This window comes from Streptomyces sp. NPDC057702 (genome assembly GCF_042799315.1).
Lineage (GTDB): Bacteria > Actinomycetota > Actinomycetes > Streptomycetales > Streptomycetaceae > Streptomyces.
Genome location: NZ_JBHVJC010000013.1, coordinates 1 through 57,671, shown reverse-complemented (window position 1 = coordinate 57,671; position 57,671 = coordinate 1). Strand labels below are relative to the sequence as shown.

The window sequence follows — 57,671 nt, the reverse complement described above, 5'->3', positions numbered from 1 at the left end:
CTCCCGGCTCGCCGCGCCGAGCACCAGATGGCGCGCGCCGGCGTAGGCGATACGGGCGGGCAGTCGCGGGTCCAGGTCGGTGGCGGCCCAGCCGAGCGCGGCCAGCGCCTCGTCCAGGTCGGCCGCCGCGACCTCGAAGACGTCCGGCTCGACGCTGGTGAGCGTGGCGTACGCGGTGCCGTCCCGGTCGGCCACCGCCACCGGTACGGCGCCGGCCCGCGTGGCGAACAGCACCTCGCCGGGGCCGATACGGTCCGCGAGCGCCACGGCGGCGGCCACCGTGGCGTGGCCGCAGAACGTGACCTCGGCCAGCGGGCTGAAGTAGCGCACCGTGAACGCGCGGCCGGGCTCCCCGCCGAGCTCCGGGGGCGGTGGGGTGAGGAACGCGGTCTCCGAGTAGCCGAGGTCGGCGGCGATGGCGAGCTGCTCGGCGTCGGTCAGGCCGGACGCGTCCAGCACCACCCCGGCCGGGTTGCCGCCCTGCGGGTCGCGCGAGAACGCGGTGTAGCGCAACACCTCCGGCTCGGACGCGGGGCGCGCGTCGGAGGTCGAGGTGGCTTGATCGGAGTGGGTGGCGAGATCGCGTCGCGTCGTCATGACCGAGCCAACCGCCCAGCTCACCGGGGTATTCCGCGCCCGCGCCCATGCCTGTGCCCATGCCCGCGCCCGCGCCCATGCCCGCGCTCACGCCCGCATGCATGCCCGCGCCCGCATCCATGCCCGCGTCCGCGCCCGGGGCCGAGGCGGATCGGGCCTAGCGGTCGGCGCGTACGCCGTGCTCACCAGCCGGCGCCGCCACACCCCCACCCGTCGCCGCCACCCCTCCAGCCGCCACCGTCACACCCCGCCCACCACCCGGCGCCGCCAGCCGCCCGGACGCCAGCCACCCACCGGTCCGGCGAGCCCGTCGCTCGCGACGGCCCCCGTCACGGATTGCCGCAAACGCCCGTTACGGGAACGGAACTCACGCATCCGACACGTGTGGGTCGTACACGGGTCAGCGGGCCGCCGTCCGTCGCCGTTCCAATCGCCTGCGACTTCAACAGCCCAGGAGGGCCACAGATGACTCAGTCCTCGTACTCCTCGTACGAAGAAGAGGCGGAGCGCGACATACGGGCCGCGGCGGCGCACCTCGGCCGACGTCGGTTCCTGACCGTCACCGGCGCCGCCGCCGCGCTCGCCTTCGCCACCAACCTGCCGGGCAGCGCGCAGGCCGCGACGGAGACGTACGACGCCGCGCGGATCGCGGACAACCCGTTCACCCTCGGCGTGGCCTCCGGCGACCCGCGCTCCGACTCGGTCGTGCTGTGGACGCGGCTGGCCCCGCGCCCGTTCGAGATCGGTGGCGGCCTGCCGCGCAAGAAGGTCCAGGTGCGCTGGGAGTTGGCGCACGACGAGAACTTCCGCCGGATCGCGCGGCGCGGCACCACCAGCGCGTTCGCCGAGTTCAACCACACCGTGCACGTCGAGCCGGCCGGGCTCGCGCCGGGCCGCGTGTACTACTTCCGCTTCCGCGCCGGCGCGTGGATCAGCGAGACCGGTCGCACTCGCACCGCGCCCGCCACCCATGCCCGCGTCGCCGACATGCGCCTTGGTCTGGTCTCCTGCCAGGCGTACCACGACGGCTACTTCACGGCCTACCGTCACCTGGCCGAAGAGGACCTGGACGCCGTCTTCCACCTCGGCGACTACCTGTACGAGTACGCGGTCAACTCGGTCGGCGGCGCCCGCAACTACACCGACCGCAAGCTGCCGGCGGTCTTCAACCGCGAGACGATCACGCTGGAGGACTACCGGCTGCGCTACGCCCTCTACAAGGGCGACCCGGACCTGCGGGCCGCGCACGCCGCACACCCCTTCATCGTCACCTGGGACGACCACGAGACCGAGAACAACTACGCGGACGACACCCCCGAGAACGACGTCCCGCCGGAGGAGTTCCTGATCCGCCGCGCCGCCGCCTACCGCGCGTACTGGGAGAACCAGCCGCTGCGCGCCCCGCAGCGCCCGAACGGCCCCGACATGCGGCTCTACCGGCGCCTCCAGTACGGCCGGCTGGCCCAGTTCGACATCCTGGACACCCGCCAGTACCGCTCGGACCAGGCGTACGGCGACGGCTGGCAGGTGCCCGGCCCCGAGTCCACCGACCCCTCGCGCACCCTGACCGGCGCGGCGCAGGAGCGCTGGCTGATCGACGGCTGGCGCCGCTCGAACGCGGTGTGGAACGTCGTCCCGCAGCAGGTCACCTTCGCCGAGCGGCGCAGCACCAGCAGCGCCGACTACAAGCTGAGCATGGACTCCTGGGACGGCTACCCGGCCTCGCGCGAGCGCGTGCTCGCCGGGGCCGAGTCCGCGGGCGTGGACAACCTGGTCGTGCTGACCGGCGACGTGCACGTGCACTACGGGTTCGACATCAAGCGCGACTTCGCCAAGCCCGACTCGCGGACGGTGGGTGTCGAGTTCGTCACCACCTCCATCACCAGTGGCAAGGACGGCACCGAGAAGCCGGACAACTGGGACCGTTACATGAAGGCCAACCCGCATCTGAAGTTCTACAACGGCAAGCGCGGCTACGTGGCCCTCACGCTGGACGGCGAGCAGGCCCGCGCCGACTACAAGACGGTGCCCTACGTCACCAAGCCGGGGGCACCGGTGGAGACCGTGGCCTCCTACGTCACCGAGGCGGGCAACCCGGGCCTGCACCAGGTCTGATCCCGACACCCTGTCGCGGGGGACCACCCCCGTGCCCCGCGACCGGGCCCCACCGTGTGACACGGCGCCCCACCGCGCGCCGGCCCCACCGTGGGCCGGCGCCGGCCGGCCGTCTCCGCCGCCCTGTCGCCGACCGGCCCGGCCGCCCGTCCGTGCCGGCCGCCCCGCCCCACCCGCCTCGTACCCGCCCCACCGTCCCGCCCGCGCCACCCGCCCCGACCAGGCAGGGGCCCTCACGTACGGGCGGCGGAGGGCCGGGTGGGCTGAGCCGGGAATCACGTGCGCGGCCGAGCGGATACGGCCAAAGCCACGGCTCCACCGTGACAACATGGTTAGGCCACCAAACGACTATGGAGTCACGCATGACGGACCCCGGCCCCCGCGCGGCCGAGCCCACCGAGACCCCGACCTCCGCCTCCACGACCGCCACCGTGCCCGACGCCCCCGCCGGCGTCGCCGACGCCCCGGCCGCCACCGCCGACCCCGTCATACCCGGGCGGCCGGCGCGCTCCTCCGCCGCCGCCCCCGCCCCCACCGTGCCCGGCCAGCGCGCCTTTGGGCCGCGGAGCAGGGCCACGGCCCCCGCCCCCGACACGGCTCCCGGCACGCCGGGGCTCGCCGCGCAGCGCCGCACGGGGCTGCTGGTCACCCTGATCCTCGGCGGCCTGACCGCGCTGCCGCCGCTGTCGATGGACATGTACCTGCCGGCGCTGCCGGAGGTGACCGACGCCCTGCACAGCCCCGCCGCCACCGTGCAGCTCACGCTCACCGCCTGCCTGGCGGGCATGGCCCTGGGGCAGCTCGTCGTCGGGCCCATGAGCGACCGCTGGGGGCGCCGCCGCCCGCTGCTCATCGGCATGGTCATCTACGTGATCGCCACCGCCATCTGCGCGTTCGCCCCGGGCGCGGAACTCCTGATCGCCTTCCGGCTGCTCCAGGGACTGGCCGGCGCCGCGGGCATCGTGATCGCACGGGCGATCGTGCGCGACCTGTACGACGGCGTCGAGATGGCCCGCTTCTTCTCCACACTGATGCTGATCTCGGGCGTCGCGCCGATCATCGCGCCGGTGATCGGCGGCCAGGTGCTGCGGCTGACCGACTGGCGCGGCGTCTTCGTCGTCCTCACCGTCATCGGCATCCTGCTCACGCTGGTCGTCTGGCGCTGGTTGGGCGAGACGCTGCCGCCCGAGCGGCGGCACACCGGAGGACTGGGCGAGGCGATGCGCACCATGCGCGGCCTGCTCGCCGACCGCGTCTTCACCGGCTACACGCTGGTGGGCAGCTTCGCCTTCGCCGCGCTGTTCGCCTACGTCGCCGGCTCCGCCTTCGTCATCCAGGAGATCTACGGCGCCTCGCCGCAGACCTTCAGCCTGCTCTTCGGCCTCAACTCGATCGGCCTGGTCGCCGTCGGCCAGCTCAACGGCAAGGTGCTCGTCGGCCGGGTCAGCCTCGACAAGGCCGTGGCCGTCGGGCTCGCGGTGATCATGGCGGCCTCGGTGGCGCTGCTGCTCATGGCGGGCGGCGTGTTCGGCGAGGTGGGCCTGGTGCCGATGGCCGCCGGACTGTTCGTGCTGATGTCCGCGATGGGTCTGGTCATGCCCAACACCAACGCCCAGGCCCTGATGCGCACCCCGCACGCCGCCGGCTCGGCCTCCGCGCTCCTGGGCACCACCTCGTTCCTGATCGGCGCGATCGCCTCGCCCCTGGTCGGCATCGCGGGCGAGGACACGGCGGTGCCGATGACGGTGGTCCAGGTCGGCTGCACGTTCGCCGCCGGCGCCGCGTTCGTGGGACTGTGCCGTCCATGGCAGCGCGCGACGAGCGGCAACGAGACGGTGCGGGCCCAGCAGACCCCGGTGGCCGGCGGCCCGACCCGGAGCTGACCACCCCGCCGGGCCCCGCCCCCCGACCGGGCACGCCCCCGACCGGCGCGCGCCAGGCCCCCGACACCGGACCGGGGCACCCCGGCCCGGACCGGGGCGAGCTGGCCCGGCTCGTGCGCGAGGTGGCGGCGCTGCCGCGCGGCGAGCGGCCCTGGTGCGCGGGCGTCGTGGTCCTCGCGGGGCAGGGCGAGCGCACCCTGGTCCGCGAGGCGTTCGGCTGGGCGGTGCGGTACGCGGGCTACGACGAGACCGCCGACCGGGGCGTCGAACTGCCGCCCCCGCACGCCGCGCCGGGCCCCGGGCCGGCGCGGGTGGCGGCGCGTACCGACACCGTCTTCGACCTGGCCTCGCTGACCAAGCTGTGCACGGCGGTGGTGGCGCTGCGCGAGGTGGAGCGGGGCACCCTCGCGCTGGACGGGCCGGCCGCCGCGTACGCCCCGGAGCTTGACGCCGCCGCCGCGCACGGCATCACGGTGCGCCACCTGCTCACGCACACCTCGGGGCTGCGTCCCGAGCTGCCGCTGTACGCGCTGCCCGTCAGCCCGGGGCGCGACCCGTTCGCCGCCCGCTGGGCCGCCGTGGCCGCCGAGGTGCCGCTGAGCGCGCCGGGCGGGGCCTACCGCTACTCCGACCTGAACATGCTGCTGCTCCAGCGGGTCCTGGAGCGCGTCACCGCCCGCCCGCTGGACGCGCTGATCCGGGAGGGGCTCACCGGGCCGCTGGGCATGCGGCGTACCCGCTTCAACCCGCCGGCGAGCTGGCGGCCCCACATCGCGGCGACGGAGGACCAGCGCGCCCCGTGGGGCAAGCTCGACCGGGGACCGGTGCACGGCGTCGTCCACGACGAGAACGCGTACGCGCTGGGCGGCGTCGCCGGTCACGCGGGGCTGTTCGCGCCGGCCGGGGACCTGGAGATCCTGTGCCGGGCGCTGCTGGCCGGCGGCGCCCGCGGCGGGGTCCGCGTCCTGACGCCCGCGTCCGTGGCGACGCTGCTCGCGCCGCCGGGCCTGGGCTTCGCGGTGGACCAGCCCTGGTTCATGGGCGAGCTGGCGGGGCGCGGGGCGGCCGGGCACACCGGGTTCACGGGCACCAGCCTGGTCCTGGACCCGGCCAGCGGCGGCTATCTGGTGCTGCTGGCCAACACCGTGCACCCCCGCCGCCGGCCGGCGGACAACGCGCCGCGCGCCGCCGCGGCCACCCGTCTGGCCCGCGCGATCGGCGCGCGCCCACCGGCTCCGGGCAGGCACTAAACTTCCTCGGATGCACGCCCCCCGTCCCCCCGTCCCGGACACCGCTCCGGACGCCACCACGGACGCCGCCCCCGGGCCCGCTCCGAGCGCGGCCACCGCCGCCACCGACGCCGTCACCCACCCGGCCTCCGACGCCGACGTCGGCCCCGTCACCGGCGAGAGCCTGCGCGCCGCGCTGGCCACCCTGCTCGACGGGCTCCCGCCCAAGCAGGCCACCCAGGCCGTCGAGCGGCTCATCAGCAACTACCGGGGGCGCACCCCGACCGAGGCGCCGGTCCTGCGCGACCGCTCCGACGTGGCCGCGTACGCCGCGTACCGGATGCCCGCCACCTTCGAGGCCGCCCGGCACGCGCTCGGTGCGCTGCGTGACACCGCCCCGCACTGGGTGCCGGCCAGCCACGTCGACATCGGCGGCGGCACCGGCGCCGCGACCTGGGCCACCGCCGCGACCTGGGCCGACGGGCGGCGCACCGGCACCGTCTACGACTGGGCCGAGCCCGCGCTGGCGCTCGGCCGCGAGCTGGCGGCGGACGCCGACTCGGTGGCGCTGCGCGGCACGCGCTGGCAGCGGCGTCCCATCGGCGCCGGTTTCACCCTGCCCGAGTCGGCCGACCTGGTCACGGTCTCGTACGTGCTCGGCGAGCTGACCGAGGCCGACCGGGACACGGTGGTGGACGCGGCGGCCGGCGCCGGGCAGGCCGTGGTGGTGGTCGAACCGGGCACCCCGGAGGGCTATCTGCGGGTGCTGCGGGCGCGCGAACGGCTGGTCGGCGCGGGGCTGCGGGTGCTGGCCCCGTGCCCGCACGGCGGAGCCTGCCCGATCGCGCCCGGCGGCGACTGGTGCCACTTCGCGGCCCGGGTCAACCGCTCCTCGCTGCACCGCCAGGTCAAGGGCGGCTCGCTGTCGTACGAGGACGAGAAGTTCAGCTACGTGGTGGCGGCGCGGCCCGGGGTGGGCGGCGGAACGCCGGAGGACCGGGTGGTGCGACACCCGCAGATCCGCAAGGGCCAGGTGTGGTTGGACCTGTGCACGGCCGACGGTCAGTTGCGCCGCGAGGTGGTCACCAAGCGGCGTGGCGCGCTCTACCGGGCGGCCCGCGACGTGACCTGGGGCGATCCGTGGCCCGCGGCCCGGGAGGAGTGAGCCGACCACGGCGCGCGTGCCGGGGCCGTCCGCGCCCCGGCGCCGTACGCCGGGCTCGCGCGGCTTCGCGGGCTCGGCCCGGCGCGCCCGCCCCGTGCGGCGAGGTCGCGTACCCGGGACGCGCGGACGCGTCGGGCGGGCCCGGCGCGGGGTCGGGGGAGAGGCTGTTCCGCGCCCGGCCCGCGAGGCTGGCGGGTGGCCGGGGTCGGCCGGTGGTGGCCGAGCTGGCTCAGCCGGGGTCGGCCAGGGGGCCGGGCCGGCTGGGGTGAGGGGTCGGCGGGGGAGAGGTCACGGCCGGCCGCGGGGGGCGGTCGTGCCGGCGGGGTCGGGCGCGGCTACCGCAGTTCCTGCGTGCAGCACTTGACGCTGCCGCCGCCCTTGAGGAGTTCCCCGAGGTCGAGCCCGACCGGTTCGTAGCCGCGCTCGCGCAGTGGCTCGAACAGGCCCACCGCCTCCTGCGGCAGCAGCACGTGGCGGCCGTCGCTGACGGCGTTGAGGCCGAAGGCCGCCGCGTCCTCCTCGGTGGCCAGCAGCGCGTCCGGGAAGAGCCGGGCGAGCACGGCCTGACTGCCGGCGGAGAAGGCGCCCGGGTAGTACATGATGTCGGCGTCGGTGGAGTCGTCGAGCACGGCCAGCGCCGTGTCCAGGTGGTAGTAGCGGGGGTCGACGAGGTCGAGGCCGATGACCGGGCGGCCGAAGAACTCCTGGGCCTCGGGGTGGGAGAGCGGGCTGCTGCGGAAGCCGCGCCCGGCGAGCAGCAGCGAGGCGGTGACGGCGAAGTCGCCCTCGCCCTCGTTGATGTGCTCCGGCTCGTAGACCTCGGCGTACCCGTGGGAGCGGAACCAGGCGACGTGCGCCGCCGCCTCGGCCGTGCGCTCGGGGTGGGCGAAGCGGGCGCCGAGCACGCGCCCTTCCACGACCAGCGCCCCGTTGGCCGCGAACACCATGTCGGGCAGCGCGGGGTCGGGGGCCAGTTCGTCGACGGTGTGGCCGAGTGCCCGGTAGCGGTCCCGCAGCACCTCCCACTGGGTGCGGGCGAGCGCGAGATCGACGGGCTTGGTCGGGTCCATCCAGGGGTTAATGGAGTACGTGACCTTGAAGTGCGTGGGTGGGCACATCAGGTAGCGGCGCGGGATCGCGCGGCGCTGGTACGTACGCAAAGAGGGCTCCTCCCGGTGGCGGTGGGCGCGCACGGATCGCGTGCGCACCAAAATCGTCCATCCTGCTGGGCCGCCGTACATGGACCGGGTGGGTCATTTGCCACTAGTCCAGACCGACCCCTTGAGCGGTCACTATGCGCCGCTTCGTCACGTAACACGATCCTTCACGCGCGGTCGGTCGCGCCATGCCCGCCGACGGGCGAGTGCGCCGGCGTACGCACGGCGCACTGGCGCGGCCCACGGCGGGTGCCCCGAAGGAGGTCGCGCGGGCCCGGCCGGCCTCCTCGGCGCACGGCGTGGGCCCGCGGCCGAAGGTGGCCACGGGCCCGCGCGCCCTGGTGCTGGAGCGTCGCGCGGACGGGGCGGGCGGCCCCGCTCGCGGCGGCGGGGTCACGCGTCGGTCTCCCCGTTCCTCTCCCGCAGTTCGCGCAGCAGCTCCCGCTTCCGCGCCATCGGGTCGGGGCCCGGGGCCCCGCGCCCGCCGCGCCCGCCGCGCAGGGCGGAGCGGGAGAGGTTGGCGCGGGTGCCGCCGACGCCGAGCATGCTTCCGGAGCGTCCCTTGCTCATGGGTGCCTCTTTCTCTGTGCGGGGTGCGGGCGGCGCCGGGGCCGACCCGTGGGCGAGACGGTTCGTCTCGTCTACGGGGGAGTTTCCGCGAGACGCGTCGTCTTGTCAAGACGATGCGTCTCGTCTCGTGGTTGGTAGGTTGGCGGTATGACCGAGAACATGGCCCGCAAGACGGCCCCCGACTCAAGCCGCCGCAGCGAACGCTCGCGCCGCGCGATCCTGGACGCCGCCCTCGAACTCGTCGGCGAGGTCGGCTTCGGCAAGCTCACCATCGAAGCCATCGCGGCCCGCGCGGGCGTGGGCAAGCAGACGATCTACCGCTGGTGGCCCTCGAAGGCCGCCGTACTCTTCGACTCCTTCCTCGACCAGAGCGACGGCGCCCCGGAGATCACCCTGCCGGACACGGGCGACCTCGCCGCCGACCTCAAGTCCGTCCTGCGCGCCACCGTGGACGAGATGGACCACCCCAAGTACGCGCTGCCCACCCGCGCGCTGGTGGCCGAGAGCCAGAACGACCCCGAACTCGGCGCGGAGCTCAACGCCCGCGTCCTGGAACCCCAGCTCGCCGCCTGGGAGGGCCGACTGCGCGCGGCCCAGGCGGCCGGCGAGGTCGCCGCCGACGTGGACGTGCGGGTGGCCGTCGAGATGATCGTCGGCCCCGTCTTCCACCGCTGGTCGCTGCGGACCCTGCCGATGAGCCACGCGTACGCGGACGCCGTCGTGGACCAGGCGCTGCGCGGCATCGCCGCCACCCCCACGGCCGGCTAGCCGGACGCCGCCCCCCGCCCCCGCGCGCCGCCCCACCCCGGACGCCGGGCGGCGCGCGCCTCGCTGCCCCCCCCCCCCCCCCCCCGGGCGGCCCCCCTCCCCGTAGCCGGGGGGCCCCGCGCCGGGGTCCGGGCGGCGGGGCCGGAGACCACCGGGCCCCGCCGCCCACGCCCTGGGCGCGGCGGGGCGCTCAGGTCCGGCGGGTGGACGGCCAGTGCCACGCCCCGAGTGATCATAAGCAAAACGCTAGGGCCAAAAATCGGGATTTGCCCCCACTCGGGACCGGGCAGCGGGATAGTCTCTGCCGCCCCGGCTCCGTACCGCGGTCACCCGGGGAGCAGGATGGTGGCAGCATTGATCGCAGGACAGCGGTGAAGCGAGGGGATATATGGAACGCAAAGGCAGGTTCTCCCAGTGGCTGCGCCGACCCAGGGGCGGATCGGACGCGGACCCGGCGGGCGCCGGGGGCGCGCGTGAGGACCTGCTGTCGGCCGCGGCGCGCGCCGGCTTCCCCCTGGCCCCCGCCGCCCACCCGGCCGGCTACCGATGTTCCTGCGAGCGCGTGGGCTGTCCGACCCCGGCCCGACATCCCGTGTCCTTCGCCTGGCAGACCCAGGCCACCACCGACGCCGAGCGCGTCACCCAGTGGCTGCGGGCCCAGCCCGAGGCCAACTTCATCACCGCGACCGGCATCGCGCACGACGTCCTCGACGTGCCGGTCGACGCCGGTCGGCACGCCCTGGAGCGGCTCGGCGCCGCCGGCGTGGAGGTCGGGCCCGTCGCGACGTGCAGCCCGGACCGGATGCTGTTCTTCACCGCGACCCGTGGCACCCCGGACGACGAGGACGAGTGGTGGCCCTGCGAGTTGGACTGCCACCCCGAGACCATGGACGAGCACCCCGGGCTGCGCTGGCACTGTCGCGGTAGCTACGTGCTGGTGCCGCCGGCGCGACTGCCGGGCGACGGGCACGTGGCCTGGCTGCTGGGCCCCGAGCGCCCGCTGCCCGACCCGCTGTCCCTGCTGGAGACGCTCACCGACGCGTGCGCGCTGTACGCGAGTGAGAACGCGGACCACGAGACGGCGGCCTGGCCGATCGGCCACTGAGCCCCTCGCGCGCCGGCCCGGCCCCGGCCGGGCCCCACCGTCCGCCGCGGAGCGCCCGTCGGGGCGCCCGCCGGCGGCCCGCGTTACTCGCCCTTGGCCGTCGTGACGCCCTCAAGCCGGTTGAGGAAGACCACCTCGCGCTCCGTCGCGTTCCCGGCCGGGACGCGGACGGAGGACTCGAAGACCCGGGTCAGCGTGATGGCCTTGCGGACCTCGCCGGTCATGACCGCCTCGACCCGCTTGGGCGGGGTCGGCCGGTAGCCCTTGGCGGCGGTCTGCTTCTGGCGGTGGTAGGAGGCGAAGAAGACCACGCCGCCGCCGTCCCTGGTGCGCAACCCGACCGGCGCGAAGTCGCCGCCGCGCGCGGGGGTGTCGATGTACTCGGTCCAGTACTTCGGGGTGCGCACGTGCTTCTGGCGCTCCGCCCGCAGCGCGGAGGTGGCCGGCCCGTCGGCGAACCGCCCGCCCTCGCCCGTCATCAGGTAGTTCACGTACGCGGAGCTGAGCTGGTCGGGGCGCATCGCCAGCCCGGAGTCCGCGCCGGTGGGGACCGGTTCGGCGTAGCCCTCCTCGTCCAGCGCGAAGTCGGGCACCTCGTCGTCGCTGAGCAGGGACAGGTACGCGGCCCGCCACTGCTCGTGCGGGCCGCCCCGGGTGAACAGCAGCATCCAGCGGCTGGTGCCACGGTTGCTGTCCGCGTCGGCGACGAAGAACTTCGGCCAGCCGGCCTGTCGCGGGATGGTGTAGCGGGCGTCCTTGAACTCCAGATCGCTCGCGCGCGGGTTGCCCTTCGGGTGCTCGGCCCGCTCCGCCGTCAGGTCCGCCTTGCCGATGGCCAGGAGCGGGCCCGTCTCGGCCCGGGCGATCAGCTTCGGATCGGCCGCGCGCCACGCCTTGTTGTACGCGTCGGTGAACTGGCGAAGGACCCGGGGGGCCTCCTCCTCGCTCACCGCCGGGATCACCGCGCGCTCGCCGTGCACCGTCACGCAGCCGGTCAACGTCAGCAGCACCGTGGTCGACAGCGCCGTCAACGCCAGCCGGGGCAACCTTCCCATCATGGGCTCCTGCTCCATCGGGTGCGCCTCGCTCTGCACCGGGGACGCCACGAACGGCGCAACCCTATACGGGGCGTGCCGCCGCCCGGGCCCGGGGACCGGCCGCCTCCGCAGCCACCGAGCCGGCCCGCGCGAGGTGCGGTGCGCCCCGCCGGCGCACGGCACGGCCTCCCCTTCGGTCTCCCCCTCCGGCCGGCCGACGTACGACCTGGCTCGCCGGTCCACCGCCCGCTCCCCCCGCCACGCCTCCGCCCGCCGGCGTGCGCCCGTGCCTCGCCCGGGGGTGGGTCAGCGGAGTGGGCCGTGGCCGGCCTCGCGGCGGGGGACCACCAGGGGCACCCCGGTGCGCGGGTGGCGCAGCACCTCCACCGGCTGTCGGTAGACCTCGGACAGCAGCGCCTCGTCGAAGACCTCGTCGGCCGGCCCGTCGGCGGCGATCCGCCCGCCGTGCAGGATCGCGGTGCGGTCCGCGTACGCCGCCGCCAGTCCCAGGTCGTGCAGGACCACGACCACGGCGTCGCCGGCCGTGGCCCGCTCCCGGCACACCCGCAGCACCAACTCCTGGTGGCGCAGGTCGAGTGCGGCGGTCGGCTCGTCCAGCAGCAGCAGGGCCGTGCGCTGGGCCAGTACCCTGGCCAGCGCGACGCGGGCCCGCTCGCCGCCGGAGAGCGAGCCGAAGGGCCGGTCGGCGAACTCGGCGACCTCGGTGCGGGCCATCGCCGAGGCCACCGCCGGGTCGTCCTCGTCCTCGGCCGGCGTGCCCGCCCACGGGGCCCGGCCCATCCGCACCACCTCCTCCACCGTGAAGGGGAAGGAGAGCGCGGCGGACTGGGGCAACACGGCCCGGCGCAGTGCCAGTTCGGCCGGGCTCCAGTCGGTCACGGGGCGGCCGTCGATCCGCACGACACCCGACTCGGCGCTCAGGTCGGCGGCGAGCGCGGCCAGCAGCGTGGACTTGCCCGCGCCGTTCGGCCCGACCAGCGCGAGCACCTCGCCCGCCCGCACGCTCAGCCCCACCTCGCTGAGCACCGGCCGCTCACCCAGGCGCACGCGCAGGTCGGTCACGTCCGCCGCCAGGTCGCCGGGCGCGGGGCGGCTCGGAAGCCGCCGGGCCCGACCGGTCAGCCGGCCCGCCAGAGCGCGCGCGATCATGCCCAACCTCCCTGCTTGCGACGGGTCCTGCGGAGCAGCCAGAAGAAGAACGGACTGCCGAACAGCGCGGTCAGCACGCCCAGCGGTAGCTCGGCCGGCTGGGCCACGGTGCGCGCCGCGAGGTCGGCGGCGACCAGGACCAGTGCCCCGCCCAGCGCGCTGCCCGGCACCAGGAAGCGGTGCCCCGGGCCGGCGGCCATCCGCAGCAGGTGCGGCACCAGCAGGCCGACGAAGGTGATGATGCCCGCGACCGCGACGGCCGCCGCCGTCAGCAGCGCGACCAGCAGGACGACGACCACCCGCAGCCGCTCCACGTCGACACCCAGGTGCCGGGCCGGGCGCTCGCCCAGGGCCAGCAGGTCCAGTTGGCGGGCGTAGAACGGGGCGAGGGCGAGGCCGGCCACCGCGCACGGCAGCACCGCGAGCACCTTGGGCCAGGTGGCCTGGGAGAGGCTGCCCAGCTGCCAGAAGGTGATCTGGGTGATCTGCGCGTTGTCGGCGAAGAAGATGAACAGGCCGATCAGCGCCCCGGCGAAGGCGTTCACGGCGATGCCGGTCAGGATGAGGGTGACCACCTCGGTCTTGCCGTCCGACCGCGAGAGCGCGTACACGACCAGCACGGTCAGCAGCCCGGAGGCGAAGGCGCAGACGGTGACGGTCCAGTCGCCGAGGAAGGTGAGGCCGAGCGCGATGGAGCCCACCGCGCCGACGGCGGCGCCGGCCGAGATGCCGATCACGCCCGGTTCGGCCAGCGGGTTGCCGAACCCGCCCTGCATCAGCGCCCCCGCGCACCCCAGTGACGCCCCGACCAGCAGGGCCAGCACCACACGCGGCAGCCGTACGTTCCACAGCACGCTCTCGCCGACCCGGTCCAACGGGGCCCCGCCGAGCCCCATCCGGTGCAGCGCCGAGCGGATGACGCCGCCCACGGGGATGTCGTACGCGCCGGTGCCGGCGGCGACCAGGCACAGCGCGGCCAGCGCGAGGACGAGCCCCACGGTCAGCGTGGCGGCCCGGGTGCGCCGCCGCCCGCCAGTGGGGGCGGGCCGCCGGTGAGCGGTGTCCGGCGTGGCGTGCGCGAACCCCCCGGGCCCGGCGGACTCTTCCGCCCGCGCGGGCGCCTCGGGGCGCGACGGCTTCCCGGCCCGCGCGGGCCCGGAAGGCGGTGGGGGAGTGGCCGAGATCGTCATGCCGCGTCCTCGTACAACTGGTCCACCAGCGAGCGCAGTACCTGGTCGGTCCGGGGGCCGTAGTTCAGCAGCTTGCCGTCCTCGACCGAGACGACGCGGCGGTCCATGCCGGCCGGGGTCTCGGCGACGCCGGGCAGTTTGAGCAGCCCGTCCACGCCGCCGACCGAGTCGAGTCCCTTGGTCATCACCAGGATCGCGTCCGGGGCGGCCTTGGCCAGTGCCTCGCTGGTGATCGGCGTGAAGTCCTTGGTCAGGCCCGACTCCTCGCCGGCGTCCCGCGCGCCCGCCGCCTCCAGGAGCGAGCCGGCGCCCGAGTCGCGCCCGCCCAGCAGGTAGACGGCGGCCGAGCCGCGCAGGTACAGGAACGCCACCCGGGGGCGCTTGCCGTCGGCGGGGGGCGTGATGTCGGCCCGGACGGCCTCGATCCGGCCCTCGGTGCGCTGGCGCAGCGCCCTGCCCGCGTCCGGTACGCCCAGTGCGGCGGCCACCGCGTCGATGCGGGTGCCGACGTCGTCGAGCTTCTTGGCCGGTGCCAGGACGATCAGCGGGATGCCCGCGTCGCGGATCTGGTCGATGGCCTCGGCCGGGCCGGTGCCGGTGTCGGCCAGCACGACGGTGGGCCTGAGCGAGAGCACGTTCTCGGCCGACACGTCGTGCGCCCGCGTCACCACCGGCAGCTTCCGGGCCTGGGCGAAGTCGGCCGTGACGTCGCGGCCGACGACGTGGTCGCCGAGACCCAGGGTGAAGACGATCTCCGACAGCGAGCCGGTGAGCGGCACGATCCGCTCCGTGCTGGTCACGGTCGTGCGGTGCCCGTCGGCCGAGGTGACGGTGGCCGGCAGGTGGGGCGTGGGCCGGTCCGCCAGCGGTTCCAGCGTCTCCGCTCTCGCCGTGGAGGCGTTCTTCCCGGAGCCGCCCGAGCCGCCCTCGGAGTCGCCGCATCCGGTGAGCCCGACCGCGAGGGTCAGCGCGGCGGCCAGGGCGGCGACGATGCGCGGGACGCGGGCGGGAGTCCTCCCCGACTGCCGTTGCTGCACGTTAACGCCTCTCTGTCGTCCTGCCGTCCACGGTGTGCCGGCCCCGGGGTTCCGACCGGGCCGAGCTGTAGCTTAGGTTAGCCTTACCTTCATCGCTACGCTTCGGGAGGGGCACTGATGCTGCCGTTCAGACCCACCCGCGCCTGTGTGCTCGTGCTGCTCGCCGGGCTCCTCGGCGCGTTGTCACCCGCCACCGCCGCCCACGCGGCGGACCGCACGGTCTCCGGCGGGCGCCTGGACTGGGGCCTGAAGTCCTCCTTCCAGCGCTACGTCACCGGGCCCATCGCCCAGGGCAGTTGGAGCCTGGAGGGGGGCGCCGCCACCGTCGGCGAGAGCCAGTTCCGCTTCCACTCGGCCGCCGGCTCCTACGACCCGACCAGCGGCTCCTTCGGCGCCGCGTTCACCGGCGGCGTGCACTTCCTCGGCCACCGCACGGCCAGCGGCTCCTACGAACTCGACCTGCGCCTGAGCCGGCTGACCGTGCGCACGCCGGGCACCGGCACCGGCACCCTGTACGCCGACGTGGTCAGCAAGGCCAAGGGCACCGGCAAGGTCACCAGCGCCAGCCAGGTCCCGCTGGCCTCGCTCGACCTGTCCCGGGTGACCATGCGCGGCGGCGGCACCGCCGTGGTGCTCAACTCCATCCCGACCACCCTCACCGCGCGCGGCGCCCAGGCGTTCGCCGGCTACTACACCGCCGGCACCCCGCTGGACCCGCTGAGCCTGTCGGCCGACGTCGTAACCGGCGCGGCGGACCAGCCCGGCGGCGCCGAGGCGAAGGACACGGGCGACGCCGCCAAGGGCGCCACGGGTGACCAGGGCGGCAAGGCCAAACCCACCGAGCCGGCCGGGGACGCCGCGAAGGGCCGGGCCAAGGACGCCGGGAAGATCGCCGACGCCGCCGTCGACTGGGGGGTGCGCCGCACCTTCCGGGAGTACGTCACCGGGCCCGTGGCCAAGGGCCGTTGGCAACTCACCGACGGGGCACGGGACGGCGGCGCGCTGTTCCGCTTCACCGCCGGCAAGGGCGCCTACGACCCGCGCGCCGGCACCCTGGACGCCACCTTCGCCGGCCGTACGCACTTCACCGGCACCGATCTCGACCTCGCACTCAGCGGCGTACGGGTCAGGGTCGCCGACGGCCGGGGCACCCTGGCGGCCGACGTGAGCACCGACGGGGCCACCCGTCGCGACGTCCCCCTGGTCACCTTCGACGCCCCGGCCCTCAAGGGCTCCGCGCCGAAGGACGGCCTGGTCACGGTGGCGGAAGCGCCGACCAAGCTGACCCGCGAAGGGGCGCGCGCGTTCGGCGACCGATACCGGGCCGGCACCGCGATGGACCCCCTGTCGCTGGCCGTGGCCACCGACGCGAAGGCCACCCTGCCGCCCCTGCCCGACCTGGGCAGCGAGCCGACCAGCACCCCGGAGCCGACGCGCTCGGCCACGGCCCTGGCGGCCCCGGCGAACGACCCCGCCGACGACGGGGGCTCCGCCGGGCCGTCCACCCCGGTGCTGGTGACCGGCGGCGCCGCGCTGCTGGTGGCGGGCGCCGCGGCCACCCTCTACGCCGTCCGCCGACGCCGCCCCACCCCGCCCGCCGGCCCCGCTGACACCGACGCCGCCACCACGACCACGACCGACACCGACGGCGCGCCCTCGGGCGGTTGACCGGGGCGCCCCCGGAGCGCCACCCCCCGAACCACGACCCGGCGCGGCCCCGCCGTGCCAGGTCGCACGCCCCCGCACGCCCCACGCGAGCACGCGACGGGCAGCCGCGCGGCGAACGGACCCCCGACCGTGCGCCGCCCGGCCCGGGCGGCCCCCGACGCGTACGCGCCGGCGCCGCCCGCAACCCAACGGGCCCGACCGCTGCCCCCGGCGGCCGGCCCCACCCCCAACGCAAGGAGAGACCGACCATGTCCGCCACCCACCCCGCTCCCCGGAGAACGCGGCGCGCCAGCGTCGTACGGACGGCCGCCATCGCCACCGCCGCCACCCTCGGCGCCGCCGCCCTGAGCCTGCCCGTCGTCGCGTACGCCGCCGGCGGCGACGACAAGCCGAGCGCGCCGCCGAAGCTGGAGCTGAGGAACGGCACCCTGGACTGGGGCGTCAAGGCGAGCTTCCGCAAGTACGTCGCCGGGCCCATCGCCCACGGCGAGATCACCGTCTCGGGCGGTGCCCGACAGGCGGCCGGCAACGGTCCGTTCACCTTCGTCGACGGCGCCGGCACCTACGACACCGGCACGCACGCGGTCAGCACCGCCTTCAAGGGCGGCGTCCGCTTCGCCGGTCACGAGGGCAAGCTCGACCTGAGGCTGAGCGACGTCAAGCTGAGCACCGCGCGCACCACCGGCGCCATCACCGCCGACGTCAGCGCCAAGGACATGAACACCGGCAAGGTCACCAACAGCGACGACGTGCGCCTGGCCGACCTGGACCTGAGCGCGGTCCGGCCGGGCCAGGGCGAGGGCGGCGCGATGACCTTCGCGAACATCCCCGCCAAGCTGACCGCCGACGGCGCCAAGGCGTTCAACGGCTTCTACGCGGCCGGTGACGACCTTGACCCGGCGACCCTGACGGTCACCCCGGGCGGCCCGGTGAAGCCGGAGCCCACCAACCCGCCCACCGGCAAGCCCACGGACCAGCCGACCGGCAAGCCGACCGACCAGCCCACGGGCAAGCCGACCGACCAGCCGACCGGCAAGCCCACCGACCAGCCCACCGGCAAGCCGACCGACGGGCCCACCACGGGCAACCCGACCGGTAACCCGACGGGCGGCCCGACCGCCAAGCCCACCGACCAGCCCACGGGCAAGCCGACCAGCGGCACCGGCGAGCGGTCCGGCGCCAGCGGCGAGATCTTCTCCGGCAACCTCGACTGGGGCGTCAAGGAAGGCTTCCGTAAGTACGTCACGGGGCCGATCGCCAGCGGCAAGGTCACGCTCTCCGGCGGCGCCGCGAAGCGGGGCCAGATCTACCGCTTCCCGCAGGGCGGTGGTAGCTACCAGGCCACCGACAAGTCCCTGGACGCCAAGTTCGCCGGCGCGGTGCGCTTCACCGGCCACGCCGGCAAGCTCGACCTGAGCGTCAGCGACCTCAAGGTCAGGGTCAAGGGCAGCCGGGGCACCCTGGTGGCGGACCTGTCCTCCAAGGACATGAAGACCGGCAAGGTCACCAAGAGCGACAACCTGACGCTGGCCGACCTGAGGCTCCCCGCCGGCGGGCCGACCGTCACCGGCAAGGTGGTCACCCTCAAGAACGTCCCGGCGACGCTCACCGCCAGCGGCGCCAAGGCGTTCGCCGGCTACTACCACGCCGGTGAGCGGCTCGACCCGGTCAACGTGGCCGTCTCGCTCGACAAGGGCGCCAGCCTGCCGGGCGGCGTCGGCACCGCCGGCGGCACCGCCGACGCCGACGGCCAGGCCGGCTCGGGCGGCGAGGCCGGCTCGGGTGGCACCGGCGGCGTCGGCGGCACTGGCTCGGGCACCGAGGCGATGGGCACCGGTGGCGTGACCGGCGGCGGCAGCACGGGCGGCTCCGGCTCGCTGGCCGCCACCGGCGCGGACGTCCCCACCGGCGTGCTGCTCGGCGCCGCGGGCGTGCTCGTCGTCGGCGGCGGGGCGGCGGCCTTCGCCGTCCGGCGCCGCTCGGCGGCCACCCCCGCCCAGGGCTGAGCCCTCGGCGCCGGCGCCCCGCGCCGCCCCCACCCGTGCCCGGCGGCCCCAGATCGCCGGGCACGGGCCGGCCACGCCAGCCGTGGCCTGCGGATACGTCACGGCCCACGCACAGCCTCCGCCGTCTCCCCCGCCTGCCGTGCGGGGGAGACGGCGGTAGGGTTTTTACCGACAGATCGTCGGTAACCAATTGACTTAGGTGAGCCTAAGTAGACACAATCGGAGGGCGGGTCGCCCACGAAGCGGGCCTCTCGCGCTGTTGTCGGCTTCTCAGGTCGTTTTCGGCATGAGGGGCCCTGTTCTCTCTCGTCCCCCGGCACCCGGAGGTCCGTCTTGGACGCCGTACCCGCACCCGAGCCGTTCTCTACGGTGATCCGCACCGCCTCGCACGCGCAGCACACCGAGGCGGAGACCTCGACGTTCATGGGCGCCATGCTCGGCGGCCAGCTCGGCGTGACCGCCTTCCGGCGCTACACGGAGCAGCTCTGGTTCGTCTACCGGGCCCTGGAGAGCGTCCCGGCCACGCTGGCCGCCGACCCCGTCGCGGGCCCCTTCCTCCGCGCCGAACTGGCCCGCACCGCCGAGCTGGAGCGCGACCTGGCCTTCCTGGGCGGCCCCGAGTGGCGCGCGGGCCTGGAGCCGCTGCCGGCCACGGCGGCGTACGCGGAGCGTGTGGCCGAGTGCGCGCGGAGCTGGCCCGGCGGCTTCGTCGCCCACCACTACACGCGCTACCTCGGCGACCTCTCCGGCGGCCAGATCATCCGGGGCACGGCCGAGAAGACCTGGGGCTTCGCGCGCAAGGGCGACGGGGTGCGGTTCTACGTCTTCGAGGGCATCGACAACCCGGCCGCGTTCAAGCGCGAGTACCGCGCGCTGCTGGACGCCCTGCCGGTGGACGACCTGGAGAAGCAGCGCGTCATCGAGGAGTGCCGGCGCGCCTTCGCGCTGAACACCGCTCTCTTCCGGGAGCTCGGCGAGCACTTCGGCACCGACGGCCCCGGCGCGCTCAGCGCCTGAGCCCGGTGTGGGCGATGGCCCGCGCGACGACGGCGGCGGCGGACACCGGGTGGTGTCCGCCGCCGCGTGAGCGCGTACCCGACCGGTCGCCGGGGACGGGGGGCGCCCCGCCGCCGGGCGCCGGGTGTCAGGGGAGGGTGAGGATGTCCGCGCCGGTCTCGGTGACCACGAGCGTGTGCTCGAACTGGGCGGTGCGCTTGCGGTCCTTGGTGACCACGGTCCACCCGTCCTCCCACATGTCGTACTCGTGGGTGCCCAGCGTCAGCATCGGCTCGATGGTGAACGTCATGCCCGGCCGGATCTCGGTGGTGTGGTGCGGGCTGTCGTAGTGCGGCACGATCAGGCCCGAGTGGAACGAGCTGTTGATGCCGTGGCCGGTGAAGTCCCGCACCACGCCGTAGCCGAAGCGCTTGGCGTACGACTCGATGACGCGGCCGATGATGTTGATCTGTCGGCCGGGCTTGACCGCCTTGATCGCGCGGGTCAGCGACTCCCGCGTGCGCTCCACGAGCAGCCGTGACTCCTCGTCGACGTCGCCGCACAGGTAGGTGGCGTTGTTGTCGCCGTGCACCCCGCCGATGTACGCGGTGATGTCCAGGTTCACGATGTCGCCGTCGCGCAGCACGGTCGAGTCCGGGATGCCGTGGCAGATGACCTCGTTGACCGAGGTGCACAGTGACTTGGGGTACTTGCGGTAGCCGAGCGTGGACGGGTACGCGCCGTGGTCGCAGAGGAACTCGTGCGCGACGCGGTCGAGTTCGTCGGTGGTGGTGCCCGGTGCGATGTGCCGCGCGGTCTCCGCCAGCGCCTGCGCGGCGATACGCCCCGCGACGCGCATCCGCTCGATGGTCTCGGCGTCCTGCACCTCGGGCCCGGTGTACGGAGTGGGGGCGTCCTTCCCCACGTACTCGGGCCGCGCGATGGCGGCGGGGACGGTGCGAAGGGGGGAGAGCTGCCCCGGAACGAGAAGCGACTGGCCAGACATGCCAGCGAGTGTATCCAGGCCGCATCGGGCACCATGGCGGCAAGTGAGCCAGCACACGCGGACGCGGTGCGGGTGGGACGGACGAGGAAGGCGGGTCACCGATGGCAGTGTTCTCCCGGGGGAAGCCGGGCCAGCCCGGCGAGTGGTACTACTGCGTGCGCCACGGGCGCGTGGAGGAGGGTCCCGAGTGCCGGGCGGCGGACCGGCTGGGTCCCTACGCCACGCGCGAGGAGGCGGCCCACGCGATCGAGCACACCCAGGACCGCGAGCGCGACTGGCAGAGCGACCCCCGCTGGAACGACTAGGTCGCCCGCCCCGCCCCCGCCCCGCTCTCCCCCCGGGTACGGGCAGGTCAGCACCGCGAGGCGCGGCGCGGCGCCCGAAACTTGGCCCAAGATCCCCGGCGGAATTTGGACCAGGAGACCGGCCAAGGGCGTCGGTAGCGTCCCGGTCATGAGCGATGCGACACGGGTGGCCAACCGAGCGGGAGTGACGATGAGGGCGATCAGGACCGGTGACCGACAGGCCGGCGTTGACGGGTTGACGTACGCGGAGGTGCCGGCTCCGCACGCGGCGGAGAACGATGTCGTGGTGCGGGTGCACGTGGCCGGCTTCACGCCCGGCGAGCTGGGCTGGCCGGGCACCTGGACCGACCGCGCCGGGCGCGACCGCGCCCCCAGCATCCCCGGCCACGAGGTGTCGGGCGTGGTGACCGAGCTGGGATACGGCACGACGGGGCTCACCGTGGGCCAGCGGGTGTTCGGGCTGACCGACTGGACGCGGGACGGCACGCTGGCCGAGTACGTGGCGGTCGAGGCCCGCAACCTGGCGCCGCTGCCGGCGTCCGTCAGCCACGTCCAGGCGGCGGCGCTGCCGATCTCCGGGCTCACCGCCTGGCAGGCCCTCTTCGACCACGGGCGCCTGGCCGTCGGCCAGAGCGTGCTGATCCACGGCGCGGCCGGCGGGGTCGGCTCGCTCGCGGTCCAGCTCGCCCAGCAGGCCGGGGCCCATGTGATCGGCACCGGCCGGGCCCGGGACCGCGCCACGGCCCTGGAGCTGGGGGCCGGCGACTTCCTCGACCTGGACACCGACGCGCTGGCCGACGCGGGCCCGGTGGACCTGGTGGTGGACGTGATCGGCGGCGAGGTGCTGGCGGCCTCCGCCGCCCTGGTGCGGCCCGGCGGCACGCTGGTCACCATCGCCGCCCCGCCCACCGTGCGCCCCGACGACGGTCGCGCGGTCTTCTTCGTCGTGGAGCCCGACCGGCACCGCCTGGCCGACCTGGCCCGCCGGGTCCAGGAAGGCCGGCTGCGCACGCTCGTGGGTACCGTCTACCCGCTGGCCGAGGCGCCCGCCGCGTTCACCGCGCGCCGCACCGCCCCGGGCAAGCCCCTGATCCAGGTCGTCGACGCACCGCCGCGGAGCTGAGGCCGGCCTCAGCTGTCGGGGGCGGCCGGCCCGGCGCCGGCGTCGAGCGCGTCGAGTACGGCCTCGCCGTTCGCCCGTGCCCACTCGGTCAGCATGTGGATCGGGTCGATCAGCGTCGCCCCGAGCGGGGTGAGGGCGTACTCGACGCGGGGCGGCACCTCGGCGTAGGCGCGGCGGAGGACGAGCCCGTGGGCCTCAAGCCGTCGGAGCGTCTGGGTGAGCACCTTGCGGGAGATACCGCCGATCAGCTCGACCAGCTCGCCGTGGCGCACCGGGCCCTGGCTGAGGCCGTAGAGCACGACCGCCGTCCACTTGTCGGCGATCAGCTCGACCGTCAGGCGCGCCGGACAGTCGGCGAGGAAGGGAGCACCGGGACCGAATCCGCTCATGGCGCCCAAGGTACCCGCCGGTTCCTGTCGGAGACCTAGCGTGGGTTCTCCCCCCCCGATCCCCAGCCAGGAGAGTCATGCGAGTCATCACCCAGCAGACCCTCGGCGGCCCCGAGGTGCTCACCGTCGCGAACGCGCCCAAGCCCCGACCGCTGCCCACCGAAGTCCTCGTCCGCGTCCGGGCGATCGGGCTGAACCCGCTGGAGGCGCGCCTGCGCGCCGGCGAGTTCCCGCTGATCGGCCAGCCGCCGTTCACCCTCGGCTGGGACGTCAGCGGTGTCGTCGAGGAGGCGCGGACCTGGCGGTTTAGGCCCGGTGACGAGGTGTTCGGGATGCCGCTGTTCCCCCGGGCGGCGAGCGGGTACGCCGAGTTCGTGTCGGCGCCGGCGTTGCACCTGGTGCGCAAGCCGGCGGCGCTCTCGCACGTCGAGGCGGCGGCGCTGCCGATCGTCGGCCTGACGGCGTGGCAGGGCCTCGTCGACGTCGCCGGTGTGCGCGAGGGCGACCGGGTGCTGGTCCACGGCGGTGGAGGCGGGGTCGGTCACGTCGCGATCCAGATCGCCAAGGCGCTGGGTGCGCACGTGACCGCGACGGCCAGCGGGAGCAAGCGGGCGTTCGTCGAGGGGTTCGGCGCCGACGAGGTGATCGACCACACGGCGGTCGACTTCACCACGGTGGCCCGCGATATCGATGTCGTGCTCGACACGGTCGGTGGCGACAGCGTCGAGCGGTCGCTCGACGTGCTCCGGCCGGGCGGTCACCTGGTGACGGCGGTGGCCGAGGAGAACGTGGAGCTCGCCGCCGCGTACGAGGCGGCCGGCCTGCGCTTCAGCGGCATCGCGGTCGACCCCGACCCGGTCGCCCTGCGCGGCCTGGTCGAACTCGTCGAAGGGGGCAGGCTCCGGGTCCACGTGCGGGAGTCGTTCCCCTTCGAACGCGTCGCCGACGCGCACCGACTGCTCGACGGCGGCCACCTCCAGGGCAAGCTCGTCCTCACCGTGTGACCCCGCCGTGGGCCCCTCGACCCCGTCGCGGGGGTCCGCTCGCGAGCCGGCCCCCGCCCGGTGGACGACCGGCCCCCGCCGCCCTATCCGCGCCTCAGTGCGGCGCGGGGCCCGCCGCGCGGGCGGCGCGGGCCGCGCGCATGCGCAGCGCGTGCGGGTTGGTCCGCGCGTCGTAGGCCATCAGCTTGGGCAGCGAGGCGGCCAGCAGCCCGACGGCGGCCACACACGCGATGCCGCCCGACCACACGGCGGTGCGCACGCTGGTCAGCGCGGCCATCGAGCCGGCCCGGACCTGCCCGAGCTGTGGGCCGGTCATGTACGAGAGCAGCTCGATGCCCGCGAGCCGCCCGCGCAGCTCGTCGGGGATGGTCTGGTTCCACAGCGTGGACCGGAACAGGCCGCTGACCATGTCCGCGCCGCCGGCCACCGCCAGACACACCAGCACCAGCCAGATGTTGGGCAGTGCCCCGGCCGCGACCATGGCCAGCCCCCACAGCGCGGCACCGCCCGCCACCATGCGCCCGTGCCGGTGCACCCGCGCGGTCCAGCCGCTGGTCAGGCTGACCAGGACGGAGCCGACCGAGCCCGCCGCGTACATCAGGCCGAGCGCCCACGTCGCGTCCAGGTCGTCGGCGAGGAAGGGGAAGATCGCGTTCGGGTAGGCGAAGAACATCGCGACCATGTCGACCGCGTAGGTGCCCAGGAGTTCCTTGCGCTGCCAGGCGTAGCGGGCGCCGGCCCAGATGCCGGCCAGCGAGGGGCGCTGCGCGTCGTGCGCGGGCGGGGCCGCCGCCAGCCGCAGCGCCAGCAGCGTGGAGACGACGAAGGTCAGCAGGTCGAGCCCGTACGCGACGGGCAGCCCCGCGAACGCGACGATCAGCCCGGCGACCGAGGGGCCGACGATGGCCGAGAGCTGCCAGCGGATGGAGTTGAGCGCGGCGGCGGCGGTGAGCTGGTCGTGCGGGACGATGCGGGCCATCAGGGCGTCCAGCGCCGGCTGCTGGATGCCGGCCAGCGCGCTGGTCAGCCCCGCCACCACGTACAGCAGCCACAGCATGGGATGCGGCAGCAGGCTGTTGACCAGCAGCAGCACGGTGAGCAGGCCCAGCCCGAACTCGGTGAGCAGGATCAGCGTGCGCCGGTCCATGGCGTCGGCCAGCGCGCCGCCGTACAGGCCGAAGACGACCAGCGGGACGAGCTGTACGGCGCCGATCGCGCCGACCGCGAACGCCGAGCCGGTCAGCTCCTTGACCTGCAACGGCAGCGCGATCATGGTCAGGAAGCTGCCGAAGGAGGTGACCGCGCCGGCCAGCCAGATCAGCCGGAAGTCCCGCGAGGAGCGCCAGGGCGACAGGTCGGGCAGCAGGGCCCGGGCCCGGCCGCCCCGCTGGCGCGGCACCCCACCGGCCGGCTTCCCGACCGGGGCGGTCCCGGTGGTTCCGGAGGGCCGGGGGGCGGCGGCGCCGGCGGCCTCACCGGCGCCGGTCGGTCCGGTGCCGGCGGCCGGGTCGGGGGTGGTGACCTCGGAGAGCGCGGCGGCCGGGTCGGGCTGGCGGCCCGCGACGGCTTCGACAGGCAGGGGATCGGAATCTGCCCCACCGGGCTGTTCGGGACGGGTCACGAGAGGTCATAGTCCGCCGACCAGCGAACACGGGCAACCGAATATCGTGCGACCTCGCTCACTCCCGCCCGCCGGCCAGCGGCCCGGACGCCGGGCCCGCCCGCCGGCGCACGCCCCCCGCCCCACCCGGACCCGCCTACCCGGCCGTCGTCCCGGCCCGCCACCCGGACCCGCCACTCCACCCCGCCCGCCGGTCCGGGCCTCAGCGTTTGCCGCGCGCCGTCGCCGTCCCGTACACGCCGATCAGCACCTGTGCCGCGCCGACCGCCATCAGCACGACGCCGACCTTGCGTGGCGTGACGACCGGGGTGTGCACGTCCGCGGTGAACCACCACAGGCCTAGCCCGACGACGAGCGTCGCGGTCCCCTCCGCGAGGTGCCAGACGCCCGCCGGCCATCGGTCCCGCCACGTGCCCGGCCGCCTTCGGTACATCGCCGCTCCCACTCCCGGGGCCCGCCCGTGGCGCGCCGCGCGAACCCCGGTCGGCCGGGGCCCCGCCCCGCCTCCGCCCGCCGTTCGGCCGCCACCCGGACGTGCCCCGTCCTCGACCCGGTCGCGCCCACGGCACCGGTCCCCGACGGATGCGCGGGGTGGTGCGCGAGGCGCGCTCACTACGCCGTTCACGCTAGGGCGCACCCCGGGTGGGCGCCTCGCCCCAGAGCAGGAGACGGAGACCGGTATGACTGCATCGTTTGGCGGAATCGCTCAGGCCACGCCGATAACTGTTCATGTGCCGTGTCTTGACGCTCTGTAAGGCGATCCTTATGGTCACCGCACACAAGGGACGTCCTACGTCCTGTCGTTGACGCTCGATCGCACCCGGGGTATCGGGAGGGTCTGATGGCAAGCGTGGCAAGCGATATGACGACGTACGAGACGCGCGAGGCGTCCGTTCCCTTCCGTGCCGGCACCGACGGGTACGCGAGCTACCGCATCCCCGCCGTGGTCGCCACGGACGCGGGTACCGTGCTGGCCTTCGCCGAGGGGCGGGTGCGCTCGGCCGCCGACTGGGGCGACATCGACGTGGTGCTGCGCCGCTCGCGCGACGGCGGGCGCACCTGGGGCCCGCTCCAGGTCGTCGCCCGCCACGAGGCGGGCACCGCCGGCAACCCCGCCCCGGTGGTCACCGCCGAGGGCCGCGTCGTACTGGTCCACGTGCGCAGCGCGGCCGAGGCCACCGAGACCCGCATCCGCCTCGGCAAGGTCGCGCCCGACGACGGCCGACGCGTATGGGTCCAGCACAGCGACGACGACGGGGCCCACTGGTCGCGCCCCCGCGAGATCACCCGTGAGGTCAAGCGGCCCGAGTGGCGCTGGTACGCCACCACCCCCGGGCACGCCCTGCGACTGCGCCACGGCCGGCACGCCGGTCGCCTGGTGGTGTCGGCCAACCACTCGCTGCCGCCCGCCGATCCCGGACACGACGGGACCGAGGGTCGCTACAACGGCGGCCACGCCCTCCTCAGCGACGACGGCGGCGCGCACTGGCGGCTCGGCTACGTGGACGACAACCCGGACGACTACGTCAACGTCAACGAGACGGCCGCCGCCCAGCTCCCCGACGGTCGGATCTACGTCAACGCCCGCACCGACGCCAGGGCGCCCGGCAACCGCGCCGACGCGTACTCGACCGACGGCGGCGCCTCGCTGGTCAAACCCTTCCGGCCGCAGGCCGGCCTGGTGGCGCCCGTCGTCCAGGCCAGCGTGCTCCACCTGGACGGCGTGGGGCGCGGCGGCCGGGGGACCCTGCTCTTCTCCGGGCCCGCGACGCCGGACGCCCGCGCCCTGATGACGGTGCGGGCCAGCGACGACGGCGGGCGTACCTGGCGGGCCGCGCACACCGTGGACGGGCTGCCGGCCGCCTACTCCGACCTGGTACGGATCGACAGGTCCACCGTCGGACTGCTCTACGAAACGGGTGACTTCAGCGCGTACTCGACCCTCACGTTCCGCCGCATCCCCGTGGAGGACCTGACATGAGCCCCTACGGAGCCCACCGACGTACCGTCCTCGGCGCCGCGGCGGCCGGCGCGGCCGGGCTCGCGCTCGCCGGCTGCGGGGACGACGCCACCGTGGTCCGGGAACGCCGGAAGGGCGAGAAGATCACCCTCACGTTCTGGTCCTGGGTCCCGGGCATCGAGAACCCGGTGGCGCTGTGGAACGAGCGCAACCCCGACGTGCGGATCAACCTGGAGAAGGTCTCGGCGGTCGGCGGCGCCCAGTACGCCAAGATGCACGCCGCCGTGAAGGCCGGCGACCCTCCCGACCTGGGCCAGATGGAGTACTCCGTCGTCCCCAGTTTCCTGCTCGACAACGCCCTGGCCGATTTGTCCGCATACGGCGGCGAGCGCTACCGGTCCCGCTTCGTGGGCTGGCAGTGGCAGCAGTCGGTGTACGCCGGGTCCGTGTACGCCATCCCGCAGGACTCCGGGCCGATGGGCCTCTTCCTGCGGCGGGACCTGTTCGACCGGTGGGGCATCGCGACGCCGCGCACCTGGGCCGAGTACGCCGACGCGGCCAGGGCCGTCCGCCGGCACGGCGCCTGGATCGAGACGTTCTCGGCCACCAACGGCAACCGCTTCGCGGGCCTGGCCTGGCAGGCGGGCGGGCGCTGGTTCGGCACCCGGGGCGACACCTGGACCGTGGCCATCGACGACGCCCCCTCGCTGCGGGTCGCCGACTACTGGAGCAGGCTGGTCGACGACGAGCTGATCCGGACCATCCCGGACCGGCAGAGCGCCTGGTACAAGGACATCCAGACCGGCGACATCGTTGCCTGGCTCGGCGCGAGCTGGGGCGACGCGCTGCTGGTGGGCAACGCCCCGGGAACCGCCGGCGGGTGGCGGGTGGCCCCGCTGCCGCAGTGGAAGCGGGGCGAGAACGCGCACGCCAACTGGGGCGGCTCCACCACCGTGGTCTTCCGACGGTGCTCCTACCCCAGGGACGCCATGGCCTTCGCCGTCTGGCTCAACTCCGACCCGGCCGCCGTCCAGCTGCTGATCAAGGGCGGCTACGGGTTCCCCAGCGCCGTCGCCGGCTACCGCGCCGCCGACCTGGAGAGCCGCCGGACGTTCTTCGGCGGCCAGCACTACAGCCGGGTGTTCGTCGAGGCCGGCAAGGGAGTGGACACCAGCTGGAAGTGGGGGCCCACCGTGGACACCCTCTACCAGCGGCTGGGCGACGCGTTCCTGGAGGCCATTGGCGACGGCACCTCCTTCCGCACGGTGCTGCGCAACGTCCAGCGCGAGACCATCGACGACCTCCGGGACAAGGGACTGAAGGTCGAGGCCGGCCAGACCTCGGCCAGTGGATGACCCACCGGTGCGCGGCGCGCCCGCTCCCGCGCACCCGACCCCGGCCGCCCGCGCGCCCCGGCGGCTGTCCGTAGGCCCGGCCGGACCGCCGGTCGAAAGGAGTACCGCACCGTGAAGCGCCCCACCCGCACCGAGGCCCGCAACGCCCGCGCGGCGCTCGGATTCCTGCTGCCGTTCCTCGCGGTGTTCCTGCTCTGCTTCATCGCGCCCATCGGCTACGCCGTCTACCAGAGCCTGCTCAGGGTCGAACGCCCCGCGCCGCTGGGCCTGGCCGGCCCCACCAACGAGGTCTGGGCCGGCCTGGCCAACTACCGACACGCGCTGGAGGACGACCGGTTCCTCACCGGCTTCGGCCGCGTGCTGCTCTTCGGCGTCGTCCAGATCCCCGTCATGATCATCCTCGCCGCCTCGCTCGCGCTGCTCCTGGAGGCCGCCTCCGCGCGCTGGGTCGGCTTCTTCCGCACGGCCTTCTTCCTCCCGTACGGCATCCCCGGCGTCATCGCCTCCATCCTGTGGGGCTTCCTCTACGTCCCCGGGATCAGCCCGCTGGTGGAGATGGCCGACTCGGTCGGCTGGCAGGTGGACTTCCTGGGCCGGGGCACCGTCCTGTGGTCCATCGCCAACATCGTCACCTGGCAGTTCACCGGCTACAACATGCTCGTCCTGATCGCCCAGCTCAAGGCGATCCCCGCCGAGCTGTACGAGGCCGCGCGCATCGACGGCGCCAGCGCCTGGCAGGTCGCCCGCCACGTGAAGCTGCCGCTGATCAGGCCGGCCCTGGTGCTCACCACCGTGTTCAGCATCATCGGCACCCTCCAGCTCTTCGCCGAACCCATGGTGCTGCGCCCGCTCGGCACCTCCATCGACTCCGGCTACACGCCCAACCTGCACGCCTACAACGAGGCGTTCACCAGCAACAACCAGCACATCGCGGCGGCCGAGGCGGTCCTGCTCGCGCTGGTCGCCTGCGTCCTGTCGTTCGGATTCCTCAGACTCGTCGGCCGGGGCCCCCGGGACGGGAGGGACGACACATGAGCCAGCAACCGCCGCTGCGACACCGCGTCATCACCGTGTCGCTGCTCTCGATCGCCGCCCTCTACTTCCTGACCCCCGTCTACTGGCTCACCGTCTCCGCCACCAAGAACACCGGCGACCTCTTCGGCACCTTCGGCTTCTGGTTCGCCAACCCCCACCCCATCGACTACCTGCACGACGTCCTCACCTACGACAACGGCATCTACGTCACCTGGCTCCTCAACAGCCTGCTGTACGCCGGCGTCGGCGCGCTCGCGGCCACCCTCCTGTCGGCCGCCGCCGGATACGCGCTGGCCAAGTTCGTCTTCCCCGGCCGGGAGACCATCTTCAACGTGATCCTGGCCGGCGTGCTCATCCCCGGCACCGCCCTGGCCCTCCCGCTCTACCTGCTCTTCAGCGAGATCGGCCTGGCCAACACCTACTGGTCCGTCCTCGTCCCCAGCGTCGTCAGCCCCTTCGGCGTCTACCTGTGCCGGATCTACGCCACGGCCGCCGTGCCCGACTCGCTCCTGGAGGCCGCCCGCATCGACGGCGCGGGCGAGGCGCGCATCTTCACCACCCTGGTGCTGCGCCTGATGAGCCCGGCCCTGGTGACCGTCTTCCTGTTCCAGTTCGTACACATCTGGAACAACTTCTTCCTGCCGCTGGTCATGCTCAACGACTCCGACCTCTACCCGATCCAGCTCGGCCTGGTCGGCTGGCAGGGCTACGCCGACCGGGCGCCCGAGCTGTACCAGTACACCGTCGGCGGCGCCTTCCTCTCCGTCATCCCCCTGATGGTGCTGATGGGCGTCCTCCAGCGGTACTGGCGCACGGGCCTGTCCGAGGGCAGCGTCAAGGCGTGAGCCGCGCCACTACCGATCGGTAGGGCCGGGTCGGCTGGGGACTGGCAGGATCGCCGTATGACTTCTGATGACACGAGCAAGGCCCCGGCACCGACCGCCGGCAAGGCGCCGGCCAAGGACCCGTGGGAGCTGCCCGACGTCTCCGACCTGGTGGTCGGCGTGCTCGGCGGCACCGGCGACCAGGGGCGCGGGCTGGCCTACCGGCTGGCCAAGGCGGGCCAGCGGGTGATCGTCGGCTCGCGCGCCGCCGACCGCGCGCGGGCCGCCGCCGCCGAGCTGGGCCACGGTGTCGAGGGCGCCGACAACGCGGAGTGCGCGCGGCGCGCGGACATCGTGATCGTCGCCGTGCCGTGGGAGGGGCACGCCAGGACGCTGGAGGCGCTGCGCACCGAGCTGACCGGCAAGCTCGTCATCGACTGCGTCAACCCGCTGGGCTTCGACAAGCAGGGCGCGTACGCGCTCAAGCCCGAGGAGGGCAGTGCCGCCCAGCAGGCCGCCGCGCTGCTCCCCGAGGCGCGCGTGACGGCGGCCTTCCACCACCTGTCGGCCGTCCTGCTCCAGGACCCCGACATCGCCGAGATCGACACGGACGTGCTGGTCCTGGGCGAGCGCCGGGCCGACACCGACCTCGTGCAGGCGCTGGCCGCCCGCATCCCCGGCATGCGCGGCGTCTTCGCCGGCCGGCTGCGCAACGCCCACCAGGTGGAGTCGCTGGTGGCCAACCTGATCTCGGTCAACCGCCGCTACAAGGCCCACGCGGGCCTGCGGGTCACGGACCTCTGAGCGGCCCACGGGAGTGACCCCGACGGGGGCGGCCCGCCCCGCGTCGGGCGGCCCGCCCCGGTCCCGGCCCCGCCGGTGCCGCCGCGCCGACACCGGCGGGGCGGGGCGGGGGCGACCGGGGCGCGGGGGATGGGAGGCGGTGGGGGACAATGGCGGGGCCCCGACCCCGCCCCCGCAGGAGCCACCGCATGTCCGCCCAGCCCCAGCCCGACCCCGCCCGGCGCATCGCCCTGTACGCGCTCATCGTGTGCGCCCTCGCCGTCGTCGCGGCCGTCGTGTCCTTCGCGAAGGGGAGCTGGCTCGGCGTCGTATGGGTCCTGCTGGCCGGGCTGACCAGCAACCTGTGGCTGCTCTACCGGCGCAAGGTGCGGACCGAGCGGGCCGCCGCGCGGGGCGGCCCGACCGCCGGCTGAGCTCACCCCGTGGGGGACCAGCCGAAGGAGACCTCCGGTTCGCCCTGCCAGAAGCGGAAGCTGTCGAGCCCGTACCGCGTCTCGAACTCCGACACGCCAAGCGCCCGCAGGATCGCGTCCACCGCGTCGAACAAGGCGTGGTTGACCTCGGGAATCCACAGCAGACCGAAGGCCGCGAGCAGCCCGAACGGCGCGAACGGCGCCACCTGCCGGCGCACCCCGGACGAGAGCCAGGGCTCGACCACGCCGTAGCCGTCGAGCCCCGGCACCGGCAGCGCGTTGATGATCGCCGCCGTGACCTGGAGCAGCGCCAGGAACCCGAGCGCGGCGCGGAACGCCAACGGCGCCCCGTCCAGCCAGCCCAGCCAGAACGGGGCCGTGAGCACCAGCGCGCACACCACGTTCGTCAGCGGCCCCGCCGCCGAGATCAGGCTGTGCCGCCACCGGCCCCGGATGCGGTGCCGCTCGATGAAGACCGCGCCACCCGGCAGCCCGATCCCGCCCAGCACCACGAACAGCAGCGGCAACCCGATGCTCAGCAGCGGATGCGTGTACCGCAGCGGGTTGAGCGTCAGATAACCCTTCGCGCCGACGGTCAGGTCGCCGCTGTGCAGGGCCGCGCGGGCGTGCGCGTACTCGTGCAGACACAGCGAGACGACCCAGCCCGCGACGACGAACAGGAACACCGCGAAGCCGGTGCTGGCCGAGGCGTCCGCCCACACCGCCCACCCGGACCCGCCCGCGACCGCCACGAGCGCGAGGAAGACGGGGCTGACGCGAAGGTCACGAGGGGTGGCGGGCGCGGTCATCGCACACGGCTCCAGGGATACGGGGAACGGGGCGGGCGCCCACGCGGGTGGGACCCCGGGCGACGGTAGTCGCGCGGCGACGCCCGGCGCACGGAAAACGACGCGCGGTGAGCGCGGAGTTCCAGGCACAGTGGGGCGGTGGGCACACGGAGCGGACAGGGGCGGGCGGCGGGCACCGGCGCGGCGCCGGACGACCAGGGACCGCGCCGCCCCACGGAGGGCCCTCGCGTCGCCCGACACGACCCGGCGCGCGGCGCGCCCGGCACGGCCCGCGGCCCCCACCCGGGGCGCCCCGGGCGGGCCGGCGGCGCCCCGACCGGGCTCGCGGGAGGTCTCGGAGGAATGCCACAACACCCCGGCGCGCGGCGCCACGACCCAGCGGGGGAACACGGACCCGTGAGCACCGACAGTTGGCCGTCGACCACAATGGACGGCGTGCGGTACGGCATACTCGGCACCACCCAGGCCCATCACGACGACGGCACCCCCGTCGCGCTCGGCGGTGCCCGGCTGCGGGCGCTGTTGGCGGCGCTCGCCCTGCGTCCCGGCCGGGTGCGCCCGGCGGACGCGCTGATCGCCGAGGTCTGGGACGAGGGCGCCGGCTCCGGCAGCGGTACCCCACGGGATGCCACCGGCGCGCTCCAGGCCCTGATCGGCAGGTTGCGACGGGCCATCGGGCGGACGGCGATCGTCTCCGCCGAAGGCGGCTACCTGCTGCGGGCCGAGCCCGACGCCATCGACCTGTACCGCTTCGAACGCCTGGCCCGCGACGGCTCCCACGCCCTGGCCGCCGGCGACCCGGCCCTGGCGGCGGAGCTGTTGGACGAGGCCCTGGCCCTGTGGCGCGGACCCGCCCTGGCCGACCTGCCCGGCCACCCGGCGCTCGCGGCCCGGGCCGAGGGCCGCCAGTTGGACGCCCGGCGCGACCGGGCCCGCGCCGACCTCGCCCGGGGCCACGCGGCCCACGCCCTGCCCGCCCTGACCGAACTGTGCGGGGCCCACCCGCTGGACGAGCCGCTGCACGCGCTGCGCCTCCGCGCCCTGCGCGACGCCGGCCGCGCGGCGGAGGCGCTGGCGGAGTACGAGCGCGTACGCCGCGAACTCGCCGACCGGCTGGGCACCGACCCCGGCCCGGAGCTGCGCGCCCTGCACGCCGAACTCCTCACCCCGGCCCCCACCACCCCCGAGCCGCCCCGAACCAGGGCACCGAGCCCGCCCAGACCCCCGCTCGCCGGCCCCCCGCCGGCGAGCGAGACACCAGCCCACCACAACCCACCGGGCCCGGCAGGCACTCCGTCGGGTCACGGTGACGTGTCGGGCTTCGGTGAACTGTCGCCTCGCGGCGACCTGTCGGGCTCTGGCGACGTGCCGGGTCGCGGTGACCTGTCGGGCTCTGGCGACGTGCCGGGTCAGGGCACCCCGTCGGACTCCGGTGACGTGTCGGGCTTTTGTGCGCCGCTGGGCTGTGACAGCGCGTTCGGCGCGGAGGGCGCGGACGACGGCTCGGCCGGTGCGGGTGGTTCGCGCGGGGCCGGCGGTACGCCCGGCGCGGGTGGCGGCCCCGGCACGGATGGCGGCCCCGGCGCCGCTGGGGCGGCTGGCCGCTGGGGCGGCAGGGGCGGTGACGTCCCGCCCGCGCGGGTGGACCGGGCCGGCCGCGCGCGTCCGGCCCGGCGCGAGGGCCGGACCGGGCGCGACGATCGGGCCGGCTATGGGCCCGCCACGGGCCCTGACCGTGTCCCCCACCCCGCCGGCGACCGGAGCGGGCGGCCCGACCACGCGCCGGAGCACGACCCCGCCGCCGGGCCTGACGGCTCCGGGCGGGCCGGCGATGGCGCGGGGGCTGGCCGGGGTGCGGGTGGTGACGGGAGTGTGGGCGCTGGCCGGGGTGCGGGTGGTGACCGCGCCGGTTGGGCTGACGGCTCCGAGTACGCCGGCGACGGCGTAGGGGTCGACCGTGATGCCGGCGCCAACCGGGCCGCCGAGACCGGTCGGGCAGCCGGGCCCGGCCACGCTGGTGGGGCTGACGACGCCACGCGGGGTGGCCATGCTGTGGAGGCTGACCGCGCCGCCCGGGCCGATCCGGGTGCGGGGACCGACCGGGACACCGGGTCCGCCCGCCCCGGTGGGGTCCCCCGTGGCACGTGGACTGGTCACGGCGTAGGGGCCGACCGTGGTGCGGAGCCTGCTCAGATCGCCTGGCCCGACGACCTCGCGCGGGCCGGCGACGATGCGGCGGCTGGTCCTGCTGACGGGGCTGGCCGGGGCGCGGGGGGTGACCGTATCGGTTGGGCTGATGGCTCGGGGCAGGGCGGCGACGGCGTACGGGGCGACCGCACCGCCGGAGCGGACCGGGGTGCTGGGTTCGGCCCGAGCGCGGGTGGGGAGTCCGGTGCCGACCGCGCGGGCTGGCCTGGCGGCTCCGGGTGGGCCGGCGACGGCGTGGAAGCTGACGGGGCTGACCGGGGTGCGGGGGGTGACCGCGCTGGTTGGGCTGATGGTGTCGCGCCGGCGGATCAGGGCGCGGGGGCTGGCCAGGGGGGCTGGGCTGACCAGGTCGCTGAGGCTGGTTACGGCGTAGGCGCCGACCAGGGCGCGAATGGTGACCGGGCCGCCTGGGCCGAGCGGGGTGTGGTGTCTGACGGGGCCCGGCCCGATCATGTCGCCTCGCCTGGGGACGCCGCTGGGGCCGGTCACGGTACGGGGCCGGAGCGGGCTGACCAGGCCGGCCGTGCCGCACCGGCCGTCGGGGGCGTGCCGGCCGACGGCCTCGGGCCGTGGGCCGCCGGGCCCGGCGTGCCGGTACCCGCCCTGTCCGAAGTGCCGTACCCCGAAGTGCCGTACCCCGCCGCGCCGGCGCGGCCACTCGCCGCGCGGTCGGGGGCCGCACCGGCCCCGGTGCCCCCGGTGGGGAACCTGCACGCGGCGCTGACCAGTTTCGTCGGGCGCGAGCGGGACCTGCGGGCGCTGCGCGCCGACCTCGCCGCGTACCGGCTGATCACCCTGCTCGGGCCCGGGGGCTCGGGCAAGACCCGGCTGTCCACGGTGGCCGCCGCCAGCGTCGCGGGTGAGTGGCCGGACGGCGTGTGGCTGGCGGAGTTGGCTCCCGCACACGACCCCGCCACCGTCGTGGAGACGGTGCTGACCGCGCTCGGCGCGCGCGAGACCGTCATCCGGGGCACCGCGGCCGAGGGGCTGCGCGCCGCCTCCGACCCGACCGCCCTCGACTCGCTGGCCCGGCTCACCGAGCACTGCGCGGCCCGGCGCATGCTGCTGGTGCTCGACAACTGCGAGCACGTGATCGAGGTCGCCGCCCAGCTCACCGAGACCCTGCTGGCGCACTGCCCGGGCGTGAGCGTGCTGGCCACCAGTCGCGAGCCGCTGGCCGTCCCCGGTGAACTCGTACGGCCCGTGGAGCCGTTGCCACAACCGGTCGCGTTGCGCCTGCTGGCCGACCGGGGCGCGTCGGCCAGGCCGGGGTTCCGCGTCGAGGACGACCTGGAGGCGTGCGCGGAGATCTGCCGCCGGCTGGACGGTCTGCCGCTGGCCATCGAACTGGCCGCCGCCCGGCTGCGGTTGCTCTCGCCGCGACAGCTCGCCGACCGGCTGGACGACCGGTTCCGACTGCTGACCACCGGCAGCCGCACCCTGTTGCCGCGCCAGCAGACCCTGCGGGCCGTGGTCGACTGGTCCTGGGACCTGCTGGACGAGCGGGAGCGGGCCGTGCTGCGCCGCCTCTCGGTCTTCGCGGGCGGCTGCGACCTGGCCTCGGCCGAGACCGTGTGCGCCGACGTGCCCGACCCCGCCGGCACACCCGCCACGCCCGGCGGGCGCGCCGCGGGCACCGGCGCCCAGCGCGCCGTTGTGGACCCGCGCGACGTCGCCGCCCTGCTCGGCTCCCTGGTCGACAAGTCGCTGGTCGTCGCGGCTCCCGTCGAGGCGACCGGGCCCGGCGTCGAGGATGTCGACCAGCTCCCGGCGCCGCCCCCGTCCGCCGGCCCCGGACCGCTGCCGCGCGGCGCGCCGCCCACCGGCGGCGGGCTGCCCCCCGATCCGGCCCTGGACGGGGCCATGCGTTACCGGCTCCTGGAGACCGTCGCCGAGTACGCCGCCGAGCGCCTGGACGAGGCGGGGGAGCGGGCGGCCGTGGAGCGGCGCCACCTCGTCGCGTACCGCGAACTCGCCCGCCTCGCCGACCCGTTGCTGCGCGGCGCCGCCCAGGGGCGCTGGCTGTGGCGGCTTGAGCTGGAACACGAGAACCTGCGCACCGCGCTGCGCCGGGCCGTCGCCGCCGCCGACGAGCAGGAGGCGCTGTGCCTGGTGCTGTCGCTCAACTGGTTCTGGCATCTGCGCGGCCACCGCGTCGACCTGCGCACCTGGGCCGTGGCGGCGGCCGAGCTCGGGCCCAACCCGTTCCTGCCGCCCGTGGTACCGGCCCCGCCGCTGGCCGACCGGGCCACCGACGCGCCGCCGCCGATGCCGCCCGAGCAGCTGTGGGAGGCGCGGCGCGGGGTGCGGCTGCTGCGGCTGGCCATCCTGGAGGGCGATCTGTACGGGCTGGAGGAGCCCGCCGTCCAGCGGGAGTTGGCGGGCGTCGCCGCCGTGTACCGCCCGGGGCTGCCGCAGACCTCCCGGCTGCCGGGCCTGCTGTGGTTCATCGCGCCGCTGATCGCCGGCGACTCCGACCGGCTGCGCGAACTCGTCGACGCCGCCGTGCGGGTCGGTCGGGAGGCCGGCGAGCCGTGGGAGCTGGCGTTCCTGCTGCAACTGCGGGCCAAGGTGCTCGCCGCCCGGCACAGCGACCCCACGAGCCTGGACCGGGACATCGGGGAGAGCCTGGCGATCTTCCAGCGGCTCGGCGACGCCTGGGGCGCGGCCGAGGCGCTGTCCGGGCGCGGCGAGGCGCGCGAGGGGCGCGGCGAGTACGCGGCGGCGGCCGACGACTACCGACAGGCCATCGGCTACGCCGAGCGGCTGGGCGCGCAGACGCAGGTGTGGCTGCTGCGGGCGCGCCTGGCGGGCCTGCTGGTCGAGCGCGCCGCGAGCGCGCGCGAGGCGGAGCAGGGCGTGCGGGTGCTCACCGAGATCATGGCGGCGGGCCAGCGCATGAGCTCCGAGGCCATCTCGTACGCGCGGCTGCACTACGCCGTGTGGTGCGCCGAACAGGGGGCCTTCACGGACGCCCGCGCCCAGTTCGAGCGCCAGCTCGCCGACTTCGGATCGCGCAGTCACGAGCTCTTCCAGGGGATCATGGAGGGCCTGCTGGGCTGGCTGGACACGCTGGAGGGGCGGCCGGCGCAGGCCCTGGCGCGGATTCGGACCGCGCTGGACAAGACCCAGTCGGCGGTGACCTGGCTGATCGCGCCGCAGGTGCCGATCGCCCAACTGGCCACCGGCGCGCGGGCGCTGACCCAACTCGGCGGCACCGACCGGGCTCGCACCGCCGCGCGACTGCTCGGCGCGCACGACGCGCTCTTCCCGCCCGGCGTGCAACCCACCCGGGTGCACCGCACGGAGCGCTCCGAAGCGGAGCGGGCGGCGCGGTCCCTGCTGGCCGGGGAGGTCTACGAGCGGGCGTACGCGACGGGCCGCGGCCTCGCTCTCGCGGAGGCCGCGGCCCTCATCTGACGCGTCGCTGGTCACGGCAGGGCGCCGGCCCGCCCGCGCGCCACCCGCCGTGGCGGCGGGCGCCCGGGAGCCTCCGCCCGGCCGCCGGGGATGCCCCGACGGTCGCGGCAAAGGCCGGCCGGCCCTGCCACGGCTCAGGTCTTCGTGCGGAACTTGCGCACCGCCAGCGGCGCGACGACCACGGTGATGCCCACCGACCAGGCCAGCGTGGCCAACACCGGATCGGCCACCGCGCCCTCGCCGTTGAGCAGGGCGCGAACGGCGTCGGCGAGGTTGGACAGCGGGTTGTAGTCGGTGAACGCCTGCAGCCAGCCCGGCATCGTCCCGGTCGGGGCGAACACCGAGGACCCGAACTGCAGCGGCATCAGGATGAGGAAGCCGACGCCCTGCACCGCCTGCGGGGTCTTCATGGACAGGCCGAGCAGCATGAAGATCCAGGTCAGCGACGTGCCGAAGACCAGCGCGAGCCCGGCGGCGGCCAGCAGCTCCAACAGGCCCGTCTTCAGGTCGAAGCCGATGATGAACGCCACCGTCAGCAGGATCGTCGAGGAGACGAGCATCCGGCCGCCCTCGACGATCAGCTTGGCTATCAGCACCGAGGAGCGGGCTATCGGCATCGTGCGGAAGCGGTCCATCACCCCCTTGCTGAAGTCGTCGTTGATGCCGGTGCCGACCGACATCGCGATGTTCAGCCCACCCATGGCCAACAGGCCCGGGATGACGTAGTTGATGTATACGCTCCGGTCGCCGCCGAGGCTGCCACCCACGGCGCCGCCGAAGACGTACACGAACAGCAGCGTGAAGATGATCGGCATCAGCACGGCGTCGAACATCGACTCCGGGTCCTGCTTGATCTGCATCACGTTGCGGCGCGCCAGCGCGAGGATGTGTCGCGCGTTGCCGCGCAGACCGATCCGGACGTCGTCGGACCCCCGGTTGACCGGGCTCTGCCGCTGGTCCGGTGCCTTGTCCGGGGCCGTGACGGTTGCCGCGCTCATGCGGCGACCTCCTCAAGCTTGGTGTCGTCCTGGTCCTGCTCGCTGTCGGAGGTCTTGCGGCCGGTGATGGCCAGGAACACCTCGTCCAGGCTGGGCAGATGGGTGTCGATGCTGGAGATGGTGAAGCCGCGCTGGCTCAGCAGCCCGATCAGCGCGGTGAGCTGCTCGTCGCTGACGATCGGCACGTTGACCAGGCCCTCGGCCTCGTCGGCCCGCGCGCCCGCGACGCCCTCGAGACCCGCCTGTGCCACGGCGCCCACCATGCGGTGCAGCTGGCCCGGGTCGGCCGGACGTATCTGCAGGGTGCGACCGCCGACCTTGGCCTTCAGCTCGTCCACCTGGCCGCCGGCGATGACCTTGCCCCGGTCGATGACGGTCAGCTCGGTCGCGAGCTGCTCCGCCTCCTCCATGTACTGCGTGGTGAGCAGCACCGTCGCGCCGTCGGAGACCATGCGGCGCACCTCCTCCCACACCTCGTTACGGGTGCGGGGGTCGAGGCCGGTGGTGGGCTCGTCCAGGTACAGCACCTGGGGGTTGCCGATCATCGAGGCGGCCAGGTCGAGCCGGCGCCGCATACCGCCCGAGTACTGGGCGGCCGGCCGCTTGGCGGCCTCGGTCAGCGAGAACCGCTCCAGCATGTCGTCGGCCCGCTTGCGGGCCGCGCCGCGCGGCAGGTCGAGCAGCCGCCCGATCATGTAGAGGTTCTCCCAGCCGGAGAGCTTCTCGTCCACCGAGGCGTACTGCCCGGTGAGGCCGATCGCCCGGCGCAGCTGTCGCGGCTGGCGCCGCACGTCGAAGCCGGCCACGACCGCCTCGCCGGCGTCCGGCTCGACCAGCGTGGACAGGCAGCGCACGAGCGTGGTCTTGCCCGCTCCGTTGGGACCGAGGACACCGAGCACGGTGCCCTCCTTGACGTCGAGGTCGACGCCGTCGAGCGCCTTGGTCGTGCCGTAGTGCTTGACCAACCCCCGTACCTCGACCGCGTTGCCACGGCCGGGACTTGTGTCGTGTGGTGAGGTTTGCGAACGCGTCATGGCGCAACGCTCTCAGATACCACTGACAATCGACCTACAGGCCACCGACGGCGAACCGACATACGGGTGTCGGTGGGCCGTCGGTAACCCGCACACGGCCCCTACGCCGCCTCGCGAACCCGCCGCTGACCTGCGACGACGCCGTGCGCTCGGGATAAACCCCACGCGGGGTGCTTGATCGGGGAACCGCTCGGACCCGGCCACCGTCCGCTCCGCGAACTGTGTGCGGATCCGCAGGGGTTCGCCGTGGTTCGCGTAGTGACCCCGACGCTGTCCCGAGCGAGGGCTGCCCGGCACGCGACGGCGGGGGCTCGTGGCCGACACCCGCCGGCGGGCGGCCCCGGTCGGGGCGTCCGCCGGCGGGTGACCTGGCTAGTGGAAGGCGTGCTCGGGCGCCGGGTAGGTGCCGCCGACGACCTCGTCGGCGAAGGCGCGAGCCGCGTCGCCGAGGGTCTCGCGCAGGCGCGCGTACTGCTTGACGAAGCGCGGCACCCGGCCACCGGTCAGGCCCGCCATGTCCGTCCACACCAGCACCTGCGCGTCGCACTCCGCGCCCGCGCCGATCCCCACGGTCGGTACGTGCAGCGACCGCGTCACCTCGCCGGCCAGCTCGGCCGGGACGAGTTCGAGGACGACCGCGAACGCGCCCGCGTCCTGCACCGCCTTGGCGTCCCGCAGCAACTGCTGCGCCGCCTCCTCGCCACGCCCCTGCACGGGGTAGCCGCCGTAGGCGTTGACGGACTGCGGGGTGAGGCCGATATGGGCCATCACCGGGATGCCGGAGCGCACGAGCAGTTCGATCTGGTCGGCCGAGCGCTCACCGCCCTCCAGCTTCACCGCGCCCACGCCCGCCTCCTTGACCAGTCGGGTCGCGCTGCGCAGGGCCTGTACGGGGCCCTCCTGGTACGCGCCGAAGGGCAGGTCGCCGACGACCAGGGCGCGCCGGGTGCCGCGCACCACGGCCGCGGAGAGCATGGTGATCTCGTCCATCGTGACCGGCACGGTGGAGTCGTAGCCGAGGTGGCAGTTGCCCATCGAGTCGCCGACGAGCAGCACGGGGACGCCCGCCTCGTCGAAGACCGACGCGGTCATGGCGTCGTAGGCGGTGAGCATGGGCCACTTCTCGCCGCGCTCCTTGGCGGCTCCGATGTCCCGGACGGTGATCCGTCGGGTCCCCCTGCCCCCGTACAGCGCCTTACCGCCGTCGGGCGCGCCGGCGCCCGTCGACGCGGCGGGTGCGGCGGATGTGGTGGGTGCAGCCTGTTGCGAGGCATGCGTCGTCATGACACGGCTCCGTATTCGTCATCTCAAGGCGCCCTCACGGCGTCCCTGGACCGCCTCCATGCTGGCACGCGGCCCACGCGATACGGAAGGGTCGTCCGTCCCCGTTCGTCCCACGGGTCACGGCCGCCAGCTGGACGGACGACCCGCCCCGCGCCCCGGCGCGCACCGCGCCGGCCCGTCCACCGGAGCCGGCCCGTCCGCCCGTGAGGTCGCCCCGCCCGCCGCGAACCATTCCCCAGAGCAGCACGCTGTGTAAAGACTTTCCAATACGAGACGGTCTCGTATCGAAATGGTCGTAGCCTGGGCGGCATGGCAACACCTTCCGACATAGCCACGGCTCGCACCGTGCCCGAGGCGATCCACCGCAGGCGGTGGGCGATCCTCGTCGTTCTCATGTTCAGCGTGCTGATCGTGGTGCTGGACAACTCGATCCTCAACGTCGCCATGAAGACCATCTCGTCACCGGAACCGACCGGCCTGGGCGCCACCCAGAGCGAGCTGGAATGGGCGATCAACTCCTACACCCTCGTCTTCGCGGGGCTGCTGTTCACGGCCGGCCTGTGCGGCGACCGGTACGGCCGTAAGAAGATCCTGCTCGCCGGCATGGTGGTGTTCGGCCTCGGCTCGGTGCTCGCCGCCTTCTCCGGCTCGCCCGGCGAACTGATCACCTACCGGGCCGTGATGGGCCTCGGCGGCGCGCTGGTGATGCCCGCCACCCTCGCCATCCTGATGAACGTCTTCGAGCGCGACGAGCAGCCCAAGGCGATCGGCATCTGGGTCGCCGCCGTCGGCCTGGCCATCGCCATCGGTCCGATCACCGGCGGCATCCTGCTGGAGCACTTCTGGTGGGGCTCGGTCTTCCTCGTCAACATCCCCGTCGTGATCGTCGGCCTGATCGCCATGGTCGTCCTCGTGCCGGACTCGCGTGACCCCGCGCCCGGCCGGCTCGACCCGATCGGCGTGCTGCTGTCCGTGGTGGGGCTCGTCTCGCTGGTGTACGGCATCATCAAGGGCGGCCAGCTGGCCGACTTCGCCGACTCCGAGGTGCTCGCCACCATCGGCCTGGGCGTGGCCGTGCTGGCGCTGTTCGTCTGGCACGAGAAGCGCAGCGACCACCCGGCCGTCGACGTCAGCTACTTCCGCAAGCCGGCGTTCTCGGCCGCCATCGCCGCCATCGCGCTGGTCTTCTTCGCGCTGATGGGCGTGACGTTCTTCGTCGTCTTCTACACCCAGAGCGTGCGCGGCTACAGCGCCCTGGAATCCGGCCTGTTGCTGCTGCCGCTGGCCGTCGCGCAGCTGCTCTTCGCCCCGCGCTCGCGCCTGGTGGTGGACCGCTTCGGGGCGCGCGCCGTGTGTACCGGCGGCATGCTGGTCATCGCGGCGACGCTGGCCGGCTTCCTGCTCCTCGACGCGGACACCCCCATCTGGGTCCTGGAAGTGCTCTTCTTCCTCCAGGGCGCGGGCATGGCGCACATCATGCCGCCGGTCACCGTCGCCATCATGCAGGCCCTGCCGCGCGACAAGGCGGGCTCGGGCTCCGCGCTCAACAACACCTTCCGTCAGGTCGGCGGCGCCCTGGGCATCGCCGTGCTGGGCTCGTTGCTGTCGACCACGTACCGTAACGGCATCGACGACGAACTCGCGGCCGTACCCGGCCTCTCCGACAGCCAGCGCCACAGCGCGGGCGAGTCCATCGAGGCGACGCTCGGCGCGGCGCGTGGCATGGGTGAGCACGGCAAGGCCCTGATCGACCCCGCCTACGACGCGTTCATCCACGCCATGCACGTCACCGCCGTCAGCGCGGCCGGTGTCGCGCTCCTCGGCGCGCTGGTCGTGGCGCTCTTCCTGCCCGGCAAGGGCGGTCGGGACGGCGGCGGCGCGGCCGGCGCGGCGCGCCCCGAGCGGGCGGAGCCGGCGGCCGACGCGGGGGCCGCGGGTGGCACGGCGAGCGAGCAGAGCACGCTGGAGGCACACCGGTGATTCCCACGCCATCCGACGCCGGCCGGACGAGCGACCCGCGAGGGCGCGCACCCGGCGAGGTGCCCGCCGCCCGTGCGGGCGGTGCCGTGCGAGCGGCGGTGTCGGATGGCGGGGCGCCCCACGGCGCGGCGCCCGAGACGCCCGCATGCGCGGAGCGGCGCGGGCGCCCGCGCAGCGCGGCGGCGGACACGGCGATCATCGAGACCGTGCTGCGGCTGCTGGAAGAGGGCGTCACGGTCGGCGAGTTGTCCATGGAACGCATCGCGCGCGAGGCGGGCGTGGGCAAGGCCACCGTCTACCGCCGCTGGCCGGGCAAGCCGGCGCTGATGCTCGACGTCATGCGAGCCCTGGACTCCGACCCGCCGCCACCGGTGGGCGACTCGGTACGCGAGGACCTGGTGCGGATGCTGGAGTTCCTGCGCCAGCGCGGCCTGGCCAAGCGCCACTCGGCGCTGCTCCGTACGGTGGTCACGCAGGTCAAGGCGTATCCGGAACTGTGGCGGACGTACCACGACACGGTGGTGCACAAGCGCAGCGCGGCCATGCGCGCGGTGCTCCAGCGCGCCGTCGACCGGGGCGAGATCCGCGCCGACCAGGACGTCGACTTCCTCGCCGAGCTCTTCGTCGGCCCGATGCTCTCCCGCGTGCTGCTGCACGAGTGGATGGACCTGCCCGAGGGGCTCGCGGAGCGCATCGTGGACACGGTGCTCGACGGGGTGCGCCCCCGCGCGTGACCGCCGTGAGTCCACGGCGCGGCCGGGACGGGCGGGGTCGCCCACGGCGCGTGGTCCCGGCGGTGTGAGCCGACCGTCGATACGAGCCGCGCCGCCGGCGCGGCCGGCGCCCCCGCGTACGGCATGACCCTGGTTGCACTCCTTGCGCGGGATGTGGGTCGATTTGTTCCCGTCGTGTCACAGCACGCCGCCGAGTACCGCGAAACGGAACCCGGGCCCGTCCGTCACTCGTCCTCACTTTCGAGGCGCCCACCTGGGGCGTCGGGAAACGACCTGGTCATCGCCTATGGTCTAGGCGGTGGCGGGCCGGTGAGCTAGTGAGGACGACGACGCATGGCACAGGCGTACGCGGAAGAGACCGGGCACGACCGGGACGAACCCGGACCGGTCCGCTCCCGGATGCGGCGCCTGGTCGACGGCTGGCGAGGGCGCGAGGTGTGGCGGCGCGGCCTGGTGGTGGCGGGCTTCGCCGTGCTGCTGGCGCTGCTGATGATCTTCCACGCGCAGATCCCCAACGACGTCGGCAACCTCGGCAGCCTGCTGGAGACGTTCCTGCCGTGGATCGGCATGGTGGGCATCCCGGTGCTGCTGGGCTGCGCCCTCTTCCGCCGCTCGGCCAGCGCGCTCGTCGCCCTGCTGCTCCCGGTGATCGTCTGGCTGAACCTCTTCGGCGGGCTGTTGACCAGCAAGTCCGGTTCCGGCGGCGATCTGACCGTCGTGACGCACAACGTGAACGCCGACAACTCCAACCCGGCCGGTACGGCGAAGGCCGTGGCGGCCTCGGGGGCGCAGGTGGTCGCGCTGGAGGAGCTGACGGACGACGCGGTGCCCGTCTACGAGCGCGCGCTCAGGGCGAAGTACCCGTACCACACGGTCCAGGGCACGGTCGGGCTGTGGAGCAGCTACCCGATCAAGGACGCGCGGGCCGTGGAGATCAAGATGGGCTGGACCCGCGCGCTGCGGGCCACGGTCACCGCCCCCCGGGGCGAGGTCGCCGTCTACGTCGCCCACCTGCCGTCCGTGCGGGTCAAGTTCGACGCGGGCTTCACCGCCGGCCAGCGCGACGACAGCGCGGAGGCGCTCGGCACGGCCATCTCCCGCGAGCCCCTGAAGCGGGTCATCCTCCTCGGCGACCTGAACGGCACCATGAACGACCGCGCCCTGGCCCCCGTCACCTCGCAGCTGCGCTCCGCGCAGGGCGCCGCCGGCGACGGCTTCGGCTTCAGCTGGCCCGCGTCCTTCCCCATGGCCCGCATCGACCAGATCCTGGTCCGCGAGGTGGAGCCGGTCTCGGCCTGGACGCTCCCCGACACCGGCAGCGACCACCTCCCGGTGGCGGCCTCCGTCAACCTCTGACCGGCGCGACCGGTCACGCTCGCGGGGGAGGGCAGTGCGCCCGGGAGCGGTGTCGTCAGGCCGACCCGCACCGCCGCGTACCGCGCGGCCGGGGCGCGGGTCCCGCGCCCCGGCAGCCGGCTCAGTCGCGCGGGACCTCGCACGCGTCGCCCTCGCACGCGGCACCAGGCGTCGCCCCGGCGGCGGCACCGGACGCCGGGGCGCCGGCCGTCTCCCGCGCGACCTGCTCGAAGACGCTCAGGAACGTGCCCGGCTCCTGTCCGCCCTGCACCGCCCACTGCCCCTCGAAGACGAAGGTGGGCACGGCGGTGACGCCCCGGGAGCGGGCGACCTCGATCTCGTCCAGCACCTCGTCGTGCAGGTCGTCGCCGTTCAGGAACGCGGTGACCGGGTCGCGGTCGAGGCCGACCTCGACGGCGGCGTCCGCGAGCTGCGCGCGGTCGCCGATGTCCAGCGCCTCACCGAAGTGCGCCGCCAGCAGCCGGCCCTTGAGTCGGGCCTGGGCCTGGGCGCCGTACGTGTCGAGCACGTACCGCAGCAGGCGGTGGGCCAGCAGCGAGTTGTTCTCGACGACCGTGTCGAAGTCGAAGGCCAGGTTCTCGGCGGCGCCCAGCTCCGTGATCCGCGCGTCCATCTCCAGCGACCGGGGCCCGTACTTGGCCGCCAGCACCTCACGGTGCGGCAGCGGCTCCTCCGGCGCGCCCGGGTCGAGCTGGAACGGCCGGTAGACCACCTCGACCTGGTCCGCCTCCGGGTAGGCGGCCAGCGCCTGCTCGAAGCGCGCCTTGCCGAGGTAACACCACGGGCAGGCGATGTCGCTGTAGATCTCGACCTTCACCGGTCCACTCCCTGTCGCTCCGTACGCCGCACTTGAATCCTCAAGCACGCTCGCCCCTCAACCAGCGCGCGCACCGCGTTATTCCCCGACACCGGCCCCCGCTCCGACACCGGCCCCCGACCCGACGCCGCCCCGCGCCCCGACACCGGCCCCCGACCCGACACCGCCCCCCGACCCGACGCCGCCCCGCGCGCCGCCGGTCGCCGCGTGGCGACCGGCGGTGGCGCTCAGCCCGACTCGCGCCAGCGGTTGGTGATGGGCAGGCGGCGGTCCTTGCCGAAGCCCTTGGCGGAGATCTTGGTGCCCGGCGGGTACTGGCGGCGCTTGTACTCCGCCGCGTCCACCATGCGCAGCACCCGGGTCACCGTCTCGGGCTCGAAGCCGGCCGCGACGATCTCGGCGCTGCCCTGGTCGCGGTCGACGTAGCGCTCCAGGATCTGGTCGAGGATCGCGTAGTCGGGCAGGGAGTCGGCGTCGACCTGGCCCGGGCGCAGTTCGGCGCTGGGGGGCTTGGTGATCGAGTTCTCCGGGATCGGCGGGGTCTGGCCCCGGTCGGTGGCCGCCTGGTTGCGCCACCGGGCCAGCTGGAAGACGCCCGACTTGTACAGGTCCTTGATCGGGCCGTACGCGCCCACGGAGTCGCCGTAGAGCGTGGAGTACCCGCAGGCCAGCTCCGACTTGTTGCCGGGGGCCAGCACGATGTGGCCCTCCTGGTTGGACAGCGCCATCAGCAGCGTGCCGCGCAGCCGGGCCTGGAGGTTCTCCTCGGCCAGCCCGGTCAGGTCCAGCGAGCCCATGTACGCGTCGAACATCGGCACGATCGGCGCCGTGCGGAAGTTGAGGCCGGTGCGCCTGGCGAGTTCGGCGGCGTCCTCCTTGGAGTGGCCCGAGGAGTACTTCGAGGGCATGGACACGCCGTACACGTTGCGCGCGCCGAGCGCGTCGCACGCGAGGGCCGCCACCAGCGCCGAGTCGATGCCCCCCGAGAGGCCGATGAGCACGCTGCGGAAGCCGTTCTTGGCGACGTACGCGCGCAGGCCCACCACCAGCGCGGTGTAGACCTCCTCGTCGTCGCCGAGCCGCTCGGCCTCGCCGCCCGGCAGCTCCACCGCGTAGGCCGGCACCGGCTCCTGGCTGAGCGTGACGTGGTCGACGCGCAGCCCGTCGTCCACCACGCCCGACGGCGGCTCCGGCGCGGCGGCCGGCAGGTCCAGGTCGACCAGGACGCAGCCCTCGGCGAACTGCGGGGCCCGCGCGATCACCTCGCCCGCCCGGTCGACCACGATCGAGTCGCCGTCGAAGACCAGCTCGTCCTGGCCGCCGATCATCGCGAGGTAGGCGGTGGTGCAACCCGCCTCCTGGGCCCGCTTGCGCACCAGGTCAAGGCGGGTGTCGTCCTTCTCGCGCTCGTACGGGGAGGCGTTGATGGAGACCAGCAGACCGGCGCCGGCCGAGCGGGCGGCGGGCACCCGGCCACCCTCCTGCCACAGGTCCTCGCAGATGGCGAGGGCGACATCGATGCCGTGGACACGGATGACCGGCAGCGTCTCGCCGGGCACGAAGTAGCGGAACTCGTCGAAGACGCCGTAGTTCGGCAGGTGGTGCTTGGCGAAGGTGAGCGCCACCTGGCCACGGTGCAGCACGGCGGCGGCGTTGCGCGGGGCACCCGCGGGCTGGCCGTAGCGCGGCTGCTCCTTGTCGCTGCGGTCCAGGTAGCCGACGATCACGGGCAGTTCGCCGAACCCCTCGGCCCCGAGTCGGGCGGCGAGCGCGGTCAGCGCGGCGCGGGACGCCTCGACGAAGGAGGCGCGCAGCGCCAGGTCCTCGACGGGGTAGCCGGTCAGCGCCATCTCGGGGAACGCCACCAGGTGGGCACCTTGTTCGGCGGCGTGCCGGGTCCATTGGACGACCGTCTCCGCGTTGGCCGCGAGGTCACCGACGGTGGGGTCGATCTGGTTCAGAGCGAGGCGAAGTTGAGGCACGTCGGCCAGTGTAATCGTCTGTTTGACGCGATGGGGTGGTGAGGGCGGCCACACGGTGGCGGCCGGTGCACTGCCCGGCGTCGCGCCCGGGAGCGGGCCCGGGACGCGGCGCTGGGCCGGCCGAGGGGCCGGCGGGTGGGCGGCGGCTACCGGCGGTAGCCGAGGACCGACATCATGCCCGACTCCGCGTGGTAGACGTTGTGGCAGTGCAGCATCCACAGGCCCGGGTTGTCCGCGTCGAAGTCCACCTCGACGCGCCGGCCGGGCAGCACGATGACGGTGTCCTTGCGCGCGCCCGTGCCCGGTGCCGCCCGCCGCCCCGCGCCCGCGCGCGTGGCCAGCGCGAAGGTGTGTCCGTGCAGGTGCATCGGGTGCCACATCGTCGTGTCGTTCACGAACGACAGCCGTACGCGCTCGCCCGCCCGCACCGGCTCGCGGTGCCCCGGGTCGTAGCGCCGGCCGTTGATCGCCCAGTCGTAGCGCGCCATGGAACCCGTCAGCCGCAGCCGCAGCGTACGGTCCGGCGCGCGGGGCGACAGCCGTACGGACTCGGCGGCGCGCAGGTCCGAGGCGGTGAGCAGGCGGCCCTCCAGCTCCCGGGGACGGGCGCCGGCGGCCGGCGCCGCGCCACGGCCGGTCCGCAGCACGGTCAGGGCCGTGGCGCGCTTGCCCTCGGCGACCGCGGTCAGCGGGAAGACCCCGTCGCCCACCGTCACCAGCACGTCGTAGCGCTCGCCCATGCCGAGCAGCAGCGCGTCGGTGCGCGCGTGCTCGACGGGGAAGCCGTCGGTGTGCGTGACGGTCATCCGGTGCCCGCCGAGCGCGACCCGGAAGGCCGTGTCCCCGCCCGCGTTGATCAGCCGGATGCGCACCCGGTCACCGGGGCGGGCCGTGAACGTGCGCGGGTCCTTCGCGGTGCGACCGTTGGCCAGGTAGTACGGGTACGCCACGTCGCCCGCGTCGCCGCCCAGGAGCCTGCTGGTCGCGCCCATCATCATCCGGGGCGGCCCGGAGCGGGCCGGTCCCGAGGACGCGGCGCCGGGCCCGGGGTTCGTGGCGAAGGCGCCGTGCGCGCCGTGGTCCATCCCGCCGCCGGGGGAGGGGCTGGCCTCGCCACCCATGTCCCCGTGGTCCATGCCGCCGTGGTCCGTGCCGCCGTGGTCCGTGCCGCTGTGGTCCGTGGGGGCGCTCGTGCCGTCGCCGCCCGGGGCGTCGTGGCCCATGCCGGAGCTGAGCTCGGCCAGTACCGCGTCGGGCGTACTGCCCTGGACGCCGTCCACCCAGTCGTCGAGCACGACGACCCACTCCCTGTCGTAGGAGAGCGGCTCCCTGGGGTCCTCGACGATCAGCGGTGCGTACAGGCCGCGGTCCTGCTGTACGCCCGAGTGCGGGTGGAACCAGTACGTGCCGGGGTGCGGCACCGCGAACCGGTAGGCGAACGACCCGCCGGCCCGTACCGCGCGCTGGGTCAGGCCCGGGACGCCGTCCATGTCGTTGCGCAGCGCGAGACCGTGCCAGTGCGTCGACGTCGTCTGCGGCAGGTGGTTGGCCAGCGTGAGGGCGAGCGTCTCGCCCGCGCTGATCCGCACCTCCCGCCCGGGCAGGTGGCCGTCGTACGCCCACGAGCTGACCTGTACGCCGCCGCCCAGGTCGAGCCGGGCGCGGGCGGCGGTCAGGCGGACCTCGCGGGCCGGGCCGGGGCGTCGCCGGCGCTCGGCGGCGGCGACCGCCGGGTCGTTCGGGGTGACGTAGTCGCCGGGGGCGGCGTCCCCGCCGTGGCCGCCGGGAGAGCTCGCGGGGGAGCCGGACCTCGGGTCGGAGTCGGACGAGCAGGCGGCGAGCAGGCCGCCGCCGGCCAGCGCGGTGGTGGCGGCCAGCAGGGCGCGCCGGGTGGTGGTGCGCATGACGAGATACACCTCGGATCGGTGTCGATGCGTAAGGGTGGGCGCGGTCGCCGCTCGCGGGCACCACGCGACGCCCGGCCACCACGCGTGCGTGGGAGCCGAGTGGGTCGGGTGCGGGCACCACAGGGGGGGCGGGAGCGGCGCGGGCCGTCCTACAGGCGCAGCACCACGGAGTGCGTCAGCGGCGCGGGGTGGGGCGGGGGCGCGGGGCGTAGCGGGTGGGTGAGCGCGGTGCCCAGCCAGGCGGCGCCGGCCGGCGCCCGGCGCCGTGCGGCGGCGCTGAGCAGAAGGACGACGGACCACGCCACGAGCACGGCGAGACAGACGGACAGCGGGTCCAGACCGCCGTGCCCGGGAGCGGAGAGCCGGCGCGGAGCGGCGTCACCGACAGCCGCCCCGTGCCCACCGCCCGGCCCGGCGACGCTCCGCGGTGTGGGGAGGGGGTGCGGCGCGGGGAGCGTCCGTGACACCGGCAGGGCGTGTGGTGCGGGGAGGGTGTGTGACACCGGCAGGGTGTGTGGTGCGGGGAGGCCCCGTGGTGCGGGGAGGGTGTGTGGTGCGGTGGGGTTCCCCGGCCTGGCAAAGGCCCCCGACCTCGCGTCGACGTGCGGATCGGCGGCAGCTCCCGGCGTCGCGGGGGAGGCGGCCCGCGCGGCGGCGTCCGGCTTGACGTCGGCCCCCGGCGTGGCGACGGAGTCGGGCGTCGCGGCGGGTGCCGGGTTCGCGGCCGGCGTCGGCCGTGCGGTGGCTCCCACCGCGAAGGACCCCGACACCGCGAAGGGCCCCGACGCCGGGGCGACGTTCGGCCGCGCGACATCGTGGCGCAGGGCGTGCGGCCACGCGGCGCCGTGGCGGGGCGCGGTGGCGGAGTGGGCCGCCGCGACCTTCAGCGCCGGACGGGCGTGGGGCGGTGGGCCCGGCGGTGGATGGCCCGTCAGCGCCTGTGCGGCCGGCGGATGGGCGGGTGGCGCTTCCGGGGCGGCCGGCGGATGGGCCGGGGCCTGGCCGAAGGCCGCGTGGGCGCTCGAACCACCGTGTTCCGTGGGGTGGCCGAGCGTGTGCATGGTCACGATGCCGAACAGCAGGGCGGCGAGCAACAGCAGCCGGGCACCCCGAGCGGTGCCGCGTCGCTGGCGGCTCGGCACCGTACGCGTCCGGGCGGTCATCGCGGGCCAGCTTACCCCCGAGGGGTATCTCTGTCAGGGGTGGCGCCCCCGGCGCCGGCCCCGCGCCCGGTCCCGCCGAGCCCGGCCCCGCTGAACTCGGACCCGCCAAGCCCGGCCCCGCTACACCCGGCCCCGCCGAGCCTGGCCCCGCTACACCCGGCCCCGCCGAGCCCGGCCCACATCCGCGCGAACCCGCCCGCGACGTCGGCGGCGGCACGCGAACCCGTTCGGGAGGCCGGCTGTCACCCGGGCCCGGCCCCCAACGTCGGACGTCAGTCCTCTCCCTTGGGCGGCGTGGACCACAGGGAGCGCACGTGGCCCAGATGGCGGCGCATGCACTCCTGGGCGCCCTCGGCGTCGCCGGCGATCATCAGGTCGAGCAGCTCCAGGTGCTCCTCGGCCGAGGCGGCCAGTTCGCCGTTGCGGTCCAGCCGGGCCAGGCCGAACAGGCGGGCTCGTTTGCGCAGGTCGCCGACGACCTCCACCAGACGGGCGTTGCCGGCCAGGCCGACGAGTTGGAGATGGAAGCGACGGTCCGCCTCCAGATAGCCGATGAGGTCGTGACGGTTGGCCGCGGCCACGATCTCCTGGGCCACCGGGCGCATCGACTCCAGGTCCTCCACGGAGACCGTGCGGGTCACCCGCCCGATCGTGGGCACCTCGATGAGCTCGCGGATCTCGTTGTACTCGTCCAGATCGCGATCGGAGAGCTCGGTGATGCGAAAGCCCTTGTTGCGCACCGGCTCCACCATCCCCTCGCGGGCGAGGGCGAGCATGGCCTCGCGGACCGGCGTCGCGGAGACGCCGAGTTCGGCGGCGAGCGCGGGGGCGGAGTAGACGGTTCCGGCCTCGAGTTCGCCAGCGATCATGGCGGCGCGCAGGGCGTTCGCCACCTGGTCGCGCAGCCGCTCCTGGACCAAGATCAGGTTGCGTTGCCGCAGGTCAGCCACGTGGGCCTCCGTCCTAGGTTCGGCACGGAGAGTATAACTTCACATTTCACCAAGCCATCTGGCCCACCGCCCGGCGGGCCATGTGCGAGGCCCGCCCCGCCCGATGGGCGCGCGGGGCGGAAGCGGACGCGCGAGAGGCCACCACCCCCGGCCCGGTGGGGGCCGGGTCGGGGGCGGCGGCGCGTGGCCACGGGGCCGACCGGGTGGGCCGGCTGCGTGGGGTGTGCGTCAGGTCGTCCTGGTGCAGCCGCCGGCCGCGCACTCGGTCAACCAGGCGTCCCAGTCGGCGTCGTAGCGGTTGCCGATGGTCTCCGTGAGGTGCTGGCGCGCGGCCTGCCAGTCACCGGCGCGGTAGTGCCCGAGCACGGTGTCCACGTCGCCACGGTGCCGCTCCAGCAGGTATCGCACGGCCAGGTAGCCCCAGCGGTAGACGCGGGTGGTGTCGGCGTTCTCGTACGTCGTGTCGAAGAGCGTGCTCAGCGGGTAGGTGTGCTTGCCGGCCTCGGCGGCGGCCTCCTGGTAGGGCAGGTCGCGGTAGGAGTACGAGACGTACTCGGCGAAGCCCTCGATCCACCATACGGTCGGCGTGCTCACGCCGTCCGTGAAGTCGCCGTGCATGGTGAACCGGCCGTCGAGGTAGTGCGTGTACTCGTGGTTGAGGTTCCAGATGGCGAACTCCGGCCGCTGCCACTCCGCCTCGTAGGCGATGAACCTCGGCTGGTTGCCCACCTTCGACGGGTCGCCCTCCAGGTACATGCCGCCGTTGTTGGTGTCGATCCCGAAGATCGCGCCGGCGTAGGTCTGGTAGTCGGTGCTGGAGTCGAAGGCGGTGACCTCGATGGTCTCGTTGCGGTCGTCGGCCACCGGGCCGCTGTCCCGGGCGATGTCGTGGAAGAACGCGTCCTGCCCGGACAGGCTGGCGCAGGTGGCGTCCAACTGCGCCGGGGTGATCTCCTGCGCGCGGATGGTGATGCTCGGCCCGCACGTGTGCCGGACCGGCAGCGCCGCCTCGGTCAGTCGCCCGGGCAGGTCGCAGGTGCCGTACGTGGCGCAGTTGGCCGCGTCGTAGGCGGCGGTCATCTCCGCGACCCCCACCCACAGCGGCGCGGTGCGGCCGGTGATCTCGCTGCGCCGGAGCAGCTCTTTGGCCAGCGGCGCCACCTCGGAACGCAGCGAGGCGTGCTGGAGGAAGCGGCCGAGCTCGCGCCCGGCGTTGGAGGTCAGGTAGCTCCGCTCGCCGCCGAGCAGGTCCAGGTGTTCGCCGGCGAAGTCCGACAGCGTCCGCAGCACGCTCGGGTCCCGCTCGACCGCGCTGACGAACTCCGGCACTTGGTGGCCCCGAAAGAGCACCGTGTACACGTTGTTGACCGCGCTCAGCATCCACCACGAGTCGTCGTACGAGGTGTCGTAGGCCGTCAGCAGCCGCTTGACCACGGGCAGGTAGCGGGCGTTCTCCTCGGCGCTGTCGATGAGGATGACGGCCTCGGCCAGCGTCTCGCCGTTGGCGTCGGTCACGTCGCCCGCGTGCGAGGAGGCGAAGAACGCGTCCAGGCCGCCCTGGATGGCGGAGCGCAGCGCCGGTCCGTACGCGCCGACGTCGTCCTGGTGGTACCAGTGCACGAAGTAGCCGGCGCGCAGGAACAGCACGAGCTGGGGCATGCCGGTCGAGCCGTCGCCGGGGTAGTCGGCCGAGCCGGCGCGCAGCGCGTCGGCCACCGTGACCATCTGCTCCTCGCGGAAGGCGCCGCGCGCGTCGGCGCCGGTGAGGTTGAACAGCGTGTTGACGCACTCCGTGGCCGCGCCCTTGACCTTCTCCACCAGCGCTGCGCCGGTGTTGCCGGTGAAGTCGCCGACGTCGCACGCCGCGCGCGCCGCTCCGCGCGCCGAGGGGCGACGTTGCTCGGGGGAGAGCGTGGCGGGCGTGTCGTAGTCCTGCCGTAGCGCGTCCTTGTCGGCCGACAGCGGCGGGCGCAGCGCGAGCGGGCTGCGCGCGTCGCCCACGTGCTCGGCCTCGACGGGGCGCGCGGCGGAGGGCCCCGGCCCGAGTGGCCCCGCACCGTCCGGGGCGTGCGGGGAGCTGGAGGCGGGGGTGTCGCGGGTGGGGGGTGCGGCGGGGGCGGCCTGGCTGGGGGCGGCGAGCAGGCCGCCGCCCAGGCACAGGGATATGGCCAGGGCCGCCAGGGGGCCGGTGCGTCGACGCACCGGGGTCCTTCTCATGCGGATGCCTCCCGTGGGGGTGGAGTGGTGCCGCGCGCGGCGCGCACGGAACGGAACGACGGCGCGTCATGTCATGAGCACGTACGCGGCGTGTGCCATGTAAAATTTCACACGTCACCTCACGCAGGGAAGGGCTGGGACCGGAAGAGTTCCGCCAGCACCCGCGCGGCGCCGGACATCGACGCCCGACGCGCCACCGGGGCCGCACAACCGGTCGTGAACGCGGTGTCGGCGCGCCGCGAGCGCGGCGCGGACACGGCGAGAGCCCGGCGCGCACTCGGCACGGCGCGAGGCGGGCGCGGGGCGGACACCAGGCGCGGGGAACGCGTACGCGCTGACGCGAAGCGCCGGCACGGATGCGAAACTCAACGGAAACCCGGTGGCGTGATACTGAGGTGTCACCGGATCTGCCAAGCACCCCAGAGCAGCCGTCTGACCTGCGAGGATAGGGACTATGGATAAGCAGCAGGAGTTCGTGCTCCGTACGCTCGAAGAGCGCGACATCCGCTTCGTACGGCTGTGGTTCACCGATGTGCTCGGCTTCCTCAAGTCCGTCGCAGTGGCTCCCGCCGAGCTGGAGCAGGCGTTTGACGAGGGCATCGGCTTCGACGGCTCCGCCATCGAGGGCTTCGCCCGGGTCTACGAGTCCGACATGATCGCGAAGCCGGATCCGGCCACCTTCCAGATCCTGCCCTGGCGGGCCGAGGCCCCCGGCACCGCGCGCATGTTCTGCGACATCCTCATGCCGGACGGCTCCCCCTCCTACGCCGACCCCCGCTATGTCCTCAAGCGCATCCTCGCCCGGACCTCCGACCTCGGCTTCACCTTCTACACCCACCCCGAGATCGAGTTCTTCCTGCTCAAGAACAAGCCCGTGGACGGCACCCGACCGGTGCCCGCCGACTCCTCCGGCTACTTCGACCACACCCCGCAGAACGTCGGCATGGACTTCCGCCGGCAGGCCATCACGATGCTGGAGAACATGGGCATCTCGGTCGAGTTCTCCCACCACGAGGGCGCGCCGGGTCAGCAGGAGATCGACCTGCGCTACGCCGACGCGCTCTCCACGGCCGACAACGTCATGACCTTCCGGCTGGTCATGAAGCAGGTCGCGCTGGAACAGGGTGTGCAGGCCACGTTCATGCCCAAGCCGTTCTCGGAGTACCCCGGCTCGGGCATGCACACCCACCTGTCCCTCTTCGAGGGCGACCGCAACGCCTTCCACGAGTCGGGCGCCGAGTACCAACTCTCCAAGGTGGGCCGCTCCTTCATCGCCGGCCTGCTCCGGCACGCGGCGGAGACCTCGGCCGTCACCAACCAGTGGGTCAACTCCTACAAGCGGATCTGGGGCGGCTCCCAGCGCACCGCCGGCGCGGGCGGCGAGGCCCCCTCGTACATCTGCTGGGGCCACAACAACCGCTCCGCGCTCATCCGCGTGCCGATGTACAAGCCCGGCAAGACCGGCTCCACCCGGGTCGAGGTCCGCTCCATCGACTCCGGCGCCAACCCCTACCTGACCTACGCGGTCCTCCTCGCCGCCGGCCTCAAGGGCATCGAGGAGGGGTACGAGCTGCCCGCCGGCGCCGACGACGACGTGTGGGCCCTGTCCGACTCCGAGCGGCGCGCGATGGGCATCGAGCCGCTGCCGCAGAACCTGGGCGAGGCGATCGCCCTGATGGAGCGCAGCGAACTGGTCGCCGAGACGCTCGGCGAGCACGTCTTCGACTTCTTCCTGCGCAACAAGAAGCAGGAGTGGGAGGAGTACCGCTCCGAGGTCACCGCCTTCGAACTGCGCAACCTGCTGCCGGTGTTGTAGAGGCGCGCCCCGTGCCGGCGCGCCGGGCGGCTCCCGCCCCGCCCCGCGCCGCGCTCTCGCCGACGCTCCTGGCGCCGCCGGTCCCGGACCGGCGGCGCCGCGCTGTGAGCGCCCCCGCCCGAGGTGGTGGGTGGGATGGGGTCCGAGCGGGTGTCCCGTGCCGTCGTGGCCCGCTCGGAGGGGCTCTACGGAGCGATTCCGGCCCGCGCCCGGGTCCCTGTTTCCACGGGTCTCGACGCCGCGCACGAGAATCCCTGTGTGGCGATCTGAGTCGCTTGAGTGGTGCGCGTGTAGGGGGGATCGCCTCTGGAGTTGATCGCCCTTCGGGGGGCTGTCTAGATGGCCTGCGGGGCTGTATGTGATGCCGCCTCGGAGTGTGCTAAACCTGTTTCTCGATTCTGTGGTGAACCTTGCGGAGCAGGTCCGGCCGGCTGGTCGGGCCCTGTCGCCGATCCCTCCGTCCGACGCCGCCCCGTTCCCGCCCGCCGGGTGGGGGCCCGGTTCGTCGTGCCAGAAAAGAGAGCACCCCGTGACCGATCCCGGCTTTCCCTCCGACTCCTCGGCCGACGCCGTCCCTACCGCGCCCACCACGGGCCACGTGGGAGACGCGTCCTACACCGGTGGTGACATCCAGGTTCTGGAGGGCCTGGACGCGGTCCGCAAGCGGCCTGGCATGTACATCGGCTCGACCGGCGAGCGGGGGCTGCACCACCTGGTCTACGAGATCGTCGACAACTCCGTCGACGAGGCGCTGGCTGGGCACGCGGACCGTATCGACGTGACGATCCTGGGCGACGGCGGCGTGCGCGTCGTCGACAACGGGCGGGGCATCCCGGTCGACGTCGTCGCCTCCCAGGGCAGGCCGGCGCTGGAGGTGGTGTTGACGGTGCTGCACGCGGGCGGCAAGTTCGGTGGCGGCGGCTACGCCGTCTCCGGCGGTCTGCACGGCGTGGGCATGTCGGTGGTCAACGCGCTCTCGACCCGGGTGGAGGCGGAGGTGCGCTACGACGGACACCGCTGGAGTCAGGAGTACGCGAAGGGCGTGCCGACCACGGGGGTCCAGCGGCACGAGCGGGTCGCCGAGACGGGCACCTCGCTGACGTTCTGGGCCGACGGCGACATCTTCGAGACGACCGAGTACTCCTTCGAGACGCTCTCGCGCCGCTTCCAGGAGATGGCCTTCCTCAACAAGGGCCTCACCCTGTCGCTCACGGACGAGCGCGCGTCCGCGAAGGCCACTGTCGGCGCGGACGACCCGACCGCCGACACGGGGGAGTCGGCCGCGCGGACGGTCACGTACCGCTACGAGGGTGGCATTGTCGACTTCGTGAAGTACCTGAACTCGCGTAAGGGCGAGCTGGTGCATCCCACGGTCATCGACATCGAGGCCGAGGACAAGGAGCGGCTGCTCTCGCTTGAGGTCGCGATGCAGTGGAACACCCA

Annotated in this window: 45 protein-coding genes (1 of these 45 running past the window's edge); 24 read left to right on the top strand and 21 right to left on the bottom strand. The window is 74.4% G+C overall.

Annotated features, from left to right (window positions below):
* Nucleotides 1-597: the 5' portion of a PhzF family phenazine biosynthesis protein gene (locus tag ACFVFR_RS11975; protein ID WP_383700087.1), read on the bottom strand. 348 nt of this gene lie to the left of the window's left edge; the window shows 597 of its 945 coding nt (coding positions 1-597); its start codon is at nt 595-597; its stop codon lies beyond the left edge, outside the window.
* 465 nt (nt 598-1,062) lie between these two features.
* Between ACFVFR_RS11975 and ACFVFR_RS11970 the strand changes: the two genes are divergently transcribed.
* The 4 genes from ACFVFR_RS11970 (at nt 1,063) to ACFVFR_RS11955 (ending at nt 6,989) form a co-directional block, all read left to right on the top strand.
* Entirely contained in the window at nt 1,063-2,712 is a 1,650-nt protein-coding gene (locus ACFVFR_RS11970) for an alkaline phosphatase D family protein (protein WP_383700085.1), read from the top strand.
* Nucleotides 2,713-3,074: 362 nt separating this feature from the next.
* Nucleotides 3,075-4,595: a multidrug effflux MFS transporter gene (locus ACFVFR_RS11965; RefSeq protein WP_383700083.1), complete on the top strand. Its 1,521-nt coding sequence runs from the start codon at nt 3,075-3,077 to the stop codon at nt 4,593-4,595.
* The gene (locus tag ACFVFR_RS11960) at nt 4,517-5,845 is read left to right on the top strand and encodes a serine hydrolase domain-containing protein (RefSeq protein ID WP_383700081.1); all 1,329 of its coding nucleotides are present in this window, start codon (nt 4,517-4,519) and stop codon (nt 5,843-5,845) included. The genes ACFVFR_RS11965 and ACFVFR_RS11960 overlap by 79 nt, the downstream gene beginning before the upstream one ends.
* Nucleotides 5,846-5,855: 10 nt before the next feature.
* Complete coding sequence (locus ACFVFR_RS11955) at nt 5,856-6,989, top strand: small ribosomal subunit Rsm22 family protein (protein ID WP_383700079.1); 1,134 nt, start codon at nt 5,856-5,858, stop codon at nt 6,987-6,989.
* A 335-nt stretch (nt 6,990-7,324) separates the two neighbouring features.
* Here the strand turns inward: ACFVFR_RS11955 and ddaH are convergent, their stop codons facing one another.
* Together ddaH and ACFVFR_RS11945 are read right to left on the bottom strand one after the other, a co-directional pair.
* Complete coding sequence (gene ddaH, locus ACFVFR_RS11950) at nt 7,325-8,149, bottom strand: dimethylargininase (RefSeq protein ID WP_383700076.1); 825 nt, start codon at nt 8,147-8,149, stop codon at nt 7,325-7,327.
* Nucleotides 8,150-8,539: 390 nt separating this feature from the next.
* Complete coding sequence (locus ACFVFR_RS11945) at nt 8,540-8,716, bottom strand: DUF6243 family protein (protein WP_383700074.1); 177 nt, start codon at nt 8,714-8,716, stop codon at nt 8,540-8,542.
* Nucleotides 8,717-8,875: 159 nt separating this feature from the next.
* Between ACFVFR_RS11945 and ACFVFR_RS11940 the strand changes: the two genes are divergently transcribed.
* Entirely contained in the window at nt 8,876-9,484 is a 609-nt protein-coding gene (locus tag ACFVFR_RS11940; RefSeq protein ID WP_383700362.1) for a TetR/AcrR family transcriptional regulator, read from the top strand.
* Nucleotides 9,485-9,872: 388 nt separating this feature from the next.
* Complete coding sequence (locus ACFVFR_RS11935) at nt 9,873-10,589, top strand: bifunctional DNA primase/polymerase (RefSeq protein ID WP_383700072.1); 717 nt, start codon at nt 9,873-9,875, stop codon at nt 10,587-10,589.
* Nucleotides 10,590-10,672: 83 nt separating this feature from the next.
* Here the strand turns inward: ACFVFR_RS11935 and ACFVFR_RS11930 are convergent, their stop codons facing one another.
* The 4 genes from ACFVFR_RS11930 to ACFVFR_RS11915 form a co-directional block, all read right to left on the bottom strand.
* Entirely contained in the window at nt 10,673-11,644 is a 972-nt protein-coding gene (locus ACFVFR_RS11930; RefSeq protein ID WP_383700070.1) for a hypothetical protein, read from the bottom strand.
* A gap of 288 nt (nt 11,645-11,932) precedes the next feature.
* Nucleotides 11,933-12,796 (bottom strand): heme ABC transporter ATP-binding protein, encoded by an 864-nt coding sequence (locus ACFVFR_RS11925; protein WP_383700068.1) that lies wholly within the window; start codon nt 12,794-12,796, stop codon nt 11,933-11,935.
* Complete coding sequence (locus ACFVFR_RS11920; protein WP_383700066.1) at nt 12,793-13,986, bottom strand: FecCD family ABC transporter permease; 1,194 nt, start codon at nt 13,984-13,986, stop codon at nt 12,793-12,795. The genes ACFVFR_RS11925 and ACFVFR_RS11920 overlap by 4 nt, the downstream gene beginning before the upstream one ends.
* Entirely contained in the window at nt 13,983-15,023 is a 1,041-nt protein-coding gene (locus ACFVFR_RS11915; protein ID WP_383700064.1) for a hemin ABC transporter substrate-binding protein, read from the bottom strand. The genes ACFVFR_RS11920 and ACFVFR_RS11915 overlap by 4 nt, the downstream gene beginning before the upstream one ends.
* Before the next feature lie 117 nt (nt 15,024-15,140).
* Here ACFVFR_RS11915 and ACFVFR_RS11910 point away from each other — a divergent pair, with 117 nt between their 5' ends.
* The 3 genes from ACFVFR_RS11910 (at nt 15,141) to ACFVFR_RS11900 (ending at nt 19,714) form a co-directional block, all read left to right on the top strand.
* Nucleotides 15,141-16,691: an HtaA domain-containing protein gene (locus ACFVFR_RS11910; protein ID WP_383700062.1), complete on the top strand. Its 1,551-nt coding sequence runs from the start codon at nt 15,141-15,143 to the stop codon at nt 16,689-16,691.
* Nucleotides 16,692-16,939: 248 nt separating this feature from the next.
* A complete protein-coding gene (locus tag ACFVFR_RS11905) occupies nt 16,940-18,697 on the top strand; it encodes an HtaA domain-containing protein (RefSeq protein ID WP_383700061.1) in 1,758 nt (585 codons plus the stop codon).
* A 333-nt stretch (nt 18,698-19,030) separates the two neighbouring features.
* Nucleotides 19,031-19,714: a heme oxygenase (biliverdin-producing) gene (locus ACFVFR_RS11900; protein WP_383700059.1), complete on the top strand. Its 684-nt coding sequence runs from the start codon at nt 19,031-19,033 to the stop codon at nt 19,712-19,714.
* A 127-nt stretch (nt 19,715-19,841) separates the two neighbouring features.
* Here the strand turns inward: ACFVFR_RS11900 and map are convergent, their stop codons facing one another.
* Nucleotides 19,842-20,699, bottom strand: a complete 858-nt coding sequence (gene map, locus ACFVFR_RS11895; protein WP_383700057.1) for a type I methionyl aminopeptidase — start codon at nt 20,697-20,699, stop codon at nt 19,842-19,844.
* Between the two features lie 101 nt (nt 20,700-20,800).
* Between map and ACFVFR_RS11890 the strand changes: the two genes are divergently transcribed.
* Together ACFVFR_RS11890 and ACFVFR_RS11885 are read left to right on the top strand one after the other, a co-directional pair.
* Nucleotides 20,801-21,004, top strand: a complete 204-nt coding sequence (locus ACFVFR_RS11890) for a hypothetical protein (protein ID WP_383700055.1) — start codon at nt 20,801-20,803, stop codon at nt 21,002-21,004.
* A 190-nt stretch (nt 21,005-21,194) separates the two neighbouring features.
* Nucleotides 21,195-22,127 carry an NADP-dependent oxidoreductase gene (locus ACFVFR_RS11885; RefSeq protein WP_383700359.1) on the top strand — a complete coding sequence of 311 codons (933 nt, stop codon included), beginning with the start codon at nt 21,195-21,197 and terminating at the stop codon, nt 22,125-22,127.
* An 8-nt stretch (nt 22,128-22,135) separates the two neighbouring features.
* Here ACFVFR_RS11885 and ACFVFR_RS11880 read toward each other — a convergent pair whose 3' ends face one another.
* On the bottom strand, nt 22,136-22,516 hold the full coding sequence (locus ACFVFR_RS11880) for a winged helix-turn-helix transcriptional regulator (protein ID WP_383700053.1): 381 nt from the start codon (nt 22,514-22,516) through the stop codon (nt 22,136-22,138).
* Between the two features lie 77 nt (nt 22,517-22,593).
* Between ACFVFR_RS11880 and ACFVFR_RS11875 the strand changes: the two genes are divergently transcribed.
* Nucleotides 22,594-23,520 carry an NADP-dependent oxidoreductase gene (locus tag ACFVFR_RS11875; RefSeq protein WP_383700051.1) on the top strand — a complete coding sequence of 309 codons (927 nt, stop codon included), beginning with the start codon at nt 22,594-22,596 and terminating at the stop codon, nt 23,518-23,520.
* A 94-nt stretch (nt 23,521-23,614) separates the two neighbouring features.
* Here the strand turns inward: ACFVFR_RS11875 and ACFVFR_RS11870 are convergent, their stop codons facing one another.
* On the bottom strand, nt 23,615-24,919 hold the full coding sequence (locus ACFVFR_RS11870; protein WP_383700356.1) for an MFS transporter: 1,305 nt from the start codon (nt 24,917-24,919) through the stop codon (nt 23,615-23,617).
* Nucleotides 24,920-25,343: 424 nt separating this feature from the next.
* Nucleotides 25,344-25,574, bottom strand: a complete 231-nt coding sequence (locus ACFVFR_RS11865) for a DUF5708 family protein (protein ID WP_383700049.1) — start codon at nt 25,572-25,574, stop codon at nt 25,344-25,346.
* A 429-nt stretch (nt 25,575-26,003) separates the two neighbouring features.
* Here ACFVFR_RS11865 and ACFVFR_RS11860 point away from each other — a divergent pair, with 429 nt between their 5' ends.
* The 6 genes from ACFVFR_RS11860 (at nt 26,004) to ACFVFR_RS11835 (ending at nt 31,532) form a co-directional block, all read left to right on the top strand.
* Nucleotides 26,004-27,122, top strand: a complete 1,119-nt coding sequence (locus ACFVFR_RS11860) for an exo-alpha-sialidase (protein WP_383700354.1) — start codon at nt 26,004-26,006, stop codon at nt 27,120-27,122.
* A complete protein-coding gene (locus ACFVFR_RS11855) occupies nt 27,119-28,456 on the top strand; it encodes an ABC transporter substrate-binding protein (protein WP_383700047.1) in 1,338 nt (445 codons plus the stop codon). The genes ACFVFR_RS11860 and ACFVFR_RS11855 overlap by 4 nt, the downstream gene beginning before the upstream one ends.
* Before the next feature lie 111 nt (nt 28,457-28,567).
* Entirely contained in the window at nt 28,568-29,491 is a 924-nt protein-coding gene (locus tag ACFVFR_RS11850; RefSeq protein WP_383700045.1) for a carbohydrate ABC transporter permease, read from the top strand.
* Complete coding sequence (locus ACFVFR_RS11845) at nt 29,488-30,336, top strand: carbohydrate ABC transporter permease (protein WP_383700043.1); 849 nt, start codon at nt 29,488-29,490, stop codon at nt 30,334-30,336. Before ACFVFR_RS11850 ends, ACFVFR_RS11845 begins: the two co-directional genes overlap by 4 nt.
* Before the next feature lie 57 nt (nt 30,337-30,393).
* On the top strand, nt 30,394-31,119 hold the full coding sequence (npdG, locus tag ACFVFR_RS11840; protein ID WP_383700041.1) for an NADPH-dependent F420 reductase: 726 nt from the start codon (nt 30,394-30,396) through the stop codon (nt 31,117-31,119).
* 188 nt (nt 31,120-31,307) lie between these two features.
* On the top strand, nt 31,308-31,532 hold the full coding sequence (locus ACFVFR_RS11835; protein WP_383700039.1) for a hypothetical protein: 225 nt from the start codon (nt 31,308-31,310) through the stop codon (nt 31,530-31,532).
* Between the two features lie 2 nt (nt 31,533-31,534).
* Here the strand turns inward: ACFVFR_RS11835 and ACFVFR_RS11830 are convergent, their stop codons facing one another.
* Nucleotides 31,535-32,341, bottom strand: coding sequence for a site-2 protease family protein (locus tag ACFVFR_RS11830; protein WP_383700037.1), 807 nt, complete (start codon nt 32,339-32,341; stop codon nt 31,535-31,537).
* A 435-nt stretch (nt 32,342-32,776) separates the two neighbouring features.
* Here ACFVFR_RS11830 and ACFVFR_RS11825 point away from each other — a divergent pair, with 435 nt between their 5' ends.
* The gene (locus ACFVFR_RS11825; RefSeq protein ID WP_383700035.1) at nt 32,777-37,969 is read left to right on the top strand and encodes a BTAD domain-containing putative transcriptional regulator; all 5,193 of its coding nucleotides are present in this window, start codon (nt 32,777-32,779) and stop codon (nt 37,967-37,969) included.
* A 134-nt stretch (nt 37,970-38,103) separates the two neighbouring features.
* Here the strand turns inward: ACFVFR_RS11825 and ACFVFR_RS11820 are convergent, their stop codons facing one another.
* The 3 genes from ACFVFR_RS11820 to panB form a co-directional block, all read right to left on the bottom strand.
* The gene (locus ACFVFR_RS11820; RefSeq protein ID WP_383700033.1) at nt 38,104-38,967 is read right to left on the bottom strand and encodes an ABC transporter permease; all 864 of its coding nucleotides are present in this window, start codon (nt 38,965-38,967) and stop codon (nt 38,104-38,106) included.
* Nucleotides 38,964-40,001, bottom strand: a complete 1,038-nt coding sequence (locus ACFVFR_RS11815; RefSeq protein ID WP_383700031.1) for an ATP-binding cassette domain-containing protein — start codon at nt 39,999-40,001, stop codon at nt 38,964-38,966. Before ACFVFR_RS11815 ends, ACFVFR_RS11820 begins: the two co-directional genes overlap by 4 nt.
* A gap of 372 nt (nt 40,002-40,373) precedes the next feature.
* Nucleotides 40,374-41,285: a 3-methyl-2-oxobutanoate hydroxymethyltransferase gene (gene panB, locus ACFVFR_RS11810; protein ID WP_383700029.1), complete on the bottom strand. Its 912-nt coding sequence runs from the start codon at nt 41,283-41,285 to the stop codon at nt 40,374-40,376.
* Nucleotides 41,286-41,594: 309 nt separating this feature from the next.
* On the opposite strand from panB, the gene ACFVFR_RS11805 reads away from it, so the two are divergent.
* From ACFVFR_RS11805 to ACFVFR_RS11795, 3 genes are all read left to right on the top strand, one after another.
* The gene (locus ACFVFR_RS11805; RefSeq protein ID WP_383700027.1) at nt 41,595-43,265 is read left to right on the top strand and encodes an MFS transporter; all 1,671 of its coding nucleotides are present in this window, start codon (nt 41,595-41,597) and stop codon (nt 43,263-43,265) included.
* 98 nt (nt 43,266-43,363) lie between these two features.
* On the top strand, nt 43,364-43,999 hold the full coding sequence (locus ACFVFR_RS11800) for a TetR/AcrR family transcriptional regulator (RefSeq protein ID WP_383700024.1): 636 nt from the start codon (nt 43,364-43,366) through the stop codon (nt 43,997-43,999).
* A gap of 399 nt (nt 44,000-44,398) precedes the next feature.
* The gene (locus ACFVFR_RS11795; protein ID WP_383700351.1) at nt 44,399-45,355 is read left to right on the top strand and encodes an endonuclease/exonuclease/phosphatase family protein; all 957 of its coding nucleotides are present in this window, start codon (nt 44,399-44,401) and stop codon (nt 45,353-45,355) included.
* 121 nt (nt 45,356-45,476) lie between these two features.
* On the opposite strand, the gene ACFVFR_RS11790 is transcribed toward ACFVFR_RS11795, so the two are convergent.
* From ACFVFR_RS11790 to ACFVFR_RS11765, 6 genes are all read right to left on the bottom strand, one after another.
* Nucleotides 45,477-46,193, bottom strand: a complete 717-nt coding sequence (locus tag ACFVFR_RS11790) for a DsbA family oxidoreductase (protein ID WP_383700022.1) — start codon at nt 46,191-46,193, stop codon at nt 45,477-45,479.
* 227 nt (nt 46,194-46,420) lie between these two features.
* Complete coding sequence (locus ACFVFR_RS11785; protein ID WP_383700020.1) at nt 46,421-48,175, bottom strand: NAD+ synthase; 1,755 nt, start codon at nt 48,173-48,175, stop codon at nt 46,421-46,423.
* Nucleotides 48,176-48,321: 146 nt separating this feature from the next.
* Nucleotides 48,322-50,079 carry a multicopper oxidase family protein gene (locus tag ACFVFR_RS11780; protein WP_383700018.1) on the bottom strand — a complete coding sequence of 586 codons (1,758 nt, stop codon included), beginning with the start codon at nt 50,077-50,079 and terminating at the stop codon, nt 48,322-48,324.
* A gap of 152 nt (nt 50,080-50,231) precedes the next feature.
* Nucleotides 50,232-51,245: a hypothetical protein gene (locus ACFVFR_RS11775; protein ID WP_383700016.1), complete on the bottom strand. Its 1,014-nt coding sequence runs from the start codon at nt 51,243-51,245 to the stop codon at nt 50,232-50,234.
* 272 nt (nt 51,246-51,517) lie between these two features.
* Nucleotides 51,518-52,195, bottom strand: a complete 678-nt coding sequence (locus tag ACFVFR_RS11770) for a GntR family transcriptional regulator (protein ID WP_383700014.1) — start codon at nt 52,193-52,195, stop codon at nt 51,518-51,520.
* A gap of 228 nt (nt 52,196-52,423) precedes the next feature.
* On the bottom strand, nt 52,424-54,412 hold the full coding sequence (locus ACFVFR_RS11765) for a collagenase (RefSeq protein ID WP_383700012.1): 1,989 nt from the start codon (nt 54,410-54,412) through the stop codon (nt 52,424-52,426).
* Nucleotides 54,413-54,866: 454 nt separating this feature from the next.
* Here ACFVFR_RS11765 and glnA point away from each other — a divergent pair, with 454 nt between their 5' ends.
* Together glnA and ACFVFR_RS11755 are read left to right on the top strand one after the other, a co-directional pair.
* Nucleotides 54,867-56,228 (top strand): type I glutamate--ammonia ligase, encoded by a 1,362-nt coding sequence (glnA, locus tag ACFVFR_RS11760; protein ID WP_383700010.1) that lies wholly within the window; start codon nt 54,867-54,869, stop codon nt 56,226-56,228.
* A 529-nt stretch (nt 56,229-56,757) separates the two neighbouring features.
* Nucleotides 56,758-57,671 (top strand): ATP-binding protein (locus ACFVFR_RS11755; RefSeq protein ID WP_383700008.1); only part of this gene is annotated, 914 nt, incomplete at its 3' end.

Bases quoted from the DNA above. Each gene is read 5' to 3' on its own strand.
- npdG (WP_383700041.1), top strand. From the start codon at position 30,394: ATGACTTCTGATGACACGAGCAAGGCCCCGGCACCGACCGCCGGCAAG.
- ACFVFR_RS11880 (WP_383700053.1), bottom strand. From the start codon at position 22,516: ATGAGCGGATTCGGTCCCGGTGCTCCCTTCCTCGCCGACTGTCCGGCG.
- ACFVFR_RS11945 (WP_383700074.1), bottom strand. From the start codon at position 8,716: ATGAGCAAGGGACGCTCCGGAAGCATGCTCGGCGTCGGCGGCACCCGC.
- ACFVFR_RS11940 (WP_383700362.1), top strand. From the start codon at position 8,876: ATGGCCCGCAAGACGGCCCCCGACTCAAGCCGCCGCAGCGAACGCTCG.
- ACFVFR_RS11815 (WP_383700031.1), bottom strand. From the start codon at position 40,001: ATGACGCGTTCGCAAACCTCACCACACGACACAAGTCCCGGCCGTGGC.
- ACFVFR_RS11930 (WP_383700070.1), bottom strand. From the start codon at position 11,644: ATGGGAAGGTTGCCCCGGCTGGCGTTGACGGCGCTGTCGACCACGGTG.
- ACFVFR_RS11890 (WP_383700055.1), top strand. From the start codon at position 20,801: ATGGCAGTGTTCTCCCGGGGGAAGCCGGGCCAGCCCGGCGAGTGGTAC.
- ACFVFR_RS11855 (WP_383700047.1), top strand. From the start codon at position 27,119: ATGAGCCCCTACGGAGCCCACCGACGTACCGTCCTCGGCGCCGCGGCG.
- ACFVFR_RS11960 (WP_383700081.1), top strand. From the start codon at position 4,517: ATGGCAGCGCGCGACGAGCGGCAACGAGACGGTGCGGGCCCAGCAGAC.
- ACFVFR_RS11925 (WP_383700068.1), bottom strand. From the start codon at position 12,796: ATGATCGCGCGCGCTCTGGCGGGCCGGCTGACCGGTCGGGCCCGGCGG.
- ACFVFR_RS11805 (WP_383700027.1), top strand. From the start codon at position 41,595: ATGGCAACACCTTCCGACATAGCCACGGCTCGCACCGTGCCCGAGGCG.
- ACFVFR_RS11905 (WP_383700061.1), top strand. From the start codon at position 16,940: ATGTCCGCCACCCACCCCGCTCCCCGGAGAACGCGGCGCGCCAGCGTC.
- ACFVFR_RS11910 (WP_383700062.1), top strand. From the start codon at position 15,141: ATGCTGCCGTTCAGACCCACCCGCGCCTGTGTGCTCGTGCTGCTCGCC.
- ACFVFR_RS11860 (WP_383700354.1), top strand. From the start codon at position 26,004: ATGACGACGTACGAGACGCGCGAGGCGTCCGTTCCCTTCCGTGCCGGC.
- ACFVFR_RS11920 (WP_383700066.1), bottom strand. From the start codon at position 13,986: ATGACGATCTCGGCCACTCCCCCACCGCCTTCCGGGCCCGCGCGGGCC.
- ACFVFR_RS11775 (WP_383700016.1), bottom strand. From the start codon at position 51,245: ATGACCGCCCGGACGCGTACGGTGCCGAGCCGCCAGCGACGCGGCACC.
- ACFVFR_RS11955 (WP_383700079.1), top strand. From the start codon at position 5,856: ATGCACGCCCCCCGTCCCCCCGTCCCGGACACCGCTCCGGACGCCACC.
- glnA (WP_383700010.1), top strand. From the start codon at position 54,867: ATGGATAAGCAGCAGGAGTTCGTGCTCCGTACGCTCGAAGAGCGCGAC.
- ACFVFR_RS11780 (WP_383700018.1), bottom strand. From the start codon at position 50,079: ATGCGCACCACCACCCGGCGCGCCCTGCTGGCCGCCACCACCGCGCTG.
- ACFVFR_RS11885 (WP_383700359.1), top strand. From the start codon at position 21,195: ATGAGGGCGATCAGGACCGGTGACCGACAGGCCGGCGTTGACGGGTTG.
- ACFVFR_RS11965 (WP_383700083.1), top strand. From the start codon at position 3,075: ATGACGGACCCCGGCCCCCGCGCGGCCGAGCCCACCGAGACCCCGACC.
- panB (WP_383700029.1), bottom strand. From the start codon at position 41,285: ATGACGACGCATGCCTCGCAACAGGCTGCACCCACCACATCCGCCGCA.
- ACFVFR_RS11765 (WP_383700012.1), bottom strand. From the start codon at position 54,412: ATGAGAAGGACCCCGGTGCGTCGACGCACCGGCCCCCTGGCGGCCCTG.
- ACFVFR_RS11865 (WP_383700049.1), bottom strand. From the start codon at position 25,574: ATGTACCGAAGGCGGCCGGGCACGTGGCGGGACCGATGGCCGGCGGGC.
- ACFVFR_RS11845 (WP_383700043.1), top strand. From the start codon at position 29,488: ATGAGCCAGCAACCGCCGCTGCGACACCGCGTCATCACCGTGTCGCTG.
- ACFVFR_RS11830 (WP_383700037.1), bottom strand. From the start codon at position 32,341: ATGACCGCGCCCGCCACCCCTCGTGACCTTCGCGTCAGCCCCGTCTTC.
- ACFVFR_RS11795 (WP_383700351.1), top strand. From the start codon at position 44,399: ATGCGGCGCCTGGTCGACGGCTGGCGAGGGCGCGAGGTGTGGCGGCGC.
- ACFVFR_RS11935 (WP_383700072.1), top strand. From the start codon at position 9,873: ATGGAACGCAAAGGCAGGTTCTCCCAGTGGCTGCGCCGACCCAGGGGC.
- ACFVFR_RS11970 (WP_383700085.1), top strand. From the start codon at position 1,063: ATGACTCAGTCCTCGTACTCCTCGTACGAAGAAGAGGCGGAGCGCGAC.
- map (WP_383700057.1), bottom strand. From the start codon at position 20,699: ATGTCTGGCCAGTCGCTTCTCGTTCCGGGGCAGCTCTCCCCCCTTCGC.
- ACFVFR_RS11820 (WP_383700033.1), bottom strand. From the start codon at position 38,967: ATGAGCGCGGCAACCGTCACGGCCCCGGACAAGGCACCGGACCAGCGG.
- ACFVFR_RS11875 (WP_383700051.1), top strand. From the start codon at position 22,594: ATGCGAGTCATCACCCAGCAGACCCTCGGCGGCCCCGAGGTGCTCACC.
- ACFVFR_RS11835 (WP_383700039.1), top strand. From the start codon at position 31,308: ATGTCCGCCCAGCCCCAGCCCGACCCCGCCCGGCGCATCGCCCTGTAC.